We start from the raw sequence: 53,314 nt of genomic DNA, 5'->3' as shown, positions 1-53,314 counted from the left end.
GTGAGGGCGAATGGCTTGAGAAAAAGCATAAAACCAAACGCAAACGGCGCTCTTGGCGCAAGCTGCACCTCGGCCTCGATCTTGTCAGTGGCGAGATCGTCTGCTCCGATCTAACAACCGATGATGTTGGCGATCCGACAGCGCTGCCAGATCTCTTGGATCAAGTCGACGGCCCGGTTGCTCTCTTTCTGGCAGACGGAGTTTATGATGGAGAACCAACATCTGATTTGCTTGCCGCTCGGTTCGGATCGATGATTGAGGTTGCGATCCCACCTCCGAAAAACGCGATCCTGAGCCCCAATCCGGCCCAAAGTCCGAGCATTCGTGATCGCCATATTGCCGACATTTGCGCGCACGGACGAATGGCCTGGCAGAAGTCATCGGGCTGCAATCAGCGGAGCCGCGGCGAAACCCAGATGGGTCGCTGGAAGACCGTCATCGGGCCCAAGCTAAAGGCGCGCACCATCGAAAATCAGAAAACAGAAGCCAAGATTGGCGTCCGAGTTCTGAACCGGATGACCGGACTTGGCCGCCCGCATTTCGAACGCACCGCCTGAAGTCCGTCTCAGGCAAGGCGCGTTCTGAGTTGCAGTTGACCTGTGCAACACGGCCTGCTGAATACGACACCTGCGAAGCCTATAGCGCTCTGCTCGCGGGCGAGGTGCCAAAGAATTCCAAAGGCTGCGATGACGTATCGCGGTTTTTGATCTCTAAGCGCGGAGATAGTTTGTCAGTCTTTCTAAAAGACTATTTCCTGGATATGGCTGAAAAAGCCCCTTTTGCCTACTTGGTGGCAGGTCTAAAGGACTGGAATCTGTATGGCCAATATGCAGCGGGCAATTCTTTTTACGTGATAGATTTCGCCAGCGCGCAGCTTTTTGCCGCTTACCGCGGCGTCGGCGACATAGAGCGCGCCGTCATCTATAGCTTTCTCGCAAACAGAACGAAAATACAGATTCTTTCTGGTGAACTTCGCGCTGATTCCGACGTGATAAAGCACTACCGCCACAATCCGTTAAAGGAAATCCTGGGCAATAGTTTTTCGTCATTGGATCGAGCACCAGCTGAAAACGTACTTGCGTGTATGTTGACTGCTGACAATCAGAGGGTGGCCGTCGCAAAGGTCGTGGCATCACAATACTTTCAAGCCTGTCTGAAGAACAATACCACAGAAAATAGCCCTTTATGACTGGGGCTCAGTGCTCGCAAGCCCCGTCTTTCAACGGACAAATCAAACTTTTTCGATGCTCCAGAACCTGAAACGCCCCTGCCCCGTGACCTCTCGGATCAACCCGTGATCCATTAGCCATGTCAGGTTGCGTTGCACCGCCGCGCGGCTGGCCCCAGTGAGGTGTTCCGCCATCGGCGCCGACACAAGCGGCCATTCCGCCAGCACAGCAAGCAATTGCCCCGGCGTGCGCCCCGAGAGTTTGGCCGTCCGGTCGCGCGCCTCGCTCTTCCAGCGTTCCAATTGATCAAGCTGACGCCTCGCCTTGAGAATGGCGCTCTGCATCCCCTCGATCCACGCGCCCAACCGCGCCTCGGGGTCTTGCGATCCGCGCCCCGCACCGGTTAGCGAAAGCGGCACGAAAATCACCCCGCCCCGGCATTCACCCGCCGCCAGCCGCGCCGCCGTCACCGCCGCCTCAAGCCGGTCCCCCCGATGCCCAAGCCCCGCCATCGGCCAAAGGTAAAACCCGAACGCCGCGCGCACCAGCGGATGCAACCCACCCGCCTGCGCCATCACGCTCTGCCAGCCTTCAATCCGCTCGCCAAGCGGCTCTGCCCCCTGCCCCGGCTCGTGACGCCCCAGAAAGGCCTGTAACCCCTGCTCTGGCCCCGGCCCGCCCGACAGCCTCCGCATCGCCCAGCCGACCCGCGCCAACGCCTGCGCATCCTCCTGCGCACCCGCAAGGCGCATCGCCAGCCAAAGCGCCAATCGCTCGGGCGTCACCCTCTCTCCGGCAAACCAGCTTAACTCCGCCGCCGCGCTCAGCGCCAACCGGTGCCGCCACCCCTTGGGCGCACGCAACAACCGATCGTCCAGCGCCCCAAGGCGCGCCGCAACCCGCGCCAACGGCATGGCCAGGGCCGCCTGCGCCCTCTCCCAGGGCACAACCTGATCGCCCTCTGACGCATCCACTCTTGGCAAAGGCGCATGCGACGCCTCTTCTTCCGGCGGGCCGGGCAAAAACCATAGATCGTCGTCGCAGTCCTCATTCATATGCGCAAAATATCGCAGTTTTGCACATTACAAAAGGCCTCACTCCCCAAGATCGTCAAACGCCCCCGGCACCATATCCTCCCAGAACGCGACCATCTCACCGACACAAAGCGCCGCCGACCAACCAAGGCGGGCAAATTCGGCGCGCTTTACCTCATCTTCGACCCCGGCGAGGAACAGCCGCCGGTCGGCATCGCGCTGCGTCGGGCTGCGCGCGCTGGTCAATTCCCTGACCCGCGCCATCTGCGCCGCCCTGATCCGCCGTCCTTGGGCCACAGCGGCGCCGCGCGCCTCGGCCTCCAACTCGGCCTTGCTCTGAACCGCGCGCCGCGCCCGCTCGGCCTCGACAACCTCGGGTCGGGGCGCGGGGGGCTTCTCGGCGCGGTAATCATCGCGCAGCGCCGCCGACAGATAGCGCACCGGATGTTCGACCCCGGCGCGCCCCTTGAGATACTCAAGCTTCTGGCTCACATAATCTTCGCCATGCTCGGCGATCCATTGCCGCGCAAGCCGGTCACTTACCCCGACCTCGATCAGCCGGGCATAGACCCTGCCCTGTCGCACCCCCTCGCCATCGTCAATATTCATCATCGCAAGCTGCGGGTTTTCCTTGATCCGAAACCGGATCTCGCTCACCTGCCGGCCCATCTTGCGCAATTCCGGCTCGACAAGGATGTTCGAGGTCTTGTTGACCTCGCTGACCGCCGGCTTGATCACCTTGGCATTGAGATGCTTGAAACTTTCGTAATAGGCGCTGCCATCGACCCCCATCAACCGGCGGAAAAGATCAATCGGCCACCAGCCGGTGCTGCCGGTGCGCACAAACCGATAACAATTCTCATAAAGCGCCAGCGCGTGACCGCTGGTAAACCGTCGCTGGATATTGAGATTGATCAGCGCAAAAACCTTGGGATCATGAAGCTTTTCGGCAAGCGCCGGGGAATAGGCGTATTCGCACACCCCGCTTTTCAGCTTGGCATAGGACAAAAGCGAACTGACCCCCCATTCCTGGCGGCCCTCTTCATCAAGCATGTCCCATTCGGCGGTGGTTTCGGCCAGCGAACGCAAGGATTGCTTGAGCGTCGCCATATCGTTGGAATTATACCCCACCATCAAACAGAGCGTCTGCGCATCAATCTGATGCTTGGGTTTGGTGATCAGCGCATCATAGGCATTGAGCAACAGCACATTCGACAGCTTGCGTTGCAACAAGGTCAACTTGCCCGATACATGGATCGCGGCGACATTCTTTTTCACCGACTGGCGCCTTAACGCCCCGGTCAGCCTGTCATGCTGGATTTCTTCCTGCTGCATCGCCCTGCCCTTTTCGCCGCAGGATTTTTTCCTGTCGGCTTCTGCTCTCACCCTTTAGTATGGCCCAAAAGGCACCCATGCTCAATCATTCTATAGGCACCCGTTTACGGGGGGTGGTGATCCTGCAAACGGGTCCTTATGGGGGTTTTCGGTGAGGTTTTGGGGATAACCCGGTGGATATGTTCGGCTCAGATGACGGATTTAGGCCGAAATAGACTCGGTCCCGTGCTCCGGTCCCCCTGCCCCCGCGAATCGCCACCCCTCCTACCGTGGTCGGGCACCTTTGATCCTGCATATGGGTGCCTATGGTCCCGTAGCTTGGCACCCAAATACATATACACAACTGATATTAAATGACAAATATAGCTTAAAGATTCTATAGAGTCCTAAAGAATTACAATCTTTAGCGTCGTGTTTTTCTTTCTGATATACTGAATTATACGAGTTTCGCAGCGAAACCTGCGTGTTTGCCTATCTGGTATCGGCCTCTTCTTAGTGATTCACAATCCCGTCCCGATGTGCGATGATTTGTGCAATAGCACCTAAAAACGGTGATCTTAGCGAGGCGAGCCATACATGGACAAGAAATCAGAGACCCCCCTGCCCCCCTATTTCAATCTCAACCCAGAGACCGCTGCAAGCAAGCTTGGCCCCGTCGTCGACACCGCCCGATTCGCGCGTGCCGCGGCATTTGCGGGACGTGGGCGCGATGATCTGGCCAAGCGTGGCTACGCCCCGGATGGCCGTAAGCGCCTGCGCAAGTTTTCAACATGGGAGGTATGCCGCTATCTTATCCCCGTCGCCCCGGCCCATCTTCGCCGGGTTTTGAACAAGCACCCTGAATTGCCGCAAGGCGAAGGTCAGGGCAATTCCCGCTGGTTCAGCCTTGAAGAAATCCTGATCCTGCGCGACCACTTCGCCGAGGAAGGCAGCAGCGCCAAGGAATACCGCCCCTATCGCCCCAAGGGCCAGCCGGCCAAGATCACCGCCGTTGCCAATTTTAAGGGCGGTGTCGGCAAGACCTCGACTGCGGCGCACCTCGCGATGAGTGCGGCGCTTGATGGCTACAAGGTTCTGGTGATCGACCTTGACAGCCAGGGCTCGATGACCTCGATCCTTGGTGGCGATGTGCCCGATGAATGGCGCACCGTTTTCCCGCTTCTGGCCCGCGACTACGCGACCCACCTTGAGACCGAAAACCGGGTGCGCGAGGCGGCTGGTGACCCTGTCCTGCCGCTCGATGAAACCCTGACCGAGGCCTTGGGGGTGTCCTTTGGCGACGTGGTTCAGAAAACCCATTGGCCCAATATTGATCTGATCGGCGCACAGCTCAATCTCTACTGGGCCGAATTTCAGATCCCGGTCTGGCGCATGGGGCTGCGCAACTGGCCGCTTTGGGATGCCTTGACTTCGGCGCTCTCGGAGGGCGGCGCACTTGACGATTATGACGTGATCATCCTCGATACCCCGCCTGCCCTCGGCTATCTCACGATCAACGCGCTTGCGGCAGCCGATATCATTCTTGTACCGCTTGGGGCCTCGTTCCTCGAATTCGATTCGACAGGCCGGTTTTTTGATATGCTCTATTCGACCTTCGCCTCGATCGAGGACGGCGAGAATACAGCCCGCCGTCGCGCCGGTCTGCCCGAGATGAAGTTTGAATGGGATGTGGTGCGCGCCCTCATCACCCGGTTCGACGCCAGCCAGCAGACCGATCTTGCCAATGTCATCCAGGCCTATTTCGGCGATATGACCAATGCCTACCGGCAGGATTATACCGCCATGGTCGGGCAGGCGGGTGAGACGGTGTCGGGCATCTATGAAGCCGATTACCGCGACTTTAACAGAGAGACCTATACCCGAGGGCGCGAAACCTTTGATCGCACCTACGCCGAGTTCAAGGAAATGCTGATTGGCGCCTGGTGGCGTGATGAACAACTTGCAAACAAGGAGGCCGGTCATGGCAAAACGCAGACAGCTTGAGGTGCCAAGCGCCGAAGCCCTTAAGGAAATCGAAGACGGTTTCGCACGCGAAACCCCCTCCGGGCCCGGCCTCCGCCCCCCCATCGCCGACGTCGTCGCCGACGCTGCCATGCGCTCTGATCCCTTGCCCGCGTCCGAGCGGGCAGATGCCGCACGCGATAAATCCGAGGCGCGGCAATTGCGTGAAGCTCTGGAAAAGGGCCTTGTCGCCCGCGAAATTCCCATCCACGAGATCACCGCCGATGCCCTCACGCGCGACCGGATTCATCTTGATGAAGAGGATATGGTCGAGCTTTGCACCTCGATTGCGGCGCATGGCTTGCGGCTTCCGATCGAGGTTTTCGAACCCGCAAATCCAGAGGTCGCCGGGAAATATGCCCTGATCTCCGGGTTCCGCCGCCTTGCCGCGATTCGCCGGTTGAATGCCATGTCGGGGGGTGAAAAGCACCTGACGATCGCGGCATTTGTCCGACAGCCGGACAGTATCGCCGATTCGGTTGTTGCTATGGTCGAAGAGAACGAAATCCGAACCGGCCTGAGCCAATATGAGCGGGGCAGGGCGGCTGCCATGGCGGTTTATGACGGGGTGTTCCCCTCGATGGACGAGGCCGTTCAGAGGCTGTTTGGATCGGCCTCAAAAGCCAAACGATCCAAGATCCGGTCGTTTGCTTTGGTGCATGAAGAGCTGGGCGACATGCTGAACTTTGCAACCCACCTCAATGAGCGTCAATGCCTGCGACTGGCGGCGGCGCTCAGGGCGGGTTTGGCGCAGGATATTCGCCGGGTTCTGGAGGACCATGTGATTGAAACCCCCGAGGCGGAATGGGCGGTTTTGGTTCCTCTGGTAGAGCAGGCCGAAGGGGTTGGTCCGGACCCAAGCCGGGGCGGGCGGCCCAAGGTGGCCAGCAAGGTCAGGAAAGGCGAGCAGATTTCACTGGCGAATGGGGTTTCGATTGAGCGGATTGAGCGACCGGAAGGCTATGCGATTCAGTTTCGGGGCGCGGCGGTGAATAGCGAGATGATCGACAAGGTGATCGACCATATCCGCTATTTGCTGGAAGAGGTGAAGGAATAGGGCAGGGGGGTTTCGCATGCGAAACCCGCTTGGTCCGACTGGGCTTGAGATTGATGGACACCTCGACTAAGTTTGGTGAACTAAGTCCGGAGCGATCGCGATGAAAACCGTCAATATGCACGAGGCCAAAACCCATCTGTCAAAGCTTGTCGAGCAAGCCCTGCAAGGCCAGCCCTTTGTGATTGCCAAGGCGGGAAAGCCGCTGGTTCAGGTCACGATGATAGAGGCTGTATCACCGCAACGGACCGGTTTTCTGAAAGGGCAGGTCGATATTCCGGCGGATTTCGATGAAATGGCCGCAGGTGAGACAAAAACCCTGTTCGAAGGTGAAACAGAGACTGATCCGGGGGCGCAACGGTGAACCTTTTGCTGGACACCCATCTGCTGCTCTGGGCGGCGGCAAATGACGAATTGATGTCACGCAAGGCCGACCGGATGATCAAGGATGCGCAGAACAGGCTTTGGTTCAGCGTGGTCAGCCTTTGGGAAATCACCGCGAAACGCGCGCTCGGTCGGCCGGACTTTCGTGCCGATGCCGGGCAGATGCGCGCCGGGCTCTTGGCCAACGGATATGAGGAGCTGCCGATTGACGGGCGGCATTGTCTGGCGCTGGCGACGTTACCGGCGATCCATGGCGACCCGTTTGACCGCATGCTGATCGCGCAGGCGGCGACAGAGGGGATGACCCTTGTCACCGCCGATAAAAAGGTGGCGCAATATCCCGGATCTATCGAGATCGTCTGAGCGGCCCGAGGAGTGCCAATTGAGCGAATGGGCGCGGGGGGGCACAAAAAGACCCGCACCCGCCTAGGCGCGCGGCGTATCGCCTGTGCCGATGTCCCAGAACAGCCCCACCATCAATCGAAGTGCATCGCGGCAGACCGGTTTGAGAACATGCTCATCGGGGGCGTGTTGCGAGCAGCCGCGATAGGAATGCGGCACCCAGACCGTAGGCAGGCCTAGAATATCGCTAAAGCAATCATTGGGCAAAGAGCCGGCAAGGTTTGGCAGGATATGCGGTGCCTGTCCCGAGGTCTGTTCAAGCGAGCGGGCGACGAATTTGACCCAAGGGTGACCGGGATCAAGCCGTGTGGCGCGGAAAAAGCCGCGATCATGGGGTTCGATCCGAACGCTGTCAAAGCCATGCGCGTCAAGATGGCGGCGCAGGGCAGGCAGGATATCTTCGGGCGTGGTGCCGACCACATAGCGCAGCTGACAGGTGGCGCGGGCATGGGCGGAAATCGCATTGACCGGGGCGTCGGGAACGCCGCTTTTCATCGCGAGGATCGCAAAGCTGTTCCAGCCATAGGCGCGCTCGACCGGGGTGAGGGATTCCTCGCCCCAATCGGGGTTGATTGCGGGGCCATCGCCGCCCTCGATCGGTAGGCCACGCAGGGCGGCGCGCACATCGTCGGTCAGGCTATCGGGGCGCCATTCGGCGATCTTGATCTGGCCACGGGCATCGGTGATGGTCGAGAGGGCCTGAGCCAGGATCATCGCCGGATCGGCCAGAAGCCCGCCCCAGTTGCCCGAGTGATGCGCGCCATTGCGAAGATCGACGATGAGGTCAAAGGTAACCCCGCCGCGAGAGCCCATGAACATGGTCGGGGTTTCCGGCTGAAGGCGGGGGCCGTCAGAGGCGATCAGGACATCGGCGCTGAGATCATCCTTGTGAGCGGTGAAGAACTCCGCCAAGCCCGGCGAGCCGGTTTCTTCGCCGGTTTCGATAATGATCCGACAGTTGAAGCCAAGCGCACCACGGGTTTGCAAAACCGCATCGAGGGCGGCGATATTGATCAGGTGCTGGCCCTTGTTGTCAGCGGTGCCGCGACCATAGAGGCGGTCGCCCTCTTCCACGATCTGGAAGGGGTGAAGCCCGTCGCGCCATTGATCGGTCTGGGCACGGATCACGTCGCCATGGCCATAGCTTAGCACGGTCGGCAGGTCATCGCCCTCGTGGCGTTCGGCAATCAGGAAAGGGCCGGCATTGGCAACCGGGTTTGGATAGGTCTTGCAGGTAAAGCCCATGGCGGTGAGGCGCGGCAGCATGGCCTGTTCGAGATAACGGGTAAGTTCGGGGGCCTGGTCGGGATTTTGGCTTTCGGTCTCATAGCTGACCAGATCGGCAAGCTCTGTCTGGAAGCGATTATCGTCGAAATAGGCCGAAATAGTGTCGATTGCGGTGTCGCGCGTCATTGGATTACCTGTCGGTTGGTTCGGAAATGGCATCGCCCCAGGGCGACATGATCTCGGTACAGCCGGAATTAACCTTGCCATTGCGCATCACGCCGGCGGGGCAGGCGAAGGCATAGGGAAAGGGGCTGCGTCTTGTGGTGTGGACGGGGTGTTCGGCGCGTAGGCGCGCGATCACCTGGGGGGGCAGGGTTTCGTCGGCCACGATGGTATCGCCGCCCGAAACATCAATGCGGGCGTGATGGAAGGTGTCGGAGATATCCATGCCGAAATCGGCGACGAAAGAGGCCATTTGGGCCATGGCAGAGACTATTTTACGCCCGCCCGAGGCGCCGAAGGCAAAGCGGGTCTCGCCGGTTTCGCCAAGGATCGGGCAGACGTTCATCAGGCAGGCCTTGTCGGGGCCAAGCGAGTTTGGGCGGCCCTGAACCGGGTCGAACCACATGATGCCGTTGTTCATCAAGAGCCCGGTCGAGGGCGAGACGACGCGCGAGCCGAAGATCGACAGCAGGGTCTGGGTTTGCGACACCATATTGCCCTTACGATCAACCACCGAGAAATGCGTGGTGCAGCCGGGGGCCTTTTCGGTCTCGCCGGTGTCGCCCATGGCGCCAAGGCGGGCGGCATAGGCGGATTTGAGGCCAACGGCATAGGCGGCAAAGGCCTCTGGTTTGGTGTGCATGTCCCGGCTTTCCATCAGGGCGAGGGCCTGTTGAAAGGTCGGCCCGGCGGTCAGGCCGGGGGGCACGTGAAAGCGGGTTTTGCGATAGTCAAAGCTAAGCGGGTCACCCATCCTGGCGCGGTAGGCGTTGAGGTCGCTGGTGCTAAGGCATCCGCCTTTGGCCTGAATGTCATTGGCCATGGCGACGCCAAGGTCGCCATCATAGAAGGTGCGCGCACCGTGGCGGGCGATCTGGTCAAGGCTGTCGGCCATGCGGCTCTGATCCAGCCGTTTTTCGGCCAAAGCGGTCCAGCCGCTGATCGTGGGCCATTGGCCATCCTCAAGGAAAAGCGCCGCCGCGTCGGGGTCTTGCGCGAGCGCGCGGGTGGTCGAGGCGATGATAAGGGCGGCGTACCAATCGACCAGCAGCCCCTGTTTGGCAAAGGCAATGGCGGGCGCAAGGAGGTCGGCCCAGGGCAGGCGGCCAAAGCGGCCGTGCATCTGGCCCATGCCATCGACAAGGCCGGGCACGGCAACGGCGGTTGCGCCTTGAACATTGCGATCATCGACCACCTGTTCCCATGGAAAGAGATCACCGGCGATGCCCTTGCCCGACAGCGGATAATTGGCCGGATCAAGCGAGGCCGGGGAGCGCATGCCGTAATTGAGCGCCTGAGCGGTGCCGGTATCGGCGCGCCAGAGCATGAGTGCGCCACCGCCGGCCGGGCCGCTCATCCACGGCTCCAGCACGCCGATGGCGAAGGAGGTCGCGATGGCGGCGTCGACCGCATCGCCGCCTGCGGCCAGAACATCGGCCCCGGCCTGAGCGGCGAGGCGATGCTGGGCGGCGACGACGCCGTGTTCGGTTTCGATCACGGTTTTGCGGGTGAGCATGCTGCGCGACAGATTTTCGGACATTTCTAGCCCTCCTTACCGATGAACATCGGGCTTTGTGGATCATGCAGGTGGCATTCGACGTGGCCCAAAGGGGTGGGAAGCGCGCGGGGCGCCTCTTTCTTGCAGAAATCGGTGGCCCTGGGGCAGCGCGGATGGAAATGACAGCCCGAAGGCGGATCAATCGGGTTGGGATAGGCCATGCCAAGTTGCGTATCGGGCACGCCAAGGCCCGGTTCCGGCGTGAGGACCGATTTCAGCAGCGCCTGCGTATAGGGGTGGCGGGCGTGGTCGAACAATCCGCCAACCTCGGCCTCTTCGACGATGCGGCCAAGATACATCACCGCGACGCGGGTCGCGAGATGTTCGACCACCGCGAGATCGTGGCTGATGAACAGGTAGGTCAGGCCGAATTCGCGGCGCAGATCGCCCAGAAGGTTGAGAATCTGGCTTTGAACAGAGACATCGAGCGCCGAGGTGGGCTCGTCGCAGATCACGATTTCGGGCTTCATGATCAGGGCGCGGGCGATGGCGACACGCTGGCGCTGACCGCCCGACATCTGGCTTGGGAAGGTGTTCATCACGCGCGCCGGAAGGCCGACGATATCGAGGATCTTGCGCACCTCTTTATCCCAGCTGGCGGCGTCGCCGATGCCATGCACCCGGAGCGGCAGCGAGACGATGTCAAAGATGCTTTTGCGCGGGTTTAGAGACGAATAGGGGTCTTGAAAAATCGGCTGAATCCGGCGGGCGAGGGTCATGCGATCCTGTGCGCCGATTTCCTGCCCATCGACCAGAACCTGACCGCTTGTCGGGTTTTCCAGCCCGAGAAGGATCTTGGCGAGGGTGGATTTGCCGCAGCCGGATTCACCGACAAGGCCAAGCACCTCGCCGCGCGGCACCGTAAGCGACACATCGTTGACCGCCGTCAGCGGGCGCGGCGTGCCGAACAGGCCCTGTTTCACGCGGTAGGTCTTGGTGACGCCGCGCAGTTCAAGAACGGGGGCTGTGGTGGTCATGCGGTGGCCTCCTCTGCGTGGCGTTTGCCGTCTGCATGGACACAGCGAAACACGTGCCCCTCAGTTGCATGGCGCGGGATTTCGCCGCGACAGGCGGGCACGGCATGCGGGCAACGGGTGCGAAAGGCACAGCCCGCTACATCGCCGATCAGCGAGGGCACGATGCCGGGAATTGTGCCAAGGGTGCTTCCGCGTTCGGTCTTGCCGGGCAGGGGGATACAGCGCAAAAGCCCACGGGTGTAGGGATGCGAGGGCGTGTTGAACACCTCGGTCGCGGAGCCGGTTTCGACCAACTCGCCCGCATACATCACCGCGACCTTGTCGGCGACGCGCGCCACAACGCCAAGGTCATGGGTGATCAGGATCATCGCCATGTTCATCTCGCGACCAAGATCATAGAGCAGGCGCAGGATCTGGGCCTGAATAGTGACGTCAAGCGCGGTTGTGGGCTCATCTGCGATGATCAGTTCCGGCTCGCACATCAGGGCCATGGCGATCATCACCCGCTGGCGCAGACCACCCGAAAGCTGGTGCGGGTATTGCGACAGCCGGCTGGCGGCGGCGGTGATGCCGACCTTTTCCAAAAGCTCGATGGCGCGGGCACGCGCGGCGTCTTTTCCGACCGATTTGTGCAGCAACAGAGCCTCGGTAAGCTGATCGCCGATGGTATAGGCAGGGTTGAGCGAGGTCATCGGCTCCTGAAAGATCATCGACATGCGCGCACCGCGCAAGGACCGCATGGTGCGGGCATTGGCGCGGGTGAGGTCGATGCCGTCAAAGGCCATCTCATCGGCCGAGCGTTTGATGGTTTTGCCCAAAAGCCCCATCAGCGCCAGCGAAGTCAGCGATTTGCCAGAGCCGCTCTCGCCGACAATACAGAGGGTTTCACCGCGCTTGAGGTCGAAATCAATGCCGCGCACCGCATGCAGCGTGCCGCCGCCAACGGGGATATCAAGCGTCAGGTTGCGGACGCTCAGAAGAGGTTTATCCATGGCTCAGCTCCGGTTTTCGGGGGCGGTGACATCGCGAAGGCCATCACCCATGAGGTTAATCGCCAGCACCAGCACAAACAGAACCGCGCCGGGGATAAGTACCATCCAGGGCTCGAACAGCATCATGTTCTTGCCCTCCGAGACCATCAGGCCCCAGCTTGGCGTGGGGGGTTGCACCCCGAGGCCAAGAAACGACAGGGCCGCCTCAAGCAGGATGGCATGGGCCATTTCAAGGGTGACCACGACGATCAGGTTATTGGCGATGTTGGGCATGATTTCCGACAGGATCACCCGCGGGGTCGAGGCGCCGATGGCGCGGGCAGCGGCGACATATTCGCGGCCGCGGACCTGAAGCGTCGAGGCACGCATGACAACGGCGAAACGATCCCAGAGCAGCAGGCCAAGCACCATGATCACCACCTGAAGCGAGCCGCCAAGGATGGCCACCACCGCGAGCGCGACAAGCACCACCGGCATGGCAAGGCGGACGTTGATCAGGAAGGTCACCACCATATCGACGCGCCCGCCGAAATAGCCCGCCGCGACACCCATGGCGGTGCCGATTACGCCCGAGATAAGCGCGGCAATCACGCCGATCATCAGGGAAACGCGCGCGCCATAGATCAGCCGCGAAAGGTAGTCGCGCCCAAGGTGGTCGGTGCCAAGCGGGTGGTTCCAATCGCCGCCAAGAAAGACGGGGGGTTGCATGCGGGTCATCAGGCTCTGGGCATAAGGGTCATGCGGGGCGAGCAGCGGCGCGAAGATTGCGACCAGCAGCAGAAGGCCCACCACAGAGGCGCCGATCAGCAGGCCCTGATGGCCAAAGACGCGTTTGCGCAGCATCTGCGAGGGGGTCGGGCCGATGATATCCTTGAGGAGGGGATCGGGGGTATCGGTCATGGTCATCTCAGCTGCTCCGCATGCGGGGGTCAAGCCAGGCGTTCAGCACATCGGCGAGAAAGGTGAAGACGATGTAGAACATCGAAAAGACGAGGATCAGAGCCTGAACCGTGGGCAAATCGTTGCGCGCGATGCTTTCCCAGGCGAGGTAACCGGCGCCGTGCAGGGCGAAGATCGATTCAACCACGATCGAGCCGCCGAGCATAAAGCCCATCTGCACCGCCGCCAGCGAGACCACCGGGATGATCGCGTTGCGCAGGGCATGGCGGAAGAGAACGCGCATTTCGGGCGCGCCCTTGGCACGGGCGGTGCGGATATAATCGGACGAGAGCACATCAAGCATGCCCGCCCGTGTCAGGCGCATGATCGCGGGCATGGCGTAATAGCCAAGCACGATGGTCGGCATGATGAAATGCGCCGGGGTCGAGGCACCCGAGGGCGGCAGCCAACCGAGCTTGATCGCGAAGAGAACAATCAGGATCAGACCGAACCAGAAGCTTGGCATCGCTTGCCCCGCAACCGACAGGAACAGCGCCACCCGGTCGATGATCGAATTGGGGCGGATCGCGGCGGCCACGCCAAGCGGTACGGCGGTCACCAGGGCAAAGGTGATGCCGCAGAGGCCGAGGGTCATGGTCACGCTGAGGCGTTCGGCGATCAGCGAGGCCACCGGCAGGCGGAAATAATAGCTTTCGCCGAAATCGCCGCGCAGGGCGGACCACAACCATTCGCCGTATTGCACCAGCATCGGGCGGTCAAAGCCGTAAAGCTTGCGCAGGGCCTCGATATCTTCGCCGCTGGCGGTTTCACCGGCAAGGGCAACGGCGGGATCGCCGGCCATGAACAGCAGGCTGAAGCTTATGAAAGAGACGGTGAAGGCCACCAGAACGGCAAGCCCCAGACGTTTGAGGATGAAATTGAGCATGGCAGCGGGCCCTTTGGTTGGTGCGGGCAGGAGTGTGTGCGGGGGACAGCAAATGCCCCCCGCAACAGGCCGGAAGGTTTAGTTCCAGGTCATTGTGGTAAAGCGCAGCACCTCGTCGGCGGTGGGCGTATAGCTTACCTCGTTCGTGGACACATAGTTGGTGTTGTACGAGAACATCGGCGCCCAATAGGCCTGATCGGTGATCCGGGCGATGGCCTTGCCGTAATGCTCGATCCGGGTGGCGTCGTCGGTCGCGCTATCGGCGATGGTGAGATCGGCCAGCACCTGATCGTCGCGGGCATCGTCAAGCGAGCCGTGCTTGAAGAACTGGCTGACCATGGCCGAGGCATCGTTGATCGAGAAGCTCCCCCAGGTGAGGAAGGCGAGCGGCACGTCGCCGGTCATGTTAAGCTCGCGCAGGGCCGAATATTGCAGGAATTTGAAATCTGCCTTGATGCCCACGGCGTTGAGATAGCTCAGGATCGCTTCGGCATACTCGCGGTCGCGATAGGCGTAGAATTCTGTGGTGAAGCCATCGGGATAACCGGCTTCGGCCAAAAGCGCCTTGGCCTTTTCGGGGTTGTATTCATACTCGGTCGCCGAGTCCTGAACACAGCCGAACTGGCTTGGGAAGCAGGGTGTCCAGACCACCTTGGATTTGCCCTTGAGCAGGGCCGCGACAAGCTCTTCGCGGTTGATGGCGTGGTTCACGGCGCGGCGCACAAGGACATTGGTAAAGGGTGTGTCTCCCGAGCGTCCGGCGGCATCCATCGAAAGATAGCCGACGCGCATGGTCGATTCGTTGCTGACCGTGAACTGATCCATCTGCGCCAGTTTTTCGGCCTGATCGGCGGGCACCTGCCAGATCAGATCGAGAGAGCCGCTGAACAGTTCGGCCATCTGGGTGTTCACATCCGGGATGGTGCGGATATCGACATTTTCGATGCTGGCCTTGCCCTTGGGGCTATCGTGATAGTCGGCATTCTTTTGCAGAACGAAATGCTGGCCGGGAACGACCGAAACCGCCTTGTAGGGGCCGGTGCCGACGGGCTTGAGGCCCATGCCGCTTGGGCCGACTTCGGCGTAATATTCGTTGGGGTACATCGAGACCGGGCCCGACAGGAATTCGATCGCGGCGGGAAAGGCCTCTTTCAGGTGGATGCGAACGGTGTAGTCGTCGATCTTCTCGGCGGATTTCATCCAGTTCACGTTGCGCTGTGTTTTGACGCCGTTTTCTTCCTTGGCGACGAAATTGACGGTATAGACCACGTCATCGGCGTTGAATGCCTCGCCGTTGTGAAAGGTCACGCCTTCGCGCAGTTTGAATTCGAGCGTCAGATCGTCGATCCATTCCCAGGAAGTGGCCAGATTGCCGGAATACTCGTTGGTGATCGGATCGCGGTAGATCAGGCCATCCCAGATCGCGCGTTGCAGAACGACGCCTTCGCGCGAGGAATTGAAATAGCTGTCGACGTTCTCAAGCTCTTTGGTAAAGCCGACGCGCAGTGTGTCGTTGGCCTTTTCGGCCCATGCAGCGCCGCTTGCCGCGATAAGCGCGACGCTGGCGATGGTGGTTTTGAACCAGGATTTTTTCATCGGTTTCTCCCTAGATGGTCAGTGGTGGTCTCGCGCGATTATGGCCCCGCGCCGTTGTTTTGGCCATTGCGTTAGATATTATATAATGATACCTAATGTTGCCATATGATCCATTAAGTGCAGGTCGGGCGCATGCGTCAACCCCCGCCAGGGGGCGAAACGACAATTTTGTGAGAGTAGCATGAAAACAAAGCAGAATACGCTTTATGTCGGATCACTTGCCAAGGGCTTGCGGCTTTTGCGGGCATTTGATGAAAGCCACCGCGAGATGTCCCTGTCAGAGCTTGCCGCGCGCACCGGCCTTGATAAAAGCGCCACGCAGCGCCTTGCCAACACGCTTCATATCGAGGGGATGCTTGACAAGGACCCCGGCACACGGCGATTTCGCCCGTCGCATGCCTGGCTTGAGATGGCCTATGCCTATTACTGGTCCGATCCGCTTGTCGGGCAGGCGATGCCCAAGCTGATCAACCTCAGCCAGGAGTTGGGCGAGACCGTGAATCTTGCCGAATTGTCCGGCGACCACATCATTTATGTCAGCCGTCTGCCCTGCAAGCGGACCTATTTTGCCGCGACGGTGATCGGGCGGCGATTGCCGGCGTTGTCCACCTCGGCGGGGCGGGCGATGCTTGCGACCCTTCCCGAAGACGAGTGGCGCGCGGCGGTGGATCACTGGCCGATCAAGCCCTTTACCCCAAGCACGACCCTGGACCGGGACACGATTCGCGCCAGTGTCGAAGCGGCGGTGCATGATGGCTATGCGATTTCAAAGGGTCAGATGATCCTGAACGAGATGGCCGTCGCCACACCGATTCTCGGGCCTGACGGGCGGGCCTGTGCGGCGGTGCAATGTTCGGTGTCGGGGCATACCTGGGATCGCGATCGGATCGCGGCAGAGATTCTGCCCAAGCTTCAGGATACGGCGAATGCGATTTCTCCGTCGTTCCTGTCACCGCGCGGCGGCTAGGCGCCTGCGGTAAGATTTCCGTGACGTCGGGGCGTTTGCAGTGTGAATTTGTCTGAGCCGTGTATATATTCAAGAAATGCGATATTGTCCTGATCGGAGGATCGGGTGAGGCGAGAGGATAGAGGTTATGACGGGTATTGAAACAGCGTTCACGCCGCTTCAGTCACTGCTGGGCGGGGCTCTTATCGGGCTGTCGGCGGTTTTGCTGATGCTGGCGCAGGGCCGGATCATGGGCGCGACGGGTATCCTGTCGGGTCTGATCACCGGCGGCACGCCGGGCGACAAGGGATGGCGCGCGGCGATGGTCGCGGGGATGATCAGCGGGCCATTGTTGATTGTCGGGCTGACCGGGCAGATGCCGGTGGTTGAGGTGCCGGTGTCCCTGCCGATGGTTCTTGTCGGCGGGTTCATTGTCGGGATTGGCGTAACCTTCGGGTCGGGCTGTACCTCGGGGCATGGGGTTTGCGGGATGGCACGCCTGTCAAAGCGGTCGTTCGCGGCGACGGCGACCTTCATGGTGGTCTGTCTTGCCACCGTTTTTGTCATACGTCATGTGCTGGGGGTGTAAGCGATGCGGTTGCTGTCTGGATATATCGTCGGGTTGGTCTTTGGCCTTGGCATCGCCATTTCGGGGATGATCAACCCCGCCAAGGTGCTGAACTTTTTTGACATTGCCGGAACCTGGGACCCGAGCCTTGCCTTTGTGATGGGCGGGGCGCTTGTGACGACCTTCATCGGCTATCGCCTTGTCTGGCGCAGGCCCGCGCCGATGATTGGCGGTGGGTTTCAGCTACCGACCAACACCAGGCTTGATGCGCGCCTGATTGGCGGTTCGGCGGTGTTCGGGCTTGGCTGGGGCATTGCGGGGTTTTGCCCCGGCGCGGCCCTGCCGGCGCTTGGCACCGGGCAGGTCGGGGTATTTGCCTTTGTGGCTGCCTTGCTTGCGGGGATCTGGGTGGCGCGGGCGGTGCAGGCGGGCCTTGACGCGCGCCGAGAAGAAAGCGCGGCATGAGCCCGCGCGCCGCAAGCTCTGAGCGGATCAAGCAAAACCGGTAATCAATTGGCGCAGGCCGATGGCCGCGCCGATGAAGATCGCGATAAAGGTGATTGGCGCGCTGAGTGCCAGCACCGAGAAGGCCGAGACGCCCTGACCGATGGTACAGCCAAAGGCAAGCACCGCGCCAAAGCCCATGCAGACCGCGCCAAGGATCTGGCGGCGCAGTTCGCGCGGGTCTTCGCAGGCCTCCCAGCGGAAATGGCCCTTGATCAGGCTGCCACAGAACGCGCCGGCGAGGACGCCAAAGACCGAGCCGACCCCAAAGCTCAGGCCGCCACCGCTTGCGGTCATCAAAAACAGGATGGTTTCGCCAAGCGGGGCCGAGAAGGTGTGCGATTGCACCGGCTGGGGGGTAAAGCCGTGGGTCGCAACCCAAGTGGTGCCGACCCAGCCCGAGGTAACCGCGACCCCGACGATAGTACCCCAGAACAGCGCCTCTCGGTCGCGCAGAAAGCTTGACGATCCAAGCGCCAGCAGCGTGATCAGCAGCGAGAGCGCGCCACCGGCCCAGACCAGCGGCAGGCCGGTCATCTGGGACAGGAGCGCGGCATAGTTTGTGGTGTCCAGCGCGGGGGTTGTGGCCTCTGTCACCATCTGGCGCAGACGGGCGAGCGGGCCGGACATCATCACATAGGCGGCGATGCCCATGACGATGACAATCACGAACGACCGCAGGTCGCCGCCGCCAAACCGCGCCAGCGCGCCAAAGCCGCAATTGCCCGCCAGCGACATGCCATAGCCGAACAGCAACCCGCCGAGCACAGTAATGAGCGGCGACCAGGGGGTAAGGTAATAGACATTCGCCGAGAGGTTTACGGCGCCGACCCCGGCAAGGCCAAAGGTCAGCAGACCGGCGACGCCGATGGCCAGCACCCACATCCGCAGGCGGGTGTCGCTTTGCTGATAGAGGTAATCCTCGATCGCGCCGAGGGTGCAGAACCGGCCAAGCCGCGCCGCCAGCCCAAGCAAGGCGCCGCCGCCAAATCCGATCAGGGCAATCAGCAGGGGTTCAGGAATGCCATTTAGCATGCAGGTCTCCGGGGGTGCGGGGCAGGGTCAGGGTTGGTTGCAAAACAGATCATACACCATTTCGAGCATTTTTACCGCACGGCGATCTGTCAGGCTGTAATAAATCGCCTTGCCCTCGCGGCGCGGCGTCACAAGGCCCTCGACACGCAGGCGCGAAAGCTGTTGCGACACGGCGGCCTGGCGGGCCGACAAAAGCTCTTCCAGCTCGGTCACGGATTTCTCGCCGGTCGAGAGATGGCAGAGGATCATCAGGCGGCCTTCATGGCTGATCGCCTTGAGAAAATCGGCAGCATTATGCGCGCTGGCCAGCATGGCATCAAGCGATTGCGGGTCAAGGTCACGCCCGGGCCGGTTGATGGGGGTCAGCATGGCGTGCTCATGGTTTGGCCGGTTCGCCGAAGGCGTCCGGGTGGGCCGCCAAAAGCTGTTCGACGTGAAACCAGAAGAAATCTTCGCTGGCGTAGCCCTCGATCCGGCCAAGTTCGACCCCGTCCTTGACCAGCACGAAGGTGGGGGTAAAGACTGGCGGGCTTTTGAAGGTGACATCCTCGGGCAGGTCGTGAATATCGGCCCGGCGCAGCGGGGCAAGTTTGCCCTCGCGGGTTTTGGGATAGATATGCGCGATTTCGGCGTTCCAGCGTTCGCACCAGTGACAGCCCGCGCGCTCGACCATCACAAGATCAACCGCCCGCGCCGCGCCGGGCAGGGCGAAGACCAGCACGAGGAAAGTCGGGGCAAGTCGGGCAAGCAGGCTGTGCATGTGGGTTCCGATTGACGGGGCATCTAAAACATATGATAGTTTGAATGTGTTTTTCAATCAAGCAGTCTGAGGCCCCCTGATGTTCGACGTCTCTATCCTAAGCGCGTTTCTGGGCGGTCTGATCGTCTTTTTCTCGCCCTGCGTTTTGCCGATTGTGCCGTTTTACCTGAGCTATATGGCGGGGGCCTCGATGTCCGAGATCAGCGCCGAGGGCAGGTTGGCGCCCGGTGTGCGGCGCCGTGCATTTGCGGCCTCGGTGATGTTTTCGGCGGGAATCATCACTGTTTTCGTCCTGCTGGGCGCGGCGGCCTTTGGACTTAGCCAGGCGTTTCGCGGTTATCAGACCGAGTTTCGGCTGTTTGCCGCTCTGGTCGTGTTGATCATGGGGCTGCATTTTCTCGGGGTGTTGCGGATCGGGTTTCTGAACCGGGTGTTTCAGATGGATGCCGGCGACACGCGCAACATGTCGGTGCTTGGCGCCTATGTGGTGGGCTTTGCCTTTGCCGCAGGCTGGACGCCTTGCGTTGGCGGGGTGCTGACGGCGGTGGTGTTTACCGCGAGTTCCGAGGCGACCGCGCTCAAGGGGTTGGGCCTGTTGCTTGTGTTCGGCTTTGCGATGACGACGCCGTTCATGGTGGCCTCGCTGTTCATCGGGCCGTTCTTGCGGTTTGCATCAAGGTTTCGGCGGCATTTGCCCAAGGTCGAAAAGGCGATGGGGGTTCTCATGCTGGTTTTTGCAGGGCTGATTGCCACCGATAGTGTCAATTACATTGCGCAATGGATGCTGGAGGCCTTTCCGGCGTTTCAGAATATCTAGGGTAAGGAGGGATTTATGAAACGGTTTCTGACGATGATCATGGCGCTTTGCCTGGCGGTGCCGGTGATGGCGGCCGAGCTTGGCGATGACGGGTTGCACAAGACCGACTGGATGCGCGAGACGTTCAAAGATCTGCGCGAGGATCTGGACGAGGCCAATGCCGAGGGCAAGCGCCTGATGATCCTGATCGAGCAACGCGGCTGTATCTATTGCGAGCGGATGCACAGGGATGTCTTTCCGCTGCCGGTGATCGACAGCTATATCCGCGAGAACTTTTTTGTGGTGCAGCTCGATCTTTACGGTGCAGCCGAGTTGATTGACTTTGACGGCGAGGAGCTGTCGCAGCGCGATGCCATGCGAAAGTGGGGGATGATGTTTACCCCATCGATTCTGTTCATGCCGCAAGAGGTGCCAGAGGGTAAAACCGCCGCGCAGGCGGCCGTGGCGGTGATGCCGGGCGCATTTGAGGCGGGCACCACGCTTGATCTGTTAACCTGGGTAAACGAGGAGCGTTACGCGCTTGATTCCGAGGAAGATTTTCAACGTTACCACGCCCGCCGGATCAGGGAACGCACGGTCGATCTTGGGGATTGAGCGGGAAAAAATTCAGCAATAAATTCAAAAATTAGAATTTATTGTTGTTTGATCGCGCGATTGTGTCCTATGATATACGGAAATGTGAATGTGTTTAGGGAGGACGCATGAAACGATCAATTATGACGATGGCGCTGGTCTGTACAGGCTTTGCGGTATCCGCCGCCGAGGTGGCCCCTTCGGATGTCAAGTTCGAGGATGGCAGTGTTGCCCAATCCCTGTCCGGCACGTCCGGCGATGCGGCCAACGGCCGCCAGGTGGTTGGCAATAAGTCCCTGGGCAATTGCGTCGCCTGTCATCAGGTCAGCGATCTGGCAGATGTCCCGTTTCAGGGCGAGATCGGCCCTCCGCTCGACGGGGCCGGAGAGCGCTGGAGCGAAGAGGAACTGCGCGGCATCGTTGCCAACGCCAAGATGATGTTCCCCGAGTCGATGATGCCGTCGTTCTACAAGACCGAAGGATTCTATCGTCCGGGTAACGCCTATACCGGCGAGGCCCCCGACGACACCTTTGGCCCGCTTTTGTCGGCGCAGCAGATTGAAGACGTGGTTGCCTATCTGGTGACCCTTAAGGAATGACCGTGCCCCCTGGGTGGCACAAGATCAGGAGTTTGACATAATGACACTGACCAGACGCAAAGTTATGGTTATGGGGGCAGGGGCGTTCGTGGCCTTTGGGCTTCCCCTGCGGGCCACGGCAGCAGCCGAGGACCAGATCTCGGCCTTTACCGGCGGCGCGGATATTGGCGAGGGTGGCATCACCCTGACCGCGCCCGAGATCGCGGAAAACGGCAACACTGTTCCGATCGAAGTCTCCGCCCCCGGCGCAAGCGAGATCATGGTGCTGGCCACCGGCAACCCGACACCGGGCGTCGCGACCTTTACCTTTGGCGCGCTTGCCGCGTCACAGGCGGCGTCGACACGTATTCGCCTTGCGGGCACACAGGACGTGGTGGCGATTGCCAAGATGGCGGACGGATCGTTCGTTCAGGCATCGAGCAACGTCAAGGTCACAATCGGCGGCTGCGGCGGCTAAGGCATATCTCAAGGAGACACGACAATGGCACAAGACGTCAAACCCCGCGTCAAGGTTCCGAAATCCGCCGCTGCTGGCGATGCAGTGACGATCAAGACCCTGATCAACCACGCGATGGAATCCGGTCAGCGCAAGGACGCGGACGGCAATATTATCCCGCGCTCGATCATCAACCGCTTTACCTGTGACTTTAACGGTCAGAGCGTGGTCGATGTGAAGATGGAGCCCGCGATTTCCACCAACCCTTATTTCGAATTCGAGGCCACCGTGCCCGAGGCCGGTGAATTCAAGTTCACCTGGTATGACGACGATGGCTCTGTCTACGAAGCGGCCAAGAAAATCGCGTTGAAATAAGGCCAATCGTCAGGGAGGGATGAGGATGAAAAGAACAACTGTTTGGACGGCTCTGATGAGCGCCGGGGTGATGGCGGCGGGGTCGGCATTTGCCGGGCCGGTCGACGACACGCTGATCGTCAATGAAGAGATCGAGATGGTTACCCATACAGATGCGCCCGCGCATCTGTCGGATGCGCTGGACGAGATCTATTCCGGCTGGCATTTCCGCGGCACAGAGACCCGCGCGATGCAGGCGGATGATTTCGACAATCCCGGCATGATCTTTGTCGAACAGGCGCAGGATGCCTGGGATACGGCAGAGGGTAGCGAGGGAAAATCTTGCGCAAGCTGTCACGGCGCCGCCGATGAAAGCATGAAAGGCGTGCGCGCGGTCTATCCCAAGTGGAACGAGGCCGCAGGCGAAGTGCGCACTCTGGAAATGCAGATCAACGATTGTCGTGAAAACCAGATGGGCGCCGAAAAGTGGAAATACACCGGCGGTGACATGGTCAACATGACCGCGCTTCTGGCCTCGGTGTCGCGTGGCATGCCGGTCAATGTGGCGATTGATGGTCCGGTGCAGTCGACCTGGGAACAGGGCAAGGAGCTCTATTACACCCGCACCGGTCAGCTTGAGCTGTCCTGCGCCAACTGTCACGAGGACAGTTATGGCAAGATGATCCGCGCGGATCACCTGAGCCAGGGCCAGATCAACGGCTTTCCGACCTATCGTCTCAAGAACACCAAGCTGAACGCGGTTCATGCGCGCTTCAAGGGTTGCGTGCGCGATACCCGCGCCGAGACTTTCAAGCCGGGTAGCCCCGAGTTCATCGCGCTTGAGCTTTATGTTGCCTCGCGCGGCAACGGTCTTTCGGTCGAAGGGCCGTCGATCAGAAACTAATCGAAAAGACCCCGCCTGGCGTTTTGTCGGGCGGGGTTTTCTTTGGTGAGAAACATTCAAAAAACCGCATGTAACCTATGCGGGATGTGGAAGGGTCCGATATGATCTCGCGGCGTGATTTTCTTCAGACGAGCATGGCGGCTTCGGCCATTCTTGGTGCGTCCTCCTTTGGCAACTGGTCCAGGGTTGCGGCGCAACAGGCGCTTACCCAGGATCAGCTTTTGCAGTTTGACACCTTTGGCAATGTGTCGCTGATCCATATCACCGACATTCACGCGCAGCTAAAGCCGATCTATTTCCGCGAGCCGTCGACCAATATCGGGGTCGGCGCCAACAAGGGCGAAGTGCCGCATGTCACCGGCGCCGAGTTTCGCAGGATGTATGGCATCGAGGATGGCAGCCCCTCGCATTACGCGCTGAGTTCGGGCGATTTCAGCGCGCTTGCGCAGGCCTATGGCCGGGTTGGCGGGCTTGACCGGGTGTCGACCGTGATCAACGCCATTCGCGCCGACCGCCCCGATGCGATCCTGTTGGATGGGGGTGATACATGGCACGGCTCTTACACCTGTTACCAGACCGAAGGTCAGGACATGGTCAATGTGATGAACGCGTTGAAGCCGGATGCGATGACCTTCCATTGGGAATTCACCCTCGGGTCAGAGCGTGTTCAGGAGATTGTCGAGGGCTTGCCGTTTGCCGCGCTTGGCCAGAACATCTTTGACGCGGAATGGGACGAGCCGGTCGATCTCTTCCCGCCCTACAAGTTTTTCGAGCATGGTGGCGTCAAGGTTGCGGTGATCGGTCAGGCCTTTCCCTATATGCCGATTGCCAATCCCGGCTGGATGTTCCCGGAATACAGCTTTGGTATTCGCGACGAGAACATGCAGGCGATGGTCGATGAGGTGCGCGCCAAGGGCGCTGAATTGGTCGTGGTGCTGAGCCATAACGGCTTTGACGTGGACAAGAAGATGGCCGGGATCGTCACCGGCATCGACGTGATCCTGTCGGGGCACACGCATGATGCGCTGCCTGAACCGGTGCTTGTGGGCGAGACGATCATCATCGCCAGCGGCTCGAACGGCAAATTCGTCAGCCGCGTCGATCTCGATGTGCGCGACGGGCGGATGATGGGTTTTCGTCACAAGCTGATCCCGATTTTCAGCGATGTGATCGAGCCGGACAAGGCCGTCACCGAGGTGATTGATGCACAGCGCGCGCCCTATATGGAGGAACTGAGCGAGGTGATTGGCCAGAGCGAGAGCCTGCTCTACCGGCGCGGCAATTTCAACGGGACCTGGGATGATCTTATCTGTGATGCGCTGATCAGTGAGCGCGAGGCCGATATCGCCATGTCGCCCGGCGTGCGGTGGGGGCCGTCGATCCTTCCGGGGCAGGATATCACCCGCGAGGATATCTGGAATGTCACCTCGATGACCTATGGCCGCGCCTATCGCACGGAAATGACAGGTGATTTCATCCATGTCATTCTTGAGGACGTGGCCGACAACCTGTTCAATCCCGACCCCTATTACCAGCAGGGCGGAGATATGGTGCGGCTTGGCGGGCTTGGCTATCGGATTGATCTTGCCAAGCCGCAGGGCAGCCGGATCACCGATATGACCCTGTTGAAGACCGGCGAGGCGCTTGATCCCTCCAAGACCTATCAGGTGGCGGGCTGGGCCTCGGTCAACGAGGGCACCGAGGGCCCGCAGATCTGGGATGTCGTCGAAAATCATATCCGCAAACAGGGCACTGTGCGCGTTGATCCCAATAACAGCGTCAAAGTGATTGGCGCGTGAAGTCCATGCTGAAAGGAGGCATTTGATATGTCCGAGACCTTCAAAGGCAAATCCACATCACGGCGCGCATTCCTGCGCGGGGCGGCCGCCGCCGGTGCCGGTGCGCTTGGTGCCGGTGCGGCCAAGGCGGCCACGCCCGATCCGTTGATCACCGAGACCCAGCCCTGGGCGCGGGGCTTTGGCGACGGGGTTGATGTGACGCCCTATGGCTTGCCGATCAGGTTTGAAGACGACGTGGTGCGGCGCAATGTCGACTGGCTGACGGCGGATACGATCAGCTCGATCAACTTTACGCCGATCCACGCGCTTGAGGGCACGATCACGCCGCAGGGCTGTGCGTTCGAGCGTCACCATTCCGGCGCGATCGAGCTTGCCAAGGAAGATTATCGGCTGATGATCAACGGGCTTGTCGAGACGCCGCTGGTCTTTACATATGCCGATCTTGAGCGATTCCCGCGCGAGAACCACGTCTATTTCTGCGAATGCGCGGCCAATACCGGGATGGAATGGGCCGGCGCACAGTTGAACGGCGCGCAATTCACCCACGGCATGATCCACAACATGGAATATACTGGCGTGTCGCTGCGCACGATCTTGGCCGAGGCGGGCGTCAAGCCCGAGGGCAAATGGGTTTATGTCGAGGGCGCCGATGCCTCGTCGAACGGTCGCTCTATCCCGATGGAAAAGGCGCTTGATGACGTGCTTGTCGCGTTCAAGGCCAATGGCGAGGCGCTGCGCAAGGAGCATGGATATCCTGTGCGCCTTGTCGTGCCCGGTTGGGAAGGCAACATGTGGGTCAAATGGCTGCGGCGGATCGAGGTTACCGATGCCGCCGTGCAAAGCCGCGAAGAGACCAGCAAATACACCGATACACTGGAAGACGGCACCAGCCGCAAATGGACATGGGAGATGGATGCGAAATCTGTCGTGACATCGCCCAGCCCGCAAGCGCCCATCACTCACGGACAAGGGCCTTTGGTGATCTCCGGCCTGGCCTGGTCAGGTCGGGGAGCCATCACGCGGGTGGACGTTTCAAAGGATGGCGGCAAAACCTGGGAAACCGCCCGCCTTGCCAAGCCCGGCGAGAAAATGGCGCTGACGCGGTTCTATCTTGATACCACATGGGACGGCAAAGAGATGCTCTTGCAAAGCCGCGCCATGGACGAGACCGGCTATGTGCAGCCGACCAAGACACAGCTGCGCGAGGTGCGCGGGCTCAACTCGATCTATCACAACAATTGCATTCAGACATGGTGGGTCAAGCCCAACGGGGAGGCAGAGAATGTCGAAGTTTCTTAAATTCACCCTTCTTGCCGGTTTTGCCGTGAGTGCCACCGCCGTTTTTGCCGGGGACTATGGCCTTGGCCGCCCGGCGCTGCCCGAGGAAATCGCGGCCTGGGATGTCAAGGTCATGCCCGATGGGCGCGGGTTGCCCGAAGGCTCTGGCGATGTCTGGACAGGGGATGAGGTGTTTGCCGAGAAATGTGCCGTCTGTCACGGTGATTTCGCCGAAGGTGTCGGCAACTGGCCCAAGCTTGCCGGGGGCTGGGGTACGCTTGACCACGAAGACCCGCTCAAGACGGTGGGGTCGTATTGGCCCTATCTTTCGACGGTCTGGGATTACGTCAACCGCTCGATGCCGTTTGGGGATGCGCAAACCCTGAGCGCTGACGAGGTTTACGCCATCACTGCCTATATCCTTTATTCCAACAATCTGGTGGAGGATGATTTTACCCTGAGCCACGAGAATTTCACCGAGGTCGAGATGCCCAATGCCGATGGGTTTATCGTCGATGACCGGGCCGAGACCGAATATCCGAAATGGACAGGCGAGCCTTGCATGGAAAACTGCAAGGATGAGGTCAAGATCACCATGCGCGCCCGCGTGCTTGACGTGACCCCGGACGAGGAAAAAGCCGAGGCCGCGCCGGTCGAGGCCGAGACGGTTGCGGTGGCCGAAGCCACGCCAGAACCCGAAGCGGAGCCGGAAGCGCCCGCCGTTGATCCGGCGCTTGTTGCCGCCGGTGAGAAGGTGTTCAAGAAATGCAAGGCTTGCCATCAGGTGGGTGAGGGTGCCAAGAATCGGGTCGGGCCACAGCTTAACGGGGTTATGGAGCGGGCGGCCGGATCGGTCGAGGATTTCAGGTACTCATCGGCGCTCAAGGAGAAGGCGGCCGAGGGGCTGGTCTGGACACCCGAGACGCTTGCGGCGTTTCTGGCCAAGCCGCGCGACTATATGAAGGGCACGAAGATGAGCTTTGCCGGTCTTAAATCCGAGGAAGATCAGGCCGCGATTGCCGCCTATCTGGCCAGCTTCAGTGACTAGATCCAGATGATCCCCCGGCGCTCTCTGGGCCTTGTCCTTGCCGTGATTTTCGCGGCAGGGACAGCGCGCTCGGAGAGTATTGACGATGCCGAGGCCGGGGCCGAGGTGTTTGAGCAATGCAGCGGCTGTCATCAGATCGGGCAGGGCGCGCGCGATGCGATCGGTCCGCATCTTAACGGGATTTTCGGGCGGGGTGCGGGGGCGCATGAGGGTTTTGCCTATTCCGCCTCGATGCGGCGGGCGGGCGTTGACGGGCTGGTCTGGGACTTGACCCGGCTTGACGCCTATATCGCAAATCCGCGCGCTTTGGTGTCAAAAACCCGGATGAGCTTTGGCGGCGTCAAGGACCCGCAAGAGCGCGCCGATCTTCTGGCCTATCTGCGCCGGTTTTCCGACAATCCTTCGAATATCCCCGAGGCCGCGCCAACCGCGCGCGGCACAGATCATTCCGTCGCGCCCGAAATTCTGGCGCTTCAAGGCGATCCGGAATACGGCGAATATCTAAGCAGCGAATGCGTGAGTTGTCATCAGGCGGACGGCAGTGCCAGCGGCATTCCGTCGATCACGCAATGGCCGGAAGATGATTTCGTGGTTGCGATGCACGCCTATAAGGCGAAACTGCGCACGCACCCGTTGATGCAGATGATGGCCGGGCGGCTGTCAAACGAAGAGATTGCCGCGCTTGCGGCCTATTTCGGGGCCCTCGAATAAATCGCAGGGCTTTCAAGGGAGGAGAGAAAGATGACATTGAACCGACGCATGTTCATGGGGGCGGGGGTGGCCGCAGCTGCGGCTTTGTCGGCCCCTGCGGTTTTGGCCGATGGTCATGGCAAACCGCGCGTGGTGGTGATTGGCGGAGGCGCCGGGGGGGCCACGGTCGCGCGTTATATCGCCAAGGACAGCAAGGGCGCGATTGACGTCACCCTGATCGAGCCGTCGCGCAGCTATTTCACCTGCTTCTTTTCCAACCTCTATATCGCCGGTTTCACCGAGCTTGAGGATATCGCGCATACCTATGGCACGCTGGCGGCCGAATACGGGATAAACGTGGTGCATGACTGGGCGATTGACGTGGATCGCGCGGGCAAGAGTGTGACCCTCGCGGGCGGTGCGCAGCTTGGCTATGACAAGCTTATCCTGAGCCCCGGCATTGATTTTGTCGAGGATGCCGTGCCGGGGTGGAGTGTGGCCGCGCAGAACGCCATGCCGCATGCCTATAAGGCCGGGTCGCAAAGCGAGCTTTTGAAGGCGCAGGTCATGGCGATGCCCGAAGGCGGGACATTCGCGCTTGTGGCGCCGCCCAACCCCTATCGCTGTCCGCCGGGCCCTTATGAGAGGGTGTCGATGGTGGCGCATGTTCTCAAGCAGATCAACCCGACGGCCAAGATCCTTGTGATTGACCCGAAGGACAAGTTTTCCAAGCAGGGGCTATTCGAGGACGGCTGGCAAAGTCACTATACCGGCATGATCGAGCGGATTGGCCCGGATTTTGGCGGCACCAACGTGTCGGTCAATCCCGAGGAGATGACGATTGATATCGACGGCATGGTCGAAAAGGTTGACGTCTGCAATGTGATCCCGGCGCAAAAGGCCGGGCGGATCGCCGATATCGCCGGTGTGACCGATGGCAACTGGGTGCCGGTCAATGCCGCCGATCTGTCGAGCAAGGTCGACCCGGATGTGCATGTGCTTGGCGATGCGGCGGCACAGGGCGACATGCCGAAATCGGGCTTTGCCGCCAACAGTCAGGCCAAGGTCTGTGCCATGGCGGTGCGTGGGGCATTGACCGGATCACGCGTATTCCCGGCCAAGTTTACCAATACCTGCTGGTCGCTGATTGATACCGATGATGGCGTCAAGGTGGGCGCCACATACGAGGCCACGTCTGAGAAGATCGCCAAGGTCGACGGCTTTATTTCGCAAACCGGCGAAGATGCCGCGACGCGCAAGGCGACCTATGAGGAATCGATCGGCTGGTACGCGGGCATCACCGCCGACATGTTCGGCTAGGCGCCGGAGGGCGCCGATTTTCATCCAAGGAGAGAGACCATGAAACAGACAGTATTTGCCGCGATACTCGGAGTGATGGCGGTTCCGGCCATGGCGCAAGAGGTCGTGACCCAACCTTTTGGCGGAAGTTTCGAGGATGCCACCTTTGCAGTAGAAAATGCCATTGTCGGCGAGGGGCTTGTGATTGATTTCACAAGCCATGTCGGCGAGATGCTCAACCGGACCGGCGCCGATGTGGGCAGCGATGTCAAGATCTTCGAGGCCGCCGATATCTTTCTGTTCTGCTCGGCGCAGGTGTCGCGCGAGGTTATGGAGGCGGACCCGATGAACATCGCCCATTGCCCCTATAGCATCTTTGTGGCGGACCAGGGCGGCGAGGTGGTGATCGGCCACCGGACCTATCCGGAAGGCGAGATGCAGAAGGTAGAGGCGCTTTTGGATGGTATTGTGCAAAGCGCTCTGGAATAGGGTCTGTTTTACGCAGGGTTCGGGCGGGTCGCTTGACGCAAATCAAGGCCGATCTGCCCGAATCCGCCTATGCCATCAGATGGATGGCAAAAGGGGCAACCGATGCTCGAAGGCTTGATCGACAGGTTTGGCGATGGCGCGGTCCTGATGATGGCGGGGGCGCTTGTCGGGCTGATCTTTGGCGCCGCGGCGCAACATTCGCGGTTCTGTCTGCGCGCCGCCTCTATCGAGGTGGCGACGGGGGGCTTTGGTCCGCGTCTGTCAATCTGGCTGATCGCGTTTTCCGCCGGGGTGATGGCGGTGCAGGGCATGATCGCGTTTGGTGTGCTTGATGTCACCGAGGCCCGCCAGCTTGCCGCCACCGGAAGCATGTCGGGCGCGATCATCGGCGGGCTGATGTTCGGGGCCGGCATGATTCTTGCGCGCGGTTGTGCCAGCCGGTTGCTGGTGCTCTCGGCGACGGGCAACCTGCGGGCAATTGTCACCGGCCTCGTTCTCACGCTGGTGGCGCAATCGGCCTTGCGCGGGGTTCTGGTCCCGGTTCGCGAAGCGCTTGGCGCGCTCTGGCTTGTTCCCGGTGGCGAGGCGCGCAATATCCTGTCGCATCTTGGTATGGGGTCCGGGCTGGCGGCGGCGATTGCGGCGCTGGTCTTGCTGGCGGGGCTCTGGCTTGCCCATGCGCGCGGCGTGCGCCCCAGCCATGCGATTGCCGGGGTTTTTGTCGGGCTTGCTGTCGCCTTTGGCTGGCTTGCCACCTATTTGATCGCGCAGTCCTCGTTTGAGGTGGTCGCGATTTCGTCGGTGACCTTTACCGGCCCCTCGGCGGATACCCTGATGGGCCTGGTCAATAGCACCAGCCTGCCGCTTGGGTTTGGGGTCGGGCTTGTGCCGGGGGTGTTTGTCGGTGCGGGCGGCATGGCCATCGCGACGCGTGAATGGAAGATCGAGCGCTTTGGCCCCGACACCCCGATGGAGCGCTATCTTGTCGGCGCCGCCCTGATGGGATTCGGCAGCATGCTTGCGGGTGGCTGCGCGGTTGGCGCCGGCATGTCGGGCGGTGCGGTTTTCGCGCTCACCGCATGGGTCGCGGTGTTCTGCATGTGGATCGGCGCAATGGCCACGCATCTTGTCATGGGGGGTGGCGCGGCACGGGTTGCGACAACCTGAGAGCGTGGTTTACCCCATGCCTGAGCGAACAAGGCGTGTCCTTGCCCGACGTCTGTCGTCGGCCCAACTCAACATGGAAATTGCACCCCAGGTCATGCAATAGACGACGCCGAACCCAAGAACATATTGCCCGCCCATGGGGCCGACAGCGGCGCGGTCGATCAATTGTGACGCCTCGGTCAAAGGTTCGGGGTGGACCAGCAGTTTGCCGATATACGCGAGGCTTTGAATCAGCAGTATCCAGAAATAGTTTCGCCGGATACGCCGCCCAAGCGCCACCGCCATCGAGACATGATAGGTCGGTTTCCAATAATCTTCGGCCAGAACCTGTTGCCAGCCGTCTTCCATGTGCAAATCGCCATCATGCAGCATCGGCGCAAAGAAATGCACCTCCATCCACCTGCAACGCGCCCGCCACACGTTGAAATACCGGTAACGGCGCGCCTCAAGCATCAGGAAGAAAAAGATCAGCACCCCCACGAGGATCAAAGGCAAGGGCGATGCGGCAGGCGACGAAAAGGCGATGGATAGTGCTATCCCGAGGGTGACCACGGCCCAGTTCGTGGTGGTGTCGAGCCGGGTGCGCCAAAGGGTCGATCTGTAGACTTCGCCGCGATAGAGATGTGCAATCGCGCCGATCTCTGCGGCGTTAAGTTCTTTTCTTTGTTTGGCAATTTCACCCGACATTGCAAATCCCCCCGCATAGCAAGGTTGCACGCGTCAGGTGAATTAGGCAACAAATGTTTCCACATGACGCCAGGTTGACCGGACTAGGACAAGGTTCCTGTCCGGCCGAGACCGGGACAGATTGCGGCTATTCCCACTCCATCTGTTCAAACACCCGGCCGGCGTTCTTGGTGGCCAGTTCCTCGAACGTATCGAGATGGGCATAGGGCGATTGATCGACGTAATAGGCCTCTGACAAATCGCCACCATTGTCGATGTGTTCACCGATCCGCGCGCGCAGGTATTCGAGATAGCCTTTGGTATAGCGACGCACCTGCGCCATGTTGGTGGGGTGGCCGTGGCCGGGGATCACATAGGTGGCGTTGAGCGCTTCGAACTCGGTATCCCATGTTTCCAGCCAATCGGCGGTGATGGTATCGGCAAAGATCGGCAACATGCGCTCGTGAAACGCCATATCGCCCGAGATCACCAGGCTTTGCTCCGGCAGCCAGACCACGATATCGCCGGGGCTATGGGCGGGGCCAAGGTGGCGCGCCTCGATATGAAAATCGCCCATCTCGACGATATAGTCGTCTGTGAAGGTTTCGCTCGGCCCCTGCACGGTGGTGCCTTCGGCCTTGTCGCGGTTATAGCCCTTCATCGCCTGAAGATTGGGGCCGCCGTTTTTCTCGACCTCATGGGCGGTATCGACATGGGCGACAATCGGCACGCCCTGTTCGGCCCAATAGGAATTGCCAAGCGTGGCATGGCCCTGACCGTTTTCATTGAAGACAAGCTTGACCGGTTGATCGGTGATGCGCTTGATCTCGTCGTGCAACGCCTTTGCCAGGGCATAGGCGGCGCTTCCGTTGATCACGACAACGCCGTCGCCGGTGACGATAAAGCTAAGGTTATTGTTATGGCCCGAATTTTCGTAAGAGGGCGGCGCGGTGGCGCCAATCGCGGACCAGACGCCGGGGATCACCTCGACCGGTTCGTCATAGAGAAGGGAACCGGGGTATTTATCGGCGATATTCTCGCTGGCGAGAGCAGGGGTGGCGGTAAGGGCGAGGGCAACAAGAAGGTGTTTCATCGTCTCAAACCTCGCTCACAAAGCGATAGCTGTCGCCGTTTCGTTCGACCCGGCCAAGCCCGCCGTCGGGCAAGTGAAAGCCGATCATCGCCATTTTATCCTGTGCCAATTGGTCCAGAAGACGCTGGCGGGTCTTGATGCCGGTCTCGGCGTCCTGATCCGATCCGCTGGCCCAATCGGGGCGCTCAAAGGCGAGGTGACCGTTGCCGATGGCATCGCCGACGACCATCACCGAGTCGCTTCCCTGACGGATTTCGAACGACATATGCCCCGGCGTATGCCCGAAAGTGGCATGCGCCATCACACCGGAAAGCACCTCTTGGCCGTCGCTGAAAAAGCTGACCTGATCTTTGAGCGCGGCAAGGCGGCGGGCGGCGCCGACGGCAAAGCTTGCGCGTTCCTCGCCGATGGTATTGACGGTGTCGGGGTCGGTCCAATAGTCCCATTCCCGCTGGCCGATCATATAGCTTGCATTCGCAAACACCAGATCGTCGAAATCATCGAGAACGCCCCAGAGGTGATCGGGGTGGCCATGGGTAAAGACCACATGGGTCACGTCATCCGGCGCCACATCAAGGGCCGCGAGCGTATCCACCAGATCGCCGGCACTTGGCATGAAGCCGCTGCCCGATCCGGCGTCGAACAGGATGGTGCGGTCGCCATCCTGAAGCAGGGTGACGTTGCAGGGCGGGTGCATCACATCGCCGGTGATTCCGTATTTTTCAAGGATGGGCGCGGTCTCGACCGCAGGCAGGTCGCCAAGCAGGAAATCCTTGGGCAGCACCAGATGACCATCGCTGACCGTGGTGATTTTGGCCTGTCCAAGGGTGATCTGGTCAGCGGCCAGTGTCATGCGTGGTGCGCCAAAAAGCGCGGTGGCGCCAAGGCCGCAAAGAACCTGTCGTCTGGTCGGTGTCATCCGCTTTCCCCCTATCTATTCGAATTTATGAATATGACCACAGGCAAGGGCCGAAAGACAAGGATTATTTTGACGGCGTTATGGGCGTAATGCGGTTCCGTTTCCTGCTGATTTCCCGGTGGTGATGCGTTAGGTTGCCCGGACCACAGAGATTTCAAAAGGCATTTTTCGCACTATGGACAGCCAACAACCCGCGTATTTGACGACCAAGGAGGTGGCCGATCTTTTGCGTGTGAAAGAGCGCAAGGTGTATGATCTGGTCGCCGCCGAAGAGATTCCGCATCGCAAGATCACCGGCAAGCTGTTGTTTCCGACGGCGGAGTTGACGGCATGGATCGAAGGGTCGGGCGCGGCGTCGGGCGCCCTGCGCCCTGCGGTTGTGACCGGCTCGCATGACCCGCTTCTGGATTGGGCGTTGCGGGAATGCGGCGCGGGACTGGCGACGTTATTGAACGGAAGCCGCGACGGGCTGGTCTGTTTTGCGCAGGGGCAGGCGGCGGTTGCGGGCCTGCATATCCCGGACGCCGAGGGCTGGAACATCGCGGCGGTTGAGGCCGCTGGTCTGGGAAATTGCGTGTTGATCGGATGGGCGGAGCGCGCGCGCGGGCTTATCCTGTCGGAGGCGACGGCGAAGGAGGTGCGCGGCATCGGCGATCTACGCGGCAAGCGGGTGATCCTGCGCCAGCCCGGTGCCGGAGCGGCGGCACTGTTTCAGCGGCTGCTGGCAGAGGCGGGCTTGGGTGAGACCGACATCCTGGCGCAGGCCGCCCTTGCCCATACCGAAAGCGATGCCGCCGCCGCGGTTGCCGCGGGCGAGGCCGAGGCGACGCTTGGGATCAAGGCGATGGCGCAGCAGTTTCACCTGCCGTTTGTGCCGTTGGTCGACGAACGGTTCGATCTGCTGATCGACCGGCGATCCTATTTCACCGAGCCGGTGCAGAGCCTGTTGCGCTTTGCCCGCTCCGGCGCATTTGCCGCCAAGGCCGGGGCGCTTGGCGGCTATGATATCGGTGATCTCGGGCAGGTGCGCTGGATCTCGAAATAGGCGCTTTCCGGCTTAACCCGCGTTCGGAAAGAACAGCTGTTGGCCATCAACCTTATAGCCCGCGATGGCGCTTTGGCCTTCGTCCGACAGAACCCAGTCGATGAAGGTCTGGCCAAGCTCGGCCTTGACGTTCTTGTGCATCTCGGGGTTCACGAGGATGATGCCATATTGGTTGAACATCTTCGCGTCGCCCTCGACCGCGACCTTGTAATCTCCCTTGTTGCCAAAGGCGATCCAGGTGGCGCGGTCGGTCATGATATAGGCCCCCATGGCGGTGCCGGTATTGAGCGTCGCCCCCATGCCAGAGCCGGTTTCGCGATACCAATCCCCGGAGGCAGCGCGCACGTCGATACCGGCGGCGCCCCACAGGCGAAGTTCGGCCTTGTTGGTGCCGCTGTCATCGCCGCGCGAGGCAAAGGGCGCCTCGGCCTCGGCGATCTTGCCCAGGGCGGCCACCACATCGGACATGCCCGCAACACCAGCCGGATCGGCGGGCGGGCCGACGATGACAAAGTCGTTGTACATCACGTCAGAGCGGGCAAGCCCGTGACCTTGGGCGACGAACTTTTCCTCGGCGGGTTTGGCATGGACGAACAGGACATCGCCATCGCCATTGGCGGCATTCTTGATCGCCTGCCCGGTGCCGACGGCAACCACGCGCACCTCGATCCCGGTCTTGTCGGTGAAGATCGGCAGGATGTGGTCAAACAGGCCGGAATTCTGGGTCGAGGTGGTCGATTGAACCACGATAAAACCATCCTCGGCCTGTGCCGTGCCGGTCAGGCCAAGCGCCAGAAGGATAGAGGCGGCAAGGGAAAGAAAGTGACGTCTGATCATTGAAAAACTCCGTGATCTGTTGGGGTTCGGGATTAGAGGGCGGTGTAAAGGCGGCCTTCCAGCCAGGCCCTTGTGGCCGCCGTTTTGGGGGCGGCCAGAACGTCTTGCAGGGGGCCGGCCTCGGCCAGCGTGCCGTTCTGAAGAAAGAGCACATCGTCGCCCATGCGCCGCGCCTGTCCGAGGTCATGGGTGACCATCACAATGCTGACGCCGCGCGCGTGGGCGGCGTTGATCAGATCCTCAATCGCGCGGGTCGAGGCCGGATCAAGGCTTGAGGTCGGCTCATCCAGGAACAAAAGCCGGGGCTGACACACAAGCGCGCGCGCCAGGGCAAGGCGTTGCTGTTCACCCCCCGACAGAACCCGCGCGGGGCGGCGCGCCATGTCGCCGAGGCGTGCAAGATCAAGCGCCTCAGTTGCTTGACGCGCGCGCGCGGCGCCGGTTATGCCACGCACCGTCAGGGCGAATTTGAGGTTGGCCAGAACCGACCGGCGCAGCATGACAGGGCGTTGAAACACCATTGCCTGGGCATGGCGCGCGGCGCGATCAAGCGGGCGCCCCTGCCAGAGGACATGCCCGCCTGTTGGCGTGATCAGCCCGTGCATCAGGCGCAGCAAAACGCTTTTGCCGGCGCCATTGGGGCCCATGATCAGGGTGCGCCGACCGGGGTGAATGGCAAGCGTGAAGTTATCAATCAGGCGCTTGCCGCCCGCCTCGAACGACAGCCCCTCGCAGGCAAGCAAGGCGGGCGCTATGGCGCAGTCGGGTGTGGGCATATCTAGGGTCATGTCACGCATAGGCCGCCCGCACCGCAGAGGCCCGAAGCGCCATCACCGCCGCGTTCACGATCACCGCAATCGACAGGAGCAACAGGCCAAGCGCGAGGGCAAGTTCAAGGTTCCCCTTTGAGGTTTCAAGCGCGATGGTGGTGGTCATCACGCGGGTCACATGGTTGATATTGCCGCCCACGATCAGCACCGCGCCAACCTCGGCCACGGCGCGGCCGAACCCGGCGAGGGCGACGGTCAGAAGGCTATAACGCGCATCCCAGAGCAGCGCTGTGATGCGGTCAAACGCGCCGACACCAAGCGAGGCGAATTGTTCGGCATATTCGCCGTGGAGATCCTCGACCACCTGTTTGGTGAGCGCCGCGACGATGGGTGTCACAAGGATCGTCTGTGCGATGATCATTGCGCCCGGAGTATAGAGGAGTTGCAGCACGCCAAGCGGCCCCGAGGCAGAAAGCATCAGGTAGACCACCAGCCCCACCACCACCGGCGGCAGCCCCATCAGGGTGTTGAGCAAAACGGTGACAAGGCCGCGCCCGGGAAAGCGGAACGCCCCGACAACCGCGCCAAGCGGCAGGCCGATCAGGCAGGAAATCACCACCGCCGAGAGGGTGACGCGCAGCGAAAGCATCACGATCTCGCTCAGGTTCCGATCCCATGTCAGGATCAGGCCAAACGCCTCGCCCAGGATGTCGGTCAGGCTGAACAACTGTACTTTCTCCCCTCACCGGGAAAAAATACACAATTATGCACAGCAATCCACCCCAAAGCGGAAAATCCGGGGTGATTTATGTGCGCCTGGCCCGCAGCCGCCAGATCTTGAGGGGTTGGACCAGCGCCTGACCGTCCGGTCCGGTGACAACGTTGGCGGCGAAACGGCGGGCAAGTTCGGGGCGCAGAGTCTCGGCCAGGGCGCGGCGGGCGGGATCAACCGCGGCAAGGTAATCGATGAAGGCCTCGAGATCGGCCATCGGCGTGGCGCGCTCATAGATCACCGGGGCGGGGCCGGTCGCATGCGCTTGTGCCAAAAGCCGGTCAATCGCGCTTTGGGCGGCCTCTCGAGTGTCGGTCTCATCCTCGACCGGGCGCATCACCTCAAAGAACGACCCCATCGCCAGTGGCTCGACCACGATCACCTCGCCATCCGGACGCAGCACGCGCAGCGCCTCTTGCAGGGCGGTTTGCATGGCGGGCACGGGCACGTGGTGCAGAGAATTTAGGAAAATCACAGCATCGAAGGTGGCCGGGGCAAAGGGCAGGTTCTCTGCCCCGGCGGTCAGGAATGTCGCGCCCGGCACACGCGCGACAGCCTCGGAGATGGCCGCCGCGTTTGGATCAATGCCGGTCATCTGAAACCCGTCGCGCGCAAGGCTTTTGGCCAAGGCACCAGAGCCGCAGCCGATATCAAGCACATCGCGTGCGCCGATCTCTTGCAGGATGGCGATGATACGCGCGCGGGTGTCGGCGGGCTTACTCATCCTTGGGGCCAAACTCGGCAAACAGGGCCTCGGTCTGTGCGCCAAGCCCCGGCACTGCGCCCAGATCGGGCAGGGTGGCATCGACCAGAGCGCCGGGGGCGAGCATGCGCACCGGGCCGCTTGGGGTATCGACCTCGACATAGCGGTTCTGGGGGTGGTCTGCGAGATCCTCCATCGTGCTGACGCGGCCATAGGCGATGCGTGCGTCGCGCAAACGCTCGGCCATTTCGTCGCGCGTACTGGCGGCAAACACCGGCGCGATGATGCCGTCAAGGGCGTCGCGATTGGCGACGCGGTTGGAATTGCTGTCAAAGCGCGGATCGGTTGCCAGATCGGGTTGATCCAGAATATCGGCGCAGAAGATCGCCCATTCGCGTTCGTTCTGGATCGAGACCAGAACCTCTTTGCCGTCACTGCCCATATAGGTGCCATAGGGCGCGATCGTGGGATGGTTGAGCCCGCTGCGCGGCGGGGTCTTGCCGCCATAGGCATATTGCAGATAGGGCACGTTCATCCAGTCGCTGAGCGCATGAAAAAGCGAGACCGCGATATGACGGCCCTCGCCGGTTTGGCCGCGTCCGATCAGCGCCAGAAGCACCGATTGAAAGGCGGTCATGCCCGCCGCGATATCACAGACCGAGACCCCGGTGCGCGCAGAGCCATGGGTGTTGCCGGTGATCGACGACAGCCCGCTTTCGGCCTGCACCAGAAGGTCATAGGCCTTGAGGTCGCGCAATGGCCCCTCTTCGCCATAGCCCGAGATCGACACCGTGATAAGCTGCGGATAGCGGGCGCGCAAATCGGCGGGGGCAAAGCCAAGCCGGTCAACTGCGCCGGGCGCGAGGTTCTGGATAAACACATCGGCGCGCGCCAGCATCGCCTCCATCACCGCGCGATCCGCGTCCTGGCGCAGGTCAAGACAGATCGATTCCTTGCCCCGGTTGAGCCAGACGAAATAGGCGCTTTCGCCGTGAACAAGATGATCATAGCCACGGGCGAAATCGCCCTCGGGGCGTTCGACCTTGATCACCCGCGCCCCGGCCTCGGCCAGACGGCCCGACACGTAAGGCGCGGCGACCGCCTGTTCGACGGAGACTACGAAAATACCAGAGAGATCAGGGGTCATGCGGGCCTCGTTTCGGTCAGGGTTTGAATGGCCTAGATCGTGCGCCCGCCATCGACCTCAAGCACGACGCCGGTGATGAAATCGGCCTCGTCCGAGGCGAGGTAAAGCGCCGCATTGGCAATGTCGCGCGGCGTTGACATGCGCCCCAGAGGAATGCCGGCAATAAAGGCCGCGCGGTTTTCCGGCGTGTCTGGCATGCCCATGAACTGTTCCAGAAGGGCGGTGGCGCCGATCACCGGGGCGATGCAATTGACGCGGATGCCGTCGGGGGCAAGCTCTGCGGCAAGGCTTCGTGACATCAGGTTGACTGCGCCTTTGGTCGAATTGTACCAGGTCAGGCCGGGGCGCGGGCGAATGCCTGCGGTCGAGCCGATGTTGATCATCACGCCGCCGCCCTGCGCGCGCCAGAGCGGCACGCAGGTCTTGGTCATGTGAAAGATCGAGGTGACGTTGACGTCGTAAAGCTTGCGAAAGGTGGCCTCGTCGGTCTCCATCAGCGGGCGATTGGCGTTTGACCAGCCGGCGTTGTTGACCACAATATCAAGGCGGTCAAAAGCAGTATGCGCCTCGGCCACGGCGGCGGCCACATCGGCGCCATCCGAGACGTCACAGCGGATCGCAATCGCGTCCTTGCCGATCTCATCGGCCACGGCGCGCGCGCCCTCAAGGTTAAGGTCAAGGATCGCGACTCTGGCACCCTCGCGGGCAAAGGTCTCGGCGATGCCCTTGCCAAAACCCGAGGCGGCCCCGGTCACGAGGGCGGTTTTTCCGTTCAAGCGCATGGTGTGTTCCTTAGCCGTGATTGTTGATGATGGTCTTGATTTGCGAGAATTCGAACAGGGCGGCAAAGCCCTTTTCGCGCCCATGCCCGGATTTGCGGATGCCGCCGAACGGCAATTCGATGCCGCCACCGGCACCATAGCCGTTGATGAACACCTGACCACAGCGCATCGCCTTGGCGACCCGCATCTGGCGCCCGCCATCGTGGGTCCAGATGCCGGCAACAAGGCCATAATCGGTGTCATTGGCGATCTGGATTGCCTCGGCCTCATCCGCGAAGGGAATGGCGCAGAGAACCGGGCCGAACACTTCTTCCTGGGCGATTTTCGACTTGGGATCGACGGGACCAAACAGGGCAGGGGCCACGTAATAGCCGCCCTTGGGCGCATCGGGGTCGATTTTGCCGCACGCCACAAGCGGCGCGTCGGCCTGCGTGATATAGGTCTCGACCCGTTTCTTCTGTTTCGCGGAAATCAGCGGGCCAAGCACCGCATCCTCGCCTGAGGCCGAGGCGGTGACGGCGCCAAAGCGTTCGGCCAGTTGCGCCATGACCTGATCGTAAATCCCGCGCTGGATCAACACGCGAGAGCCGGCCGAGCAGGTCTGGCCACCGTTCTGGATGATGGCATTGACCAGCACCGGCATGACCGCCTCAAGATCGGCGTCGTCAAACACGATCTGCGGGGATTTGCCGCCAAGTTCGAGGGTACAGTTGATGTGATTGCGCGCGGCGGCGATCTGAATCATCACGCCGACCTCGGGCGAGCCGGTGAAGGACATGAAATCGACGTCGGGGTGTTCGGAGAGGGCCTTGCCCGCCGTGTCGCCGCGCCCGGTGACGATGTTGATCGCGCCGGGCGGAAAGCCGACCTCTTGTGCCAGCTCGCCAAGGCGCAGCGAGGTCAGACAGGCATCTTCGGCGGGTTTGAGCACGGCGGCATTGCCCATGGCCAGAGCGGCGGCCACCGAGCGGCCAAACATCTGAGCCGGGTAATTCCAAGGGATGATATGGCCGGTCACGCCATGCGGTTCGCGCAGCACTTGCACGTTATAGCCCGCCATGAAGGGGATCACCTCGCCATGCACCTTGTCGGCGCCGCCGCCGTAGAATTCGAAATAGCGCGCGGCGGCCACCATATCGGCGCGCGATTGCTTGATCGGTTTGCCGTTGTCGCGGGTTTCAAGCTGGGCGAGGGGTTCGACATCTTCAAGAATGCGCAGGCTTAGGCGCAGCATCAGGCGGCCCCGTTCGGCGGCGGGCATGCGGCCCCAGTCGCCGGTTTGAAACGCGGCGCGCGCGGCGGCAACGGCGGCGTCGATATCGGCGGGGCCTGAATCGGCGATTGTGGTGAACACCTCGCCATCAATCGGCGAGCGCACCTCAAGTTCGGCGCCCGAGAGGGCCGGCACCCAGTCACCACCAATCAGGTTCAGAGGTTTGGGAATGGCAAGGCTGGTCATCTTGGGTGTCTCCCTTTTTTCGCGGTGCGATCTGCCTGCGCATATAACAGGGGATTGGGCGTGCTTGACAAGCGCCTGAGGTATGCTTTTGGTTTGCGCCGTGTTGCGGATCGAATTTCCGGTTCCGCGTCCGGCCCAAATCTGCGAAAGAAGGGTGACCTTAGACAGAATGAGAAACAGATGACCTCTTTCGATCCGACGGCGGACTATAGTGCAATTCGTGACGGCGTGGCCAAGGTCTGTGCCGGGTTTCCGGGGGCCTATTGGCGTGATCTTGATGCGCGCCGCGCCTATCCCAAAGAGTTCGTCGATGCCCTGATCCGCGAGGGGTATCTGGCGGCGATGATTCCCGAAAACTATGGCGGCTCGGGGTTGAACCTGACGGCCTCGGCGGCGATCCTCGAGGAAATCCACAGCCAGGGCTGCAACGCGGCGGCCTGCCATGCGCAGATGTATACGATGGGCACGGTGTTGCGCCACGGCAATGAGGCGCAAAAGGAACGTTACCTGCCCCGGATCGCCGATGGCACGCTGCGCCTTCAGGCGTTTGGCGTGACCGAGCCGACAAGCGGCACCGATACGCTTGCGCTCAAGACCACGGCGCGGCGCGAGGGCGATGAGTATGTGATCAACGGTCAGAAAATCTGGACTTCGCGGGTCGAGCATTCTGATCTGATGGTGCTTTTGGCGCGCACCACACCGCGCGATCAGGTGGGATCGAAAACCGAGGGGCTGTCGGTCTTTCTGGTCGATTTGCGCGACAAGGTTGGCGATGGTATCGAAATCCGCCCGATCCGCACCATGATCAACCACGCCACCACCGAGGTGTTCTTTGACAACCTGCGCATTCCCGCCGACAGCCTTATCGGCGAAGAGGGCAAGGGCTTTCGCTATATCCTGTCGGGGATGAATTCAGAGCGCATCCTGATTGCCGCCGAATGCATTGGCGATGCGAAATGGTTTCTCAAGACCGGGGCCGCCTATGCCCGCGAAAGGGTGGTGTTTGGCGATCCGATCGGTGCCAATCAGGGCATTCAGTTCCCGCTGGCGCGTGCCCATGCCCATATGATGGCCGCCGAGGCGATCGTGTATCGCGCGGCGGCGATGTATGATGCGGGGCACAATCCCGGCGTCGAGGCCAATACCGCCAAGATGCTGGCCGCCGATGCCAGCTGGGAGGCGGCAGAGGCCTGCATGCAGACGCACGGCGGCTTTGCCTTTGCCGAGGAATATGATGTCGAGCGTAAATTCCGCGAGGCGCGGCTATATCAGGTGGCGCCGATTTCGACCAATCTGATCCTTTGCTATATTGCGGAGCAGGTGCTTGGCCTGCCGAAATCCTATGGGCCGGGTCGCGGGTAACATCAGGGGGCGAAGATGGGCGAATATGACGATTGGATCGGGCGCAGCTATACCCGGTCAGAGCCGATTTCGGATCGCTTGCTGGGGCAATATCGCGCCACGCTTGCGGGCACGCTTGGCCCCGGTGCGGTGCCGCCCGGCTTTCACTGGTGCATCGGGCCGGATGTGGTCGAACCCTCGGACCTTGGCCGCGATTGCCATTCCAGGACCGGGATTTTCCTGCCCGCATTGCCATTGCCGCGCCGGATGTGGGCCGGGGGCAAGTTGGAGTTTCATCGCCCGTTTAACCCCGGCGATCATGTCGCGCGCACCAGCACGATTGAAGATGTGGTCTTTAAGCAGGGGCGCAGCGGTGCGCTTGGGTTTGTCAAGCAGCGCCATGATTATAGCGTCGATGGCACGCCGTACCTGAGCGAGCGGCAGGATATCGTTTACCGCGAAGACCCCAAGCCCGGCAGCACGCCCACCGTCGTCGCGTCCGAGGATTGGCCTGACGCCGAAAGCTGGTCGATCACGCCGGATACGACGCTGCTGTTTCGCTATTCGGCGCTTACCTTCAATGGCCATCGCATTCATTATGATTACCCCTATGCCACCGAAGTCGAAGGATATGCCGGCCTTGTGGTTCACGGCCCGCTTCAGGCGATCTGGATGATGAACCTTGCCACCAAGCTATTCGGTCATCTGCCCGCGCGCTTTACCTATCGCGGTCGGTCGCCGCTGATCTGCAATATCCCGGTGCGGGTTGAGGCGAGGGCGCAAGAGGGGGCTCTCGCCCTGCGTGTGCGGCGCGAGACGGATCATGTCACCACCATGGAAGCGACCGCATTCGCGCCCTGAGGCAGTGCATATTTTTCAGGCAGGTCTTGCGGTTTCTCACGGCGCGGCGCACAAATTTGCTGACAATTCGCAAAAATAATTTTACCAATTGGTAAAACAAAAAAGCTGCCCAACAAGGAGATCACCATGACCACCCCCAAAACCCGGACCATTGCGCCCCTGTCGCGCCGCCAGTTCATGGCCACCACCGCCGCTGCGGCGCTTGTAGCCGGTGCCTCGTCGCTGGCCACGCCTCTGCGGGCCGCCGAGCCGATCAAGACCGCCGGGATTTATACCGTGCCGGTCGAACAGCAATGGGTGAGCCGCATTCACAAGGCCGCCATGACCGCGCAGGAGCGCGGCGATGTCGACTATGTCTTTTCGGAGAATGTCAGCAATACCGACTATGCCCGCGTGATGCGCGAATATGCCGAGCAGGGCTACAAGCTTATCATCGGCGAGGCCTTTGCCGTGGAACAGGAAGCACGCGAAGTGGCAGCGGATTATCCCGATATCGCCTTCCTTCTCGGGTCAAGCTTTAAGCCCGACGATGCACTGGCGAATTTCGCGGTATTTGACAACTATATTCAGGATGCCTCGTATCTGTCGGGGATCATCGCCGGGTCGATGACAAAATCGGGCAATATCGGCATGGTCGGCGGCTTTCCGATCCCCGAGGTGAACCGTTTGATGCATGCCTTCATGGCCGGTGCCAAAGAGATGAACCCGGATATCAAGTTCCAGGTGAGCTTTATCGGTTCGTGGTTCGATCCGCCCAAGGCCAAGGAAACCGCCTTTGCGATGATCGAGAACGGCGCCGATATCTTGTATGCCGAGCGTTTTGGCGTTTCGGATGCGGCGGCGGAAAAGGGTATTCTGGCGATTGGCAATGTGATCGACACCCAGGCCGATTATCCCGACACGGTTGTCGCCTCGGCGATCTGGCATTTCGAGCCGACGCTTGACAAAGCGATTGCCGAAGTGAACGGCGGCACCTTCAAGGCCGCCGATTACGGAGTCTATTCCTTCATGAGCGAAGGTGGATCGTCGCTTGCGCCGCTTGGCACCTTCGAGGGCAAAGTGCCCGAGGCCGCCATGACGCTTGTCAAGGAGCGCAGCGAGGCGATCAAGGCAGGTACCTTCACGGTCGAGATCAACGACGACGAACCGAAGTCGTCCTGAATGACAGGCGCAGAGGCGGCGCAGGTCGTTCTGCGCCTTGATCGCATTACCAAAACCTTTGGCAAGCTGGTTGCGAATGACGCGGTCAGCCTGTCCTTGCATCGCGGCGAGGTGATCGCGCTTTTGGGCGAAAACGGCGCGGGCAAGACCACCTTGATGAATATCCTGTTTGGCCAGTACACCGCCGACAGTGGCGCGGTCGAGGTGTTTGGCAAGGCCTTGCCGCCCGGCAATCCGCGCGCCGCATTGGATGCGGGCGTCGGCATGGTGCATCAGCATTTCACGCTGGCCGACAATATGACCGTGCTGGAAAACGTCGCGCTTGGCACCGTGCCGCTTTGGCAGCCTCGGCTTGACCCTGCGGCGGTGCGCGCTAGGATCACCAAACTCGCCGATGATTTCCGCCTGTCGGTTGATCCGGAGGCCCGTGTCGGCACCCTGACCGTGGGCGAGCGGCAGCGCGTCGAGATCCTTAAGGCGCTTTATCGCGAGGCAAAGATCCTTATTCTGGACGAGCCGACGGCGGTGCTTACCCCGCAGGAAACCGATGACCTGTTTGCCACCCTGCGCAAGGCGGTGGCGCTTGGCCTGTCGATTGTCTTCATCAGCCACAAATTGCACGAGGTGATGGATATCTCGGATCGGGTGGTGATCCTGCGCCATGGTCGGCTTGTGGCCGAGATGGCCACGCGCGATACCGACCGTCACGCCCTTGCCGCCGCCATGGTCGGCGCCGAGGTGAACGCCCCCAAGGTGAGCCCCGCCACACCCGGCGCGGCCCTGTTGCAGTTGCGCGATGTCAGCACGCCCGATCAGGGCAATGCGCCGGGGCTCAAGCGCGCGACGCTGCATTTGCGCGCCGGTCAGATCACCGGGCTGGCCGGTGTGTCGGGCAACGGGCAGGCGGCGCTTGCCGATCTTATCGGGGGTCTGACCGCGCCCGATGCGGGGCAGCTTGATCTTGACGGCGTCGGCCTTGCGCAATGGTCGCCGCGTATCGCCGTGCAAAGCGGCATCGCGCGCATTCCCGAAGACCGGCACAAAACCGGCACGATTGCCGATTTCACCCTCACCGAAAACGCCATTCTCGAAAGCTATCACAAGCCCCCGATGAGCAGGCGCGGCTGGATGAACTGGGCCCGCGCCGAGACCGCCACGCAAGAGATTATCGAGTGCTATGACGTGCGCTGTCCGGGGCCGGAAACGCGGATCAGGCTGTTGTCGGGCGGCAATATGCAAAAGCTTATCCTTGGCCGGGTGCTTGAGGCCGCGCCGCGCATCATCCTGGCCAATCAGCCGGTGCGTGGGCTTGATATCGGCGCGGTCAACTATGTGCATTCGCAGTTGCTCGCCGCGCGCGCACGCGGCGCGGCGGTGCTGCTTATTTCCGAGGATCTCGATGAGATCATGGCGCTGTCGGATGTGATTCATGTGATCTCCGAGGGGCGTCTGTCGCCTGAATTCGCGCGCGGCAGCATGACCCCGGCAGAGCTTGGGGTCTGGATGGCGGGCCACGGGTTTGAACGGGACGAGGTGGCGCATGCGTCTTGAGCCGATTGCCAACCCGAGCCTTGCGCGTACCATCCTGCCGCCGATGATTGCCATCGCAACGACCGTGGTGGTTGCGTCCTTGCTGGCGATGCTGGCCGGGGCCAATCCTTTTGCGGTTCTGGGCCTGATTATCAAGGGCGCGTTCGGGTCGAAATTCGCCGTGTTGGAAACGCTGAACCGCGCTACGCCGCTTATCTTTACCGGCCTTTCGGTGGCGGTGGCGTTTCGCGCGCGGCTCTGGAATATCGGCGCCGAGGCGCAGCTTTATGCCGGGGCGCTGATTACCGTCGTGCTTGGCACCGGGGCGCTGCCCTGGGGGGCGGGGGCGCTTTTGCCCACGCTTGTGCTTGCCGCGATGCTGGCGGGCGCAGTTGTCCTGCTGGTGCCGGCGCTGTTGAAGGTGCGTTTCGGCGTGGACGAAGTGGTGACGACGCTGTTGTTCAACTTCATCTTTCTGTTGTTTGTCTCGATGCTTCTGGAAGGGCCGCTCAAGGACCCGATGGGCATGGGATGGCCGAAATCCGAACGCCTGATCACCGAGGCGCGCCTGCCGCGGATGATGGAGGGGCTGCGCCTGCATTGGGGGTTCGGGCTTGCGATCATATCCGCCGCCCTGGTCTGGGTCATTCAGCGGCGCACCACCCTTGGCTATGAAATGCGCGCCGTCGGGCTTAACCGCGATGCGGCGCGGTTTGCCGGGATTGCGGTCAATGGCGTGCTGATCAGGACCGCGCTTTTGTCGGGCGGATTGGCGGCACTTGCGGGGTTTTCCGAGGTGGCCGGCGTCAAGGGGAGCCTGACGCTCGATCTGAGCCCCGGCTTTGGCTATACCGGCATTATCGTGGCGATGCTGGCGCTGCTCAACCCGCTGGCGGTGGTCGCCGCCGCGCTTTTCGTGGCAGGCATTTTCGTTGGCGCAGACAGCATGAGCCGCGCGGTTGGCGTGCCCACCTATCTGGCCGATATCATGCTGGCGACGGCGCTTTTGCTCATGGTGCTAGCGATATTGCTCACCCGGTTTAGGGTGGTGAGGGAATAGATCATGGACATGCTCGATATCCTTTTATCCGCCAGCTTCTGGGCCGCCGCGATCCGCATCGCGAGCCCGCTTATCTTTGCCACCCTGGGCGAGCTTATCTGTGAGCGCGCCGGTGTTTTGAATCTCGGGATCGAGGGGATCATGGTTGCCGGGGCCTTTGCCGGCTGGATGGCGGTTTATTCCGGCACCGGGCTCTGGACCGGGGTGATGGTGGCGATGATCGTCGGCATGGCGTTCGGCTTGATCCATAGCGTGCTGACCGTGCCCTTTGGCCTGTCGCAGCATGTGGTGGGCCTTGGCGTGACCCTATTGGCGACCTCAAGCACCTATTACGCCTATCGCCTTGCCCTGCCAGAGGTGACAAGCCCGCCCAAGATCACCGCGTTTCAGCCGTTTGAGATTCCGGTATTGTCGGATATCCCGCTGATCGGTCCGGCGCTGTTTGCGCAGACGCCGATGACCTATCTGGCCTTTGTCTTGGTCGCGGTGGTGTCGCTTGTTCTCTATCGCACGCCGCTTGGGCTTGCGTTGCGCGCGGCGGGGGAAAACCCGGCGGCGGTGGCGGCGCAGGGGCTTTCGGTCACCGGCATCCGCATGGGCGCGGTGATTGTCGGCAGCGGGTTCATGGCGATGGGCGGCGCGTTTCTGACCATGTCGGCGTTCGATTCATTCTTCTTCGAGATGGTCAACGGGCGCGGCTGGATCTGTATCGCGCTGGTGGTGTTCGGCGCCTGGAAACCGGGCAAGGCCCTTTTGGGTGCGGTGCTTTTCGCGGCCTTTGATGCACTGCAAATCCGGGTACAACAGACCCCGCTTGGCGCCGATATCCCCTATCAGATTTTCCTGATGACGCCCTATGTTCTGTCGATTCTGGCGCTTATCGTGATGTCGCGGCGCGCCGAGGTGCCGGGCGCATTGATGGTGCCGTTCAACAAGGGAGAGCGCTGATGTTTGATCTGATCGTCAAGGGCGGCACATTGCCGGATGGCCGGGTGGCCGATATCGGCATCACCGGAGCCAAGATTACGGCGATTGGCAACCTGCAAGAGGCGGAGGCGGGCGAGGTGATCGACGCGACCGGCGATCTTGTCAGCCCGCCGTTTGTCGACCCGCATTTTCATCTTGATGCCACGCTTAGCTATGGCACCCCGCGCGTGAACGCGAGCGGCACCCTGCTTGAGGGGATCGGCCTTTGGGGCGAGTTGAAACAGATCGTGACCCAGGAAGAGATGGTCACCCGCGCGCTGGAGTATTGCGATTGGGCCGCCAGCATGGGCCTTTTGGCGATCCGAAGCCATGTCGACACCTGCGATGACCGCCTGCTTGGGGTCGCGGCGATGCTTGAGGTGCGCGACAAGGTCAGGGATTACATCGACCTGCAATTGGTGGCCTTTCCGCAGGACGGATTTTACCGCGACCCCACCGCGCGCGACAACACCATTCGCGCGCTTGACATGGGGGTCGATGTGGTTGGCGGCATCCCGCATTTCGAACGTACCATGGCAGATGGTGCGGCCTCGGTGCGCGAGTTGTGCGAGCTGGCGGCGGCGCGTGGCCTGCCCGTGGATATGCATTGCGACGAGACCGACGACCCGCATAGCCGCCATATCGAAACGCTCGCCTTTGAGGCACAGCGTCTTGGCTTGCAGGGGCGGGTCGCCGGAAGCCATCTGACCTCGATGCATTCGATGGACAATTACTATGTGTCCAAGTTGTTGCCGCTCATTGCCGAGGCCGGGGTCGCCGCGATTCCCAATCCGTTGATCAATATCATGTTGCAGGGGCGGCACGACACATTCCCGAAACGCCGCGGGCTAACGCGGGTCAAAGAGATGCAGGCGCAGGGCATCACCGTCGGCTGGGGTCAGGATTGCGTACTTGATCCGTGGTATTCGCTTGGTACGGCGGACATGCTTGATGTGGCCTTTATGGGGATGCATGTGGCGCAGATGTCGCACCCAGATGAGATGCGGCGATGCTTTGACATGGTCACCAATCAGAACGCGCGGATCATGGGGCTTGAGGGCTATGGGCTGAACGTCGGCGCGCAGGCGTCCCTGGTGGTGCTGGATGCGGGTGATCCGATTGAGGCGCTGCGCCTGCGCCCGGCCCGCCTTGCGGTGATTTCCAAAGGCCGGGTGATTGCCAGAACCCCGCGTCAGGACGCGAGCCTTGCCGTGCCCGGCCGCCCCGCAACCCTCCGGCGGCGGCACCGACAGGGTAGTTAAGACGTGATGATCGCGCTCTTGCAGAGGCTGGCGCGCCACGGGCGGCTTGTGTTGATTGCCGGGCTGGTGGTCGGGGTCACGGCGCCGGGGCTTGCCGGTATCCTTGCGCCGCTGATCTTTCCGATGATCGTTTGCCTGTTGTTTCTGGCCACGCTTCGGGTTGATCCGATTGCGGCCTTTCCGGATCGCCGACACCTGCCGCGCTATCTCGGGATTGCGGTGGCCTTGCAGGTTGGCATGCCGGTGCTGGCAATCGCGCTGCTTTGGGCGGTTGGCGGGCTGAATTCTATCCTTGGGATCGGCGCGGTTCTGGTTCTGGCCGGTGCGCCGCTGACCGGAAGCCCCGGTCTTGCGATCCTGTCGGGGGGCGACCCGAGCCCGGCCTTGCGCCAGCTTGTGGTGGGCACCGCGATCCTGCCGCTGACGGTGTTTCCGGTGTTCTGGTTGATGCCGGTCTTTGGCGCGCCGCAGGCGGTGGCGCTTGCGGCGCTCAAGCTTTTGGCGGTCATTGGCTTTGCGGCCGGGGCGGCGATGATCCTGCGCCGGGCGGTGCCGTGGCTGCGCGGGGCGCAAGGGCAGGGCACGGTTGACGGGGTGATCACGCTGGCGATGGCGGTGGTTGTCGTTGGGCTGATGTCGGCCGTGGGTCCGGCGATCCTGTCGGGCGATCCGGGGCTGTGGCGCGCCCTAGCGGTGGTGCACCGCGCCGGGCAAGCGACGGCGGCGCCGGCCTTGGCGATTGTTGCGGGCAATCGCAGTCTGGCGCTGTTTCTGGGGGCATTGCCGCCCGAGACCGGGGCGGCAATGCTGTTGTTTATCGGCTGTTATCAGGTGCCGATGTATCTTACGCCGATGCTTATCGGCCCTCTGGCGCGGCGCGCTAGTTGAGCGCCGCCGGCAGGTAAAGCGCCAGTTGCGGAAAGGCGATAAGCGCGGCGGCCATAAGCAGCATGACACAGACAAACGGGATCGAGCCGATCATCACATCGCTCATCTTGCCGGATTTGCGCGCGCCCTGCACCACGTAAAGGTTGAGCCCGACAGGCGGCGTGATCAGCGCCATTTCGATCAGCACGATCATCAGGATGCCAAACCAGATCGGATCATAGCCCTGCGCCACCACCAGCGGCACGATGATCGGGATAGTTACCACCATCAGCGACAGCGTTTCGATGAAAAAGCCGAGCACGACATAGATCATCACCACCACAAGGATAAAGGCCAGCGGCGAGAGGCCAAGCCCCTCAAGAAACTCCTTGAGTTCGCGGCCAAGCCCGGCCGAGGACAGGGTGAAGTTGAGGAAGGACGCGCCGATCACCACCAGCATGATCATCGAGGTGACCTTGATCGTTCCCAAGAGGCTATCCGAGATCATCCTGAACGATATGCCGCTGGCGAAAGCGGCGATGACAAAGGCGACGGCAACGCCGACGGCGGCGGCCTCGGTCGGGGTGGCCCAGCCCTTGTAGATCGTGCCGATGATCATGGTGAACAAAAAGATGATCGGCAAAAGATGCACAAGCGCGCCAAGCATTTGCGACAGCGGAAAGATCCGCCGTTCGCCGCCAAGATCGGGACGGATCAGGCAGATGATCACGGTGATCACGATAAACCCGAGCGCCAGAAGGATGCCCGGCAAAAGCCCCGCAAGGAACAGTTGCGGGATAGAGGATTGGGTGAGAAAGCCGTAAACGATCAGATTGATCGACGGCGGGATCATGATACCAAGCGTGCCCCCGGCGGCAATCGCACCGGAAAACAGCTTGGGGTCATAGCCCAGTCGTTCGGCCTGTGGCATGGCGACGGTGGCGACGGTCGCGGCGGTGGCGACCGACGAGCCGGAAATCGCCGAGAACATCGTCGAGGTGGCGACATTGGCATGCACCAACCCGCCGGGAAGCCAAGACACCCACCGGTCAAGCGCTTCATAGGTGCGCGCGGCGACACCGCTTCGGACAAGGATTTCGCCCAAAAGCACGAAGAACGGGATCGCAATAAGCGTGGCGCTGTTGGACGAGGACCAGACCATTTGACCCAACCCCTTGATCAGCGGGAAGGGGCTAAAGAACACATCAATGCCAAAGCCGAGCAGGAACAGCACAATCCCGACCGGGATTGACAGGCTCAGCAGGGCCAGAAGGCCGACCGAGACATAGGTGATCATTGAAACGCCTCCTCTTCGGCAAAGACGCCGATGGCGGCCTCCGAGGCATCAAACCGGCCCTGGAGGACCATCAAAAGCGCGGTCACAAAGGTAAGCCACGCCATCAGCGCGAACCAGACCCAGCCGACAAACCACGGCAGTTGCACCAGCCAGAGCGGCGTTTCAAGTGCGGTATTGGCGCGCGACATGTTGGTGATCGAGCGCTCAACCACCGGCCAGCAGCGCAGGGCGATCACGCTGACCGTGCCCGCCAAGATCATCAGCGAGGCCAGATCAAACAGGCTCCGGCCCTTTGGCCCTGCGCGGCTGCGCAGGATGTCGATGCGCACGTGACCGAGTTCGAGCATCGCATAGCCCATGCCCCAGGAGGTGGCGATGGCCATCACATAGCCGGACACCTCATCGGTGCCACCAAAAGAGGACCCCAGCTGACGCAGAACGATATCAAGCAGAACGAAGCCCGCGCAGGCCAGAAGCATGATGCCAATCAGCACCGCCACCGCCCGGTTGAGCGCGCGTAATCTTGTCAGAAATCTATCGGTCATATGGGGTCCTTTCTGGCGGTTCCGGGATCAGTTGGCGGTGACTTTTACGCCGACGACCTCGCCCACCGAGGCATTCCAGCGGGCAACCCATTCATCCCCGGCACGATCGGCCCAATCGGGCAGCACTTCGGTCTCAAGGATCTCGCGGGCGGTTGCGAAATCGGCGTCGCTTGCCTCGACAAGGGTCATCGAGCGCGCATCGCCCGCCGGGCAGTCGCCATTGCCGGTGAGGCAGGCAATGTCATTGACCAGAGCGCCCTGCGCCGAGGCCCAGGCCGGGGCTTCAAACTTGGCCTTGATTTCGGAGGAGATCAGGCTTTGCATGTCGCCGCTCAGGCTGTTCCATTTGTCGAGGTTGATCGCGGTCACGACCGAATCCCAGCCGCCAAGCGGCAGCGTCAGAAGATGCGAGGACACTTCCCACCAGCCGGCACTATAGCCAGAGCCGGCACCGGTGACGGCACAATCCACCACGCCTTTTTGCAGGGCGCCGGGCACCTCGGAAAAGGACACGTTCACGCCTTCGGCGCCAAGCGCGTCAAGGAATTTGGCGGTCATGCGACCGGATGCGCGCACCTTGAGGCCCTTGAGGTCGGCGAGACCTTTGATTGGCGCGTTGCAGAACACGACCTGCGGCGGATAGGGCGCGATGGCAAGAACGTGGCTGTTGAAGCGGGCGTTATAGATGTCTTCGACCATCGGGCGGGCGGCATCGACCATCGCCTTGGCCTCATCCGCGGTCAGCGCCAGAAGCGGCACATCAAGGCCCTCAAGTTCGGGCGCGTCGGCCACGGCGTAATCGGCCACGGTCATGGCAACGTCGTAAACGCCATCGCCAAGCAGGCGGTAAATGTCACCGACACCAAGGCCCATCTGATCGTGGGTGGTGACGGCAGTTTCAAGCTCTCCACCCGAGGCGGCGGGCAGGGTCTCGCCCCAGAACGGGGCCTCGTATTGCTTGTGCAGCGGCAGGCCGGACCAGCTTCCGACGACCGAAAGATCCTCGGCCACGGCGGGGGCGGCGACAAGCGCGGTGGTGGCGAGCAAGCTAAGTGTCTTTTTCATGTGACTTCTCCTTGTTGGGTTGTTTTTTGCTTTTTCAGGGCCGGAACACCGGCACTTCGGCATCCTCGGCAATATCGGTGATCAGCATATGACCCGGCTTGTGGGTTATGCAAATCGGCAGTCT

57 protein-coding genes (1 of these 57 only partly in view) are annotated in these 53,314 nt (G+C 61.3%); 31 read left to right on the top strand and 26 right to left on the bottom strand.

Annotation, left to right across the window (positions count from 1 at the left end; translation table 11 throughout):
* Together BMZ91_RS07305 and BMZ91_RS07300 are read left to right on the top strand one after the other, a co-directional pair.
* Positions 1-557 (top strand): transposase (locus tag BMZ91_RS07305; RefSeq protein WP_143076313.1); only part of this gene is annotated, 557 nt, incomplete at its 5' end.
* Positions 558-586: 29 nt separating this feature from the next.
* The gene (locus BMZ91_RS07300; protein ID WP_143076312.1) at positions 587-1,189 is read left to right on the top strand and encodes a hypothetical protein; all 603 of its coding nucleotides are present in this window, start codon (positions 587-589) and stop codon (positions 1,187-1,189) included.
* A gap of 42 nt (positions 1,190-1,231) precedes the next feature.
* Here BMZ91_RS07300 and BMZ91_RS07295 read toward each other — a convergent pair whose 3' ends face one another.
* Entirely contained in the window at positions 1,232-2,224 is a 993-nt protein-coding gene (locus tag BMZ91_RS07295) for a helix-turn-helix domain-containing protein (protein WP_092836271.1), read from the bottom strand.
* Between the two features lie 39 nt (positions 2,225-2,263).
* On the bottom strand, positions 2,264-3,538 hold the full coding sequence (locus tag BMZ91_RS07290; RefSeq protein ID WP_092836269.1) for a RepB family plasmid replication initiator protein: 1,275 nt from the start codon (positions 3,536-3,538) through the stop codon (positions 2,264-2,266).
* Between the two features lie 576 nt (positions 3,539-4,114).
* Here BMZ91_RS07290 and BMZ91_RS07285 point away from each other — a divergent pair.
* The 4 genes from BMZ91_RS07285 to BMZ91_RS07270 all read left to right on the top strand — a co-directional run bounded on the left by BMZ91_RS07285 (position 4,115) and on the right by BMZ91_RS07270 (position 7,340).
* On the top strand, positions 4,115-5,521 hold the full coding sequence (locus tag BMZ91_RS07285) for an AAA family ATPase (RefSeq protein ID WP_092836267.1): 1,407 nt from the start codon (positions 4,115-4,117) through the stop codon (positions 5,519-5,521).
* Positions 5,499-6,596: a ParB/RepB/Spo0J family partition protein gene (locus BMZ91_RS07280; protein ID WP_092836265.1), complete on the top strand. Its 1,098-nt coding sequence runs from the start codon at positions 5,499-5,501 to the stop codon at positions 6,594-6,596. The genes BMZ91_RS07285 and BMZ91_RS07280 overlap by 23 nt, the downstream gene beginning before the upstream one ends.
* A gap of 100 nt (positions 6,597-6,696) precedes the next feature.
* Positions 6,697-6,957 carry a type II toxin-antitoxin system Phd/YefM family antitoxin gene (locus tag BMZ91_RS07275; protein ID WP_092836263.1) on the top strand — a complete coding sequence of 87 codons (261 nt, stop codon included), beginning with the start codon at positions 6,697-6,699 and terminating at the stop codon, positions 6,955-6,957.
* On the top strand, positions 6,954-7,340 hold the full coding sequence (locus BMZ91_RS07270; RefSeq protein ID WP_092836261.1) for a type II toxin-antitoxin system VapC family toxin: 387 nt from the start codon (positions 6,954-6,956) through the stop codon (positions 7,338-7,340). The genes BMZ91_RS07275 and BMZ91_RS07270 overlap by 4 nt, the downstream gene beginning before the upstream one ends.
* Positions 7,341-7,403: 63 nt before the next feature.
* Here the strand turns inward: BMZ91_RS07270 and BMZ91_RS07265 are convergent, their stop codons facing one another.
* From BMZ91_RS07265 to BMZ91_RS07235, 7 genes are all read right to left on the bottom strand, one after another.
* Positions 7,404-8,792 (bottom strand): M20 family metallopeptidase, encoded by a 1,389-nt coding sequence (locus BMZ91_RS07265; RefSeq protein WP_092836259.1) that lies wholly within the window; start codon positions 8,790-8,792, stop codon positions 7,404-7,406.
* 4 nt (positions 8,793-8,796) lie between these two features.
* Positions 8,797-10,368, bottom strand: coding sequence for a gamma-glutamyltransferase (locus BMZ91_RS07260; protein ID WP_092836257.1), 1,572 nt, complete (start codon positions 10,366-10,368; stop codon positions 8,797-8,799).
* A 2-nt stretch (positions 10,369-10,370) separates the two neighbouring features.
* Positions 10,371-11,363 (bottom strand): ABC transporter ATP-binding protein, encoded by a 993-nt coding sequence (locus BMZ91_RS07255; RefSeq protein WP_092836255.1) that lies wholly within the window; start codon positions 11,361-11,363, stop codon positions 10,371-10,373.
* A complete protein-coding gene (locus BMZ91_RS07250; RefSeq protein WP_092836253.1) occupies positions 11,360-12,355 on the bottom strand; it encodes an ABC transporter ATP-binding protein in 996 nt (331 codons plus the stop codon). The genes BMZ91_RS07255 and BMZ91_RS07250 overlap by 4 nt, the downstream gene beginning before the upstream one ends.
* 3 nt (positions 12,356-12,358) lie before the next feature.
* Positions 12,359-13,255 (bottom strand): ABC transporter permease, encoded by an 897-nt coding sequence (locus BMZ91_RS07245; protein ID WP_092836362.1) that lies wholly within the window; start codon positions 13,253-13,255, stop codon positions 12,359-12,361.
* 7 nt (positions 13,256-13,262) lie between these two features.
* Positions 13,263-14,180 carry an ABC transporter permease gene (locus BMZ91_RS07240; protein ID WP_092836251.1) on the bottom strand — a complete coding sequence of 306 codons (918 nt, stop codon included), beginning with the start codon at positions 14,178-14,180 and terminating at the stop codon, positions 13,263-13,265.
* Between the two features lie 78 nt (positions 14,181-14,258).
* Positions 14,259-15,776: an ABC transporter substrate-binding protein gene (locus BMZ91_RS07235; protein WP_092836250.1), complete on the bottom strand. Its 1,518-nt coding sequence runs from the start codon at positions 15,774-15,776 to the stop codon at positions 14,259-14,261.
* Between the two features lie 181 nt (positions 15,777-15,957).
* Between BMZ91_RS07235 and BMZ91_RS07230 the strand changes: the two genes are divergently transcribed.
* The 3 genes from BMZ91_RS07230 (at position 15,958) to BMZ91_RS07220 (ending at position 17,755) form a co-directional block, all read left to right on the top strand.
* Positions 15,958-16,743 (top strand): IclR family transcriptional regulator, encoded by a 786-nt coding sequence (locus BMZ91_RS07230; protein ID WP_092836248.1) that lies wholly within the window; start codon positions 15,958-15,960, stop codon positions 16,741-16,743.
* A gap of 127 nt (positions 16,744-16,870) precedes the next feature.
* Positions 16,871-17,311 carry a YeeE/YedE family protein gene (locus BMZ91_RS07225; protein ID WP_092836245.1) on the top strand — a complete coding sequence of 147 codons (441 nt, stop codon included), beginning with the start codon at positions 16,871-16,873 and terminating at the stop codon, positions 17,309-17,311.
* 3 nt (positions 17,312-17,314) lie between these two features.
* Complete coding sequence (locus BMZ91_RS07220) at positions 17,315-17,755, top strand: DUF6691 family protein (RefSeq protein WP_092836242.1); 441 nt, start codon at positions 17,315-17,317, stop codon at positions 17,753-17,755.
* A gap of 27 nt (positions 17,756-17,782) precedes the next feature.
* Here BMZ91_RS07220 and BMZ91_RS07215 read toward each other — a convergent pair whose 3' ends face one another.
* Genes BMZ91_RS07215 through BMZ91_RS07205 form a run of 3 tightly spaced genes read right to left on the bottom strand, consistent with a single transcriptional unit; the run spans position 17,783 to position 19,589 of the window.
* Positions 17,783-18,829, bottom strand: a complete 1,047-nt coding sequence (locus BMZ91_RS07215; protein ID WP_092836241.1) for a YeeE/YedE family protein — start codon at positions 18,827-18,829, stop codon at positions 17,783-17,785.
* A 27-nt stretch (positions 18,830-18,856) separates the two neighbouring features.
* Complete coding sequence (locus BMZ91_RS07210; protein ID WP_092836240.1) at positions 18,857-19,198, bottom strand: ArsR/SmtB family transcription factor; 342 nt, start codon at positions 19,196-19,198, stop codon at positions 18,857-18,859.
* 7 nt (positions 19,199-19,205) lie between these two features.
* Positions 19,206-19,589 carry a YbbN family protein gene (locus BMZ91_RS07205; RefSeq protein WP_092836239.1) on the bottom strand — a complete coding sequence of 128 codons (384 nt, stop codon included), beginning with the start codon at positions 19,587-19,589 and terminating at the stop codon, positions 19,206-19,208.
* Between the two features lie 79 nt (positions 19,590-19,668).
* Between BMZ91_RS07205 and BMZ91_RS07200 the strand changes: the two genes are divergently transcribed.
* The 13 genes from BMZ91_RS07200 to BMZ91_RS07140 all read left to right on the top strand — a co-directional run bounded on the left by BMZ91_RS07200 (position 19,669) and on the right by BMZ91_RS07140 (position 31,042).
* Entirely contained in the window at positions 19,669-20,406 is a 738-nt protein-coding gene (locus tag BMZ91_RS07200; protein ID WP_092836238.1) for a cytochrome c biogenesis CcdA family protein, read from the top strand.
* 15 nt (positions 20,407-20,421) lie between these two features.
* Positions 20,422-21,000 carry a thioredoxin family protein gene (locus BMZ91_RS07195; RefSeq protein ID WP_092836236.1) on the top strand — a complete coding sequence of 193 codons (579 nt, stop codon included), beginning with the start codon at positions 20,422-20,424 and terminating at the stop codon, positions 20,998-21,000.
* Between the two features lie 107 nt (positions 21,001-21,107).
* Complete coding sequence (gene soxX, locus BMZ91_RS07190; protein ID WP_092836233.1) at positions 21,108-21,578, top strand: sulfur oxidation c-type cytochrome SoxX; 471 nt, start codon at positions 21,108-21,110, stop codon at positions 21,576-21,578.
* Positions 21,579-21,618: 40 nt separating this feature from the next.
* Positions 21,619-22,035 (top strand): thiosulfate oxidation carrier protein SoxY, encoded by a 417-nt coding sequence (gene soxY / locus BMZ91_RS07185; RefSeq protein ID WP_092836229.1) that lies wholly within the window; start codon positions 21,619-21,621, stop codon positions 22,033-22,035.
* A 24-nt stretch (positions 22,036-22,059) separates the two neighbouring features.
* Positions 22,060-22,389 carry a thiosulfate oxidation carrier complex protein SoxZ gene (soxZ, locus tag BMZ91_RS07180; protein WP_092836226.1) on the top strand — a complete coding sequence of 110 codons (330 nt, stop codon included), beginning with the start codon at positions 22,060-22,062 and terminating at the stop codon, positions 22,387-22,389.
* Between the two features lie 25 nt (positions 22,390-22,414).
* The gene (gene soxA / locus BMZ91_RS07175; RefSeq protein WP_092836220.1) at positions 22,415-23,272 is read left to right on the top strand and encodes a sulfur oxidation c-type cytochrome SoxA; all 858 of its coding nucleotides are present in this window, start codon (positions 22,415-22,417) and stop codon (positions 23,270-23,272) included.
* Positions 23,273-23,373: 101 nt separating this feature from the next.
* On the top strand, positions 23,374-25,071 hold the full coding sequence (gene soxB / locus BMZ91_RS07170; RefSeq protein ID WP_092836360.1) for a thiosulfohydrolase SoxB: 1,698 nt from the start codon (positions 23,374-23,376) through the stop codon (positions 25,069-25,071).
* A 27-nt stretch (positions 25,072-25,098) separates the two neighbouring features.
* On the top strand, positions 25,099-26,370 hold the full coding sequence (gene soxC, locus BMZ91_RS07165) for a sulfite dehydrogenase (protein WP_092836217.1): 1,272 nt from the start codon (positions 25,099-25,101) through the stop codon (positions 26,368-26,370).
* Positions 26,354-27,397 carry a c-type cytochrome gene (locus BMZ91_RS07160; RefSeq protein WP_092836214.1) on the top strand — a complete coding sequence of 348 codons (1,044 nt, stop codon included), beginning with the start codon at positions 26,354-26,356 and terminating at the stop codon, positions 27,395-27,397. Before soxC ends, BMZ91_RS07160 begins: the two co-directional genes overlap by 17 nt.
* 6 nt (positions 27,398-27,403) lie before the next feature.
* Complete coding sequence (locus tag BMZ91_RS07155; RefSeq protein WP_092836211.1) at positions 27,404-28,108, top strand: c-type cytochrome; 705 nt, start codon at positions 27,404-27,406, stop codon at positions 28,106-28,108.
* A gap of 30 nt (positions 28,109-28,138) precedes the next feature.
* The gene (locus tag BMZ91_RS07150; RefSeq protein ID WP_092836209.1) at positions 28,139-29,407 is read left to right on the top strand and encodes an NAD(P)/FAD-dependent oxidoreductase; all 1,269 of its coding nucleotides are present in this window, start codon (positions 28,139-28,141) and stop codon (positions 29,405-29,407) included.
* Between the two features lie 39 nt (positions 29,408-29,446).
* Positions 29,447-29,875: a DUF302 domain-containing protein gene (locus BMZ91_RS07145; protein ID WP_092836206.1), complete on the top strand. Its 429-nt coding sequence runs from the start codon at positions 29,447-29,449 to the stop codon at positions 29,873-29,875.
* A gap of 102 nt (positions 29,876-29,977) precedes the next feature.
* The gene (locus BMZ91_RS07140) at positions 29,978-31,042 is read left to right on the top strand and encodes a YeeE/YedE family protein (protein ID WP_092836358.1); all 1,065 of its coding nucleotides are present in this window, start codon (positions 29,978-29,980) and stop codon (positions 31,040-31,042) included.
* 9 nt (positions 31,043-31,051) lie between these two features.
* Here BMZ91_RS07140 and BMZ91_RS07135 read toward each other — a convergent pair whose 3' ends face one another.
* The 3 genes from BMZ91_RS07135 to BMZ91_RS07125 form a co-directional block, all read right to left on the bottom strand.
* Positions 31,052-31,729, bottom strand: coding sequence for a DUF2270 domain-containing protein (locus BMZ91_RS07135; RefSeq protein ID WP_092836205.1), 678 nt, complete (start codon positions 31,727-31,729; stop codon positions 31,052-31,054).
* Positions 31,730-31,856: 127 nt separating this feature from the next.
* On the bottom strand, positions 31,857-32,801 hold the full coding sequence (locus tag BMZ91_RS07130) for an MBL fold metallo-hydrolase (protein ID WP_092836204.1): 945 nt from the start codon (positions 32,799-32,801) through the stop codon (positions 31,857-31,859).
* Positions 32,802-32,805: 4 nt separating this feature from the next.
* A complete protein-coding gene (locus tag BMZ91_RS07125; RefSeq protein WP_092836195.1) occupies positions 32,806-33,720 on the bottom strand; it encodes an MBL fold metallo-hydrolase in 915 nt (304 codons plus the stop codon).
* Between the two features lie 175 nt (positions 33,721-33,895).
* On the opposite strand from BMZ91_RS07125, the gene BMZ91_RS07120 reads away from it, so the two are divergent.
* Positions 33,896-34,765 carry a helix-turn-helix transcriptional regulator gene (locus tag BMZ91_RS07120; RefSeq protein ID WP_092836193.1) on the top strand — a complete coding sequence of 290 codons (870 nt, stop codon included), beginning with the start codon at positions 33,896-33,898 and terminating at the stop codon, positions 34,763-34,765.
* Positions 34,766-34,777: 12 nt separating this feature from the next.
* Here BMZ91_RS07120 and BMZ91_RS07115 read toward each other — a convergent pair whose 3' ends face one another.
* The 7 genes from BMZ91_RS07115 to BMZ91_RS07085 all read right to left on the bottom strand — a co-directional run bounded on the left by BMZ91_RS07115 (position 34,778) and on the right by BMZ91_RS07085 (position 41,235).
* Entirely contained in the window at positions 34,778-35,602 is an 825-nt protein-coding gene (locus BMZ91_RS07115) for an ABC transporter substrate-binding protein (RefSeq protein WP_092836191.1), read from the bottom strand.
* A gap of 32 nt (positions 35,603-35,634) precedes the next feature.
* Positions 35,635-36,378, bottom strand: coding sequence for an ABC transporter ATP-binding protein (locus tag BMZ91_RS07110; RefSeq protein WP_092836356.1), 744 nt, complete (start codon positions 36,376-36,378; stop codon positions 35,635-35,637).
* 13 nt (positions 36,379-36,391) lie between these two features.
* Positions 36,392-37,099: an ABC transporter permease gene (locus tag BMZ91_RS07105; protein ID WP_092836189.1), complete on the bottom strand. Its 708-nt coding sequence runs from the start codon at positions 37,097-37,099 to the stop codon at positions 36,392-36,394.
* A gap of 79 nt (positions 37,100-37,178) precedes the next feature.
* Entirely contained in the window at positions 37,179-37,868 is a 690-nt protein-coding gene (locus tag BMZ91_RS07100) for a class I SAM-dependent methyltransferase (protein ID WP_092836187.1), read from the bottom strand.
* Positions 37,861-38,994, bottom strand: coding sequence for a CaiB/BaiF CoA transferase family protein (locus BMZ91_RS07095; protein ID WP_092836184.1), 1,134 nt, complete (start codon positions 38,992-38,994; stop codon positions 37,861-37,863). The genes BMZ91_RS07100 and BMZ91_RS07095 overlap by 8 nt, the downstream gene beginning before the upstream one ends.
* A gap of 32 nt (positions 38,995-39,026) precedes the next feature.
* Positions 39,027-39,776, bottom strand: a complete 750-nt coding sequence (locus tag BMZ91_RS07090) for an SDR family oxidoreductase (RefSeq protein WP_092836183.1) — start codon at positions 39,774-39,776, stop codon at positions 39,027-39,029.
* A gap of 10 nt (positions 39,777-39,786) precedes the next feature.
* Positions 39,787-41,235, bottom strand: a complete 1,449-nt coding sequence (locus tag BMZ91_RS07085; protein ID WP_092836181.1) for an aldehyde dehydrogenase family protein — start codon at positions 41,233-41,235, stop codon at positions 39,787-39,789.
* 180 nt (positions 41,236-41,415) lie between these two features.
* On the opposite strand from BMZ91_RS07085, the gene BMZ91_RS07080 reads away from it, so the two are divergent.
* The 8 genes from BMZ91_RS07080 (at position 41,416) to BMZ91_RS07045 (ending at position 50,304) form a co-directional block, all read left to right on the top strand.
* The gene (locus BMZ91_RS07080; protein ID WP_092836352.1) at positions 41,416-42,597 is read left to right on the top strand and encodes an acyl-CoA dehydrogenase family protein; all 1,182 of its coding nucleotides are present in this window, start codon (positions 41,416-41,418) and stop codon (positions 42,595-42,597) included.
* A gap of 15 nt (positions 42,598-42,612) precedes the next feature.
* Positions 42,613-43,437, top strand: a complete 825-nt coding sequence (locus tag BMZ91_RS07075) for an HTD2 family dehydratase (protein WP_092836179.1) — start codon at positions 42,613-42,615, stop codon at positions 43,435-43,437.
* A 126-nt stretch (positions 43,438-43,563) separates the two neighbouring features.
* A complete protein-coding gene (locus tag BMZ91_RS07070) occupies positions 43,564-44,598 on the top strand; it encodes a BMP family protein (RefSeq protein ID WP_092836175.1) in 1,035 nt (344 codons plus the stop codon).
* Positions 44,599-46,149, top strand: a complete 1,551-nt coding sequence (locus BMZ91_RS07065) for an ABC transporter ATP-binding protein (RefSeq protein WP_092836173.1) — start codon at positions 44,599-44,601, stop codon at positions 46,147-46,149.
* Entirely contained in the window at positions 46,139-47,188 is a 1,050-nt protein-coding gene (locus BMZ91_RS07060; RefSeq protein WP_092836171.1) for an ABC transporter permease, read from the top strand. Before BMZ91_RS07065 ends, BMZ91_RS07060 begins: the two co-directional genes overlap by 11 nt.
* A gap of 3 nt (positions 47,189-47,191) precedes the next feature.
* Positions 47,192-48,136 carry an ABC transporter permease gene (locus tag BMZ91_RS07055; protein WP_092836169.1) on the top strand — a complete coding sequence of 315 codons (945 nt, stop codon included), beginning with the start codon at positions 47,192-47,194 and terminating at the stop codon, positions 48,134-48,136.
* Positions 48,136-49,416, top strand: coding sequence for an amidohydrolase family protein (locus tag BMZ91_RS07050; protein ID WP_092836167.1), 1,281 nt, complete (start codon positions 48,136-48,138; stop codon positions 49,414-49,416). Before BMZ91_RS07055 ends, BMZ91_RS07050 begins: the two co-directional genes overlap by 1 nt.
* Before the next feature lie 6 nt (positions 49,417-49,422).
* The gene (locus BMZ91_RS07045) at positions 49,423-50,304 is read left to right on the top strand and encodes a hypothetical protein (protein ID WP_092836165.1); all 882 of its coding nucleotides are present in this window, start codon (positions 49,423-49,425) and stop codon (positions 50,302-50,304) included.
* On the opposite strand, the gene BMZ91_RS07040 is transcribed toward BMZ91_RS07045, so the two are convergent.
* The 4 genes in view from BMZ91_RS07040 to BMZ91_RS07025 are tightly spaced (at most 34 nt apart) and all read right to left on the bottom strand, a layout consistent with a single transcriptional unit that may run on beyond the window.
* Positions 50,297-51,580: a TRAP transporter large permease gene (locus BMZ91_RS07040; RefSeq protein WP_092836163.1), complete on the bottom strand. Its 1,284-nt coding sequence runs from the start codon at positions 51,578-51,580 to the stop codon at positions 50,297-50,299. The genes BMZ91_RS07045 and BMZ91_RS07040 overlap by 8 nt on opposite strands.
* Positions 51,577-52,125: a TRAP transporter small permease subunit gene (locus tag BMZ91_RS07035; protein WP_092836161.1), complete on the bottom strand. Its 549-nt coding sequence runs from the start codon at positions 52,123-52,125 to the stop codon at positions 51,577-51,579. The genes BMZ91_RS07040 and BMZ91_RS07035 overlap by 4 nt, the downstream gene beginning before the upstream one ends.
* Before the next feature lie 27 nt (positions 52,126-52,152).
* Positions 52,153-53,190 carry a TRAP transporter substrate-binding protein gene (locus BMZ91_RS07030; RefSeq protein ID WP_092836159.1) on the bottom strand — a complete coding sequence of 346 codons (1,038 nt, stop codon included), beginning with the start codon at positions 53,188-53,190 and terminating at the stop codon, positions 52,153-52,155.
* A gap of 34 nt (positions 53,191-53,224) precedes the next feature.
* Positions 53,225-53,314, bottom strand: the 3' portion of a protein-coding gene (locus tag BMZ91_RS07025; RefSeq protein ID WP_281243332.1) for a putative hydro-lyase. It continues 723 nt past the right edge of the window; only the last 90 of its 813 coding nucleotides appear in the window; its start codon lies beyond the right edge, outside the window — the gene reads right to left on this strand; the stop codon is at positions 53,225-53,227.

It is taken from the genome of Roseovarius lutimaris (assembly GCF_900115165.1).
Classification (GTDB): domain Bacteria; phylum Pseudomonadota; class Alphaproteobacteria; order Rhodobacterales; family Rhodobacteraceae; genus Roseovarius; species Roseovarius lutimaris.
The sequence above is the reverse complement of the archived record's forward strand: the minus strand, read 5'-3'. Positions and strand labels throughout refer to the sequence as shown.

Excerpts from the sequence above, each read along its gene's own strand:
- BMZ91_RS07195 (WP_092836236.1), top strand. The coding sequence starts at position 20,422 with ATGAAACGGTTTCTGACGATGATCATGGCGCTTTGCCTGGCGGTGCCG.
- soxY (WP_092836229.1), top strand. The coding sequence starts at position 21,619 with ATGACACTGACCAGACGCAAAGTTATGGTTATGGGGGCAGGGGCGTTC.
- BMZ91_RS07260 (WP_092836257.1), bottom strand. The coding sequence starts at position 10,368 with ATGTCCGAAAATCTGTCGCGCAGCATGCTCACCCGCAAAACCGTGATC.
- BMZ91_RS07160 (WP_092836214.1), top strand. The coding sequence starts at position 26,354 with ATGTCGAAGTTTCTTAAATTCACCCTTCTTGCCGGTTTTGCCGTGAGT.
- BMZ91_RS07030 (WP_092836159.1), bottom strand. The coding sequence starts at position 53,190 with ATGAAAAAGACACTTAGCTTGCTCGCCACCACCGCGCTTGTCGCCGCC.
- BMZ91_RS07235 (WP_092836250.1), bottom strand. The coding sequence starts at position 15,776 with ATGAAAAAATCCTGGTTCAAAACCACCATCGCCAGCGTCGCGCTTATC.
- soxB (WP_092836360.1), top strand. The coding sequence starts at position 23,374 with ATGATCTCGCGGCGTGATTTTCTTCAGACGAGCATGGCGGCTTCGGCC.
- BMZ91_RS07280 (WP_092836265.1), top strand. The coding sequence starts at position 5,499 with ATGGCAAAACGCAGACAGCTTGAGGTGCCAAGCGCCGAAGCCCTTAAG.
- BMZ91_RS07110 (WP_092836356.1), bottom strand. The coding sequence starts at position 36,378 with ATGCCCACACCCGACTGCGCCATAGCGCCCGCCTTGCTTGCCTGCGAG.
- BMZ91_RS07040 (WP_092836163.1), bottom strand. The coding sequence starts at position 51,580 with ATGATCACCTATGTCTCGGTCGGCCTTCTGGCCCTGCTGAGCCTGTCA.
- BMZ91_RS07245 (WP_092836362.1), bottom strand. The coding sequence starts at position 13,255 with ATGACCGATACCCCCGATCCCCTCCTCAAGGATATCATCGGCCCGACC.
- BMZ91_RS07295 (WP_092836271.1), bottom strand. The coding sequence starts at position 2,224 with ATGAATGAGGACTGCGACGACGATCTATGGTTTTTGCCCGGCCCGCCG.
- BMZ91_RS07115 (WP_092836191.1), bottom strand. The coding sequence starts at position 35,602 with ATGATCAGACGTCACTTTCTTTCCCTTGCCGCCTCTATCCTTCTGGCG.
- BMZ91_RS07065 (WP_092836173.1), top strand. The coding sequence starts at position 44,599 with ATGACAGGCGCAGAGGCGGCGCAGGTCGTTCTGCGCCTTGATCGCATT.
- BMZ91_RS07205 (WP_092836239.1), bottom strand. The coding sequence starts at position 19,589 with ATGCACAGCCTGCTTGCCCGACTTGCCCCGACTTTCCTCGTGCTGGTC.
- BMZ91_RS07210 (WP_092836240.1), bottom strand. The coding sequence starts at position 19,198 with ATGCTGACCCCCATCAACCGGCCCGGGCGTGACCTTGACCCGCAATCG.
- BMZ91_RS07225 (WP_092836245.1), top strand. The coding sequence starts at position 16,871 with ATGACGGGTATTGAAACAGCGTTCACGCCGCTTCAGTCACTGCTGGGC.
- BMZ91_RS07060 (WP_092836171.1), top strand. The coding sequence starts at position 46,139 with ATGCGTCTTGAGCCGATTGCCAACCCGAGCCTTGCGCGTACCATCCTG.
- BMZ91_RS07155 (WP_092836211.1), top strand. The coding sequence starts at position 27,404 with ATGATCCCCCGGCGCTCTCTGGGCCTTGTCCTTGCCGTGATTTTCGCG.
- BMZ91_RS07140 (WP_092836358.1), top strand. The coding sequence starts at position 29,978 with ATGCTCGAAGGCTTGATCGACAGGTTTGGCGATGGCGCGGTCCTGATG.
- BMZ91_RS07145 (WP_092836206.1), top strand. The coding sequence starts at position 29,447 with ATGAAACAGACAGTATTTGCCGCGATACTCGGAGTGATGGCGGTTCCG.
- BMZ91_RS07085 (WP_092836181.1), bottom strand. The coding sequence starts at position 41,235 with ATGACCAGCCTTGCCATTCCCAAACCTCTGAACCTGATTGGTGGTGAC.
- BMZ91_RS07240 (WP_092836251.1), bottom strand. The coding sequence starts at position 14,180 with ATGCTCAATTTCATCCTCAAACGTCTGGGGCTTGCCGTTCTGGTGGCC.
- BMZ91_RS07045 (WP_092836165.1), top strand. The coding sequence starts at position 49,423 with ATGATCGCGCTCTTGCAGAGGCTGGCGCGCCACGGGCGGCTTGTGTTG.
- soxA (WP_092836220.1), top strand. The coding sequence starts at position 22,415 with ATGAAAAGAACAACTGTTTGGACGGCTCTGATGAGCGCCGGGGTGATG.
- BMZ91_RS07290 (WP_092836269.1), bottom strand. The coding sequence starts at position 3,538 with ATGCAGCAGGAAGAAATCCAGCATGACAGGCTGACCGGGGCGTTAAGG.
- BMZ91_RS07125 (WP_092836195.1), bottom strand. The coding sequence starts at position 33,720 with ATGACACCGACCAGACGACAGGTTCTTTGCGGCCTTGGCGCCACCGCG.
- BMZ91_RS07120 (WP_092836193.1), top strand. The coding sequence starts at position 33,896 with ATGGACAGCCAACAACCCGCGTATTTGACGACCAAGGAGGTGGCCGAT.
- BMZ91_RS07055 (WP_092836169.1), top strand. The coding sequence starts at position 47,192 with ATGGACATGCTCGATATCCTTTTATCCGCCAGCTTCTGGGCCGCCGCG.
- BMZ91_RS07250 (WP_092836253.1), bottom strand. The coding sequence starts at position 12,355 with ATGGATAAACCTCTTCTGAGCGTCCGCAACCTGACGCTTGATATCCCC.
- BMZ91_RS07215 (WP_092836241.1), bottom strand. The coding sequence starts at position 18,829 with ATGCTAAATGGCATTCCTGAACCCCTGCTGATTGCCCTGATCGGATTT.
- BMZ91_RS07200 (WP_092836238.1), top strand. The coding sequence starts at position 19,669 with ATGTTCGACGTCTCTATCCTAAGCGCGTTTCTGGGCGGTCTGATCGTC.
- BMZ91_RS07080 (WP_092836352.1), top strand. The coding sequence starts at position 41,416 with ATGACCTCTTTCGATCCGACGGCGGACTATAGTGCAATTCGTGACGGC.
- BMZ91_RS07255 (WP_092836255.1), bottom strand. The coding sequence starts at position 11,363 with ATGACCACCACAGCCCCCGTTCTTGAACTGCGCGGCGTCACCAAGACC.
- BMZ91_RS07135 (WP_092836205.1), bottom strand. The coding sequence starts at position 31,729 with ATGTCGGGTGAAATTGCCAAACAAAGAAAAGAACTTAACGCCGCAGAG.
- BMZ91_RS07090 (WP_092836183.1), bottom strand. The coding sequence starts at position 39,776 with ATGCGCTTGAACGGAAAAACCGCCCTCGTGACCGGGGCCGCCTCGGGT.
- BMZ91_RS07265 (WP_092836259.1), bottom strand. The coding sequence starts at position 8,792 with ATGACGCGCGACACCGCAATCGACACTATTTCGGCCTATTTCGACGAT.
- BMZ91_RS07095 (WP_092836184.1), bottom strand. The coding sequence starts at position 38,994 with ATGACCCCTGATCTCTCTGGTATTTTCGTAGTCTCCGTCGAACAGGCG.
- soxX (WP_092836233.1), top strand. The coding sequence starts at position 21,108 with ATGAAACGATCAATTATGACGATGGCGCTGGTCTGTACAGGCTTTGCG.
- BMZ91_RS07220 (WP_092836242.1), top strand. The coding sequence starts at position 17,315 with ATGCGGTTGCTGTCTGGATATATCGTCGGGTTGGTCTTTGGCCTTGGC.
- BMZ91_RS07230 (WP_092836248.1), top strand. The coding sequence starts at position 15,958 with ATGAAAACAAAGCAGAATACGCTTTATGTCGGATCACTTGCCAAGGGC.
- BMZ91_RS07035 (WP_092836161.1), bottom strand. The coding sequence starts at position 52,125 with ATGACCGATAGATTTCTGACAAGATTACGCGCGCTCAACCGGGCGGTG.
- BMZ91_RS07050 (WP_092836167.1), top strand. The coding sequence starts at position 48,136 with ATGTTTGATCTGATCGTCAAGGGCGGCACATTGCCGGATGGCCGGGTG.
- soxZ (WP_092836226.1), top strand. The coding sequence starts at position 22,060 with ATGGCACAAGACGTCAAACCCCGCGTCAAGGTTCCGAAATCCGCCGCT.
- BMZ91_RS07285 (WP_092836267.1), top strand. The coding sequence starts at position 4,115 with ATGGACAAGAAATCAGAGACCCCCCTGCCCCCCTATTTCAATCTCAAC.
- soxC (WP_092836217.1), top strand. The coding sequence starts at position 25,099 with ATGTCCGAGACCTTCAAAGGCAAATCCACATCACGGCGCGCATTCCTG.
- BMZ91_RS07275 (WP_092836263.1), top strand. The coding sequence starts at position 6,697 with ATGAAAACCGTCAATATGCACGAGGCCAAAACCCATCTGTCAAAGCTT.
- BMZ91_RS07070 (WP_092836175.1), top strand. The coding sequence starts at position 43,564 with ATGACCACCCCCAAAACCCGGACCATTGCGCCCCTGTCGCGCCGCCAG.
- BMZ91_RS07075 (WP_092836179.1), top strand. The coding sequence starts at position 42,613 with ATGGGCGAATATGACGATTGGATCGGGCGCAGCTATACCCGGTCAGAG.
- BMZ91_RS07150 (WP_092836209.1), top strand. The coding sequence starts at position 28,139 with ATGACATTGAACCGACGCATGTTCATGGGGGCGGGGGTGGCCGCAGCT.
- BMZ91_RS07130 (WP_092836204.1), bottom strand. The coding sequence starts at position 32,801 with ATGAAACACCTTCTTGTTGCCCTCGCCCTTACCGCCACCCCTGCTCTC.
- BMZ91_RS07100 (WP_092836187.1), bottom strand. The coding sequence starts at position 37,868 with ATGAGTAAGCCCGCCGACACCCGCGCGCGTATCATCGCCATCCTGCAA.